This window comes from Ideonella azotifigens (assembly GCF_021043325.1).
GTDB lineage: Bacteria > Pseudomonadota > Gammaproteobacteria > Burkholderiales > Burkholderiaceae_C > Ideonella > Ideonella azotifigens.
Genome location: NZ_JAJNKD010000009.1, coordinates 169,649 through 227,319, shown reverse-complemented (window position 1 = coordinate 227,319; position 57,671 = coordinate 169,649). Strand labels below are relative to the sequence as shown.

General features: G+C 66.2%; 45 protein-coding genes and 1 pseudogene (2 of these 46 running past the window's edge). 21 read left to right on the top strand and 25 right to left on the bottom strand.

Features of this window, described 5'->3' with window-relative positions:
• Together LRH25_RS19610 and LRH25_RS19605 are read left to right on the top strand one after the other, a co-directional pair.
• Positions 1–2,095, top strand: partial view of a TonB-dependent receptor gene (locus LRH25_RS19610; RefSeq protein WP_141287465.1) — the 3' portion only. It extends 545 nt beyond the left edge of the window; 2,095 of the gene's 2,640 nt are visible here — the last part of the coding sequence; its start codon lies beyond the left edge, outside the window; the stop codon is at positions 2,093–2,095.
• Positions 2,096–2,270: 175 nt separating this feature from the next.
• Entirely contained in the window at positions 2,271–6,122 is a 3,852-nt protein-coding gene (locus tag LRH25_RS19605; RefSeq protein ID WP_170200841.1) for a response regulator, read from the top strand.
• A gap of 112 nt (positions 6,123–6,234) precedes the next feature.
• Here LRH25_RS19605 and malE read toward each other — a convergent pair whose 3' ends face one another.
• On the bottom strand, positions 6,235–7,440 hold the full coding sequence (gene malE, locus LRH25_RS19600) for a maltose/maltodextrin ABC transporter substrate-binding protein MalE (RefSeq protein WP_141287463.1): 1,206 nt from the start codon (positions 7,438–7,440) through the stop codon (positions 6,235–6,237).
• Positions 7,441–7,793: 353 nt separating this feature from the next.
• On the opposite strand from malE, the gene LRH25_RS19595 reads away from it, so the two are divergent.
• Positions 7,794–8,558: a peptidoglycan-binding domain-containing protein gene (locus tag LRH25_RS19595; RefSeq protein ID WP_141287462.1), complete on the top strand. Its 765-nt coding sequence runs from the start codon at positions 7,794–7,796 to the stop codon at positions 8,556–8,558.
• On the opposite strand, the gene LRH25_RS19590 is transcribed toward LRH25_RS19595, so the two are convergent.
• A complete protein-coding gene (locus tag LRH25_RS19590; RefSeq protein WP_231011985.1) occupies positions 8,548–9,477 on the bottom strand; it encodes a LysR family transcriptional regulator in 930 nt (309 codons plus the stop codon). The genes LRH25_RS19595 and LRH25_RS19590 overlap by 11 nt on opposite strands.
• A 96-nt stretch (positions 9,478–9,573) precedes the next feature.
• Here LRH25_RS19590 and LRH25_RS19585 point away from each other — a divergent pair, with 96 nt between their 5' ends.
• From LRH25_RS19585 to LRH25_RS19575, 3 genes are all read left to right on the top strand, one after another.
• Positions 9,574–10,584 carry a zinc-binding alcohol dehydrogenase family protein gene (locus LRH25_RS19585; protein ID WP_141284256.1) on the top strand — a complete coding sequence of 337 codons (1,011 nt, stop codon included), beginning with the start codon at positions 9,574–9,576 and terminating at the stop codon, positions 10,582–10,584.
• A 184-nt stretch (positions 10,585–10,768) separates the two neighbouring features.
• Positions 10,769–11,227, top strand: coding sequence for a hypothetical protein (locus tag LRH25_RS19580; protein ID WP_141284254.1), 459 nt, complete (start codon positions 10,769–10,771; stop codon positions 11,225–11,227).
• Positions 11,228–11,484: 257 nt separating this feature from the next.
• A complete protein-coding gene (locus LRH25_RS19575) occupies positions 11,485–11,949 on the top strand; it encodes a hypothetical protein (protein ID WP_141284252.1) in 465 nt (154 codons plus the stop codon).
• 25 nt (positions 11,950–11,974) lie between these two features.
• Here the strand turns inward: LRH25_RS19575 and LRH25_RS19570 are convergent, their stop codons facing one another.
• The 8 genes from LRH25_RS19570 to LRH25_RS19535 form a co-directional block, all read right to left on the bottom strand.
• A complete protein-coding gene (locus tag LRH25_RS19570) occupies positions 11,975–15,202 on the bottom strand; it encodes a type I restriction endonuclease subunit R (RefSeq protein WP_141284250.1) in 3,228 nt (1,075 codons plus the stop codon).
• Between the two features lie 18 nt (positions 15,203–15,220).
• Positions 15,221–16,366, bottom strand: a complete 1,146-nt coding sequence (locus LRH25_RS19565) for a Fic family protein (RefSeq protein ID WP_141284248.1) — start codon at positions 16,364–16,366, stop codon at positions 15,221–15,223.
• A gap of 63 nt (positions 16,367–16,429) precedes the next feature.
• The gene (locus LRH25_RS19560; protein ID WP_141284246.1) at positions 16,430–17,764 is read right to left on the bottom strand and encodes an McrC family protein; all 1,335 of its coding nucleotides are present in this window, start codon (positions 17,762–17,764) and stop codon (positions 16,430–16,432) included.
• On the bottom strand, positions 17,761–20,652 hold the full coding sequence (locus tag LRH25_RS19555; RefSeq protein WP_231011984.1) for a DUF8426 domain-containing protein: 2,892 nt from the start codon (positions 20,650–20,652) through the stop codon (positions 17,761–17,763). Before LRH25_RS19555 ends, LRH25_RS19560 begins: the two co-directional genes overlap by 4 nt.
• Positions 20,649–21,968, bottom strand: a complete 1,320-nt coding sequence (locus tag LRH25_RS19550; protein ID WP_141284244.1) for a restriction endonuclease subunit S — start codon at positions 21,966–21,968, stop codon at positions 20,649–20,651. Before LRH25_RS19550 ends, LRH25_RS19555 begins: the two co-directional genes overlap by 4 nt.
• On the bottom strand, positions 21,958–23,529 hold the full coding sequence (locus tag LRH25_RS19545; RefSeq protein ID WP_141284242.1) for a class I SAM-dependent DNA methyltransferase: 1,572 nt from the start codon (positions 23,527–23,529) through the stop codon (positions 21,958–21,960). Before LRH25_RS19545 ends, LRH25_RS19550 begins: the two co-directional genes overlap by 11 nt.
• Before the next feature lie 147 nt (positions 23,530–23,676).
• Complete coding sequence (locus tag LRH25_RS19540) at positions 23,677–24,474, bottom strand: tRNA-uridine aminocarboxypropyltransferase (RefSeq protein WP_141284240.1); 798 nt, start codon at positions 24,472–24,474, stop codon at positions 23,677–23,679.
• Positions 24,475–24,640: 166 nt separating this feature from the next.
• Positions 24,641–25,306 carry a haloacid dehalogenase type II gene (locus tag LRH25_RS19535; protein WP_141284238.1) on the bottom strand — a complete coding sequence of 222 codons (666 nt, stop codon included), beginning with the start codon at positions 25,304–25,306 and terminating at the stop codon, positions 24,641–24,643.
• Positions 25,307–25,732: 426 nt separating this feature from the next.
• On the opposite strand from LRH25_RS19535, the gene LRH25_RS19530 reads away from it, so the two are divergent.
• The 5 genes from LRH25_RS19530 (at position 25,733) to LRH25_RS19510 (ending at position 29,879) form a co-directional block, all read left to right on the top strand.
• On the top strand, positions 25,733–26,473 hold the full coding sequence (locus LRH25_RS19530) for a DUF4198 domain-containing protein (RefSeq protein ID WP_141284236.1): 741 nt from the start codon (positions 25,733–25,735) through the stop codon (positions 26,471–26,473).
• A 44-nt stretch (positions 26,474–26,517) separates the two neighbouring features.
• On the top strand, positions 26,518–26,916 hold the full coding sequence (locus LRH25_RS19525; RefSeq protein ID WP_141284234.1) for a hypothetical protein: 399 nt from the start codon (positions 26,518–26,520) through the stop codon (positions 26,914–26,916).
• Positions 26,917–26,994: 78 nt separating this feature from the next.
• On the top strand, positions 26,995–27,684 hold the full coding sequence (locus LRH25_RS19520) for a HupE/UreJ family protein (RefSeq protein ID WP_141284232.1): 690 nt from the start codon (positions 26,995–26,997) through the stop codon (positions 27,682–27,684).
• Positions 27,681–28,319, top strand: a complete 639-nt coding sequence (locus tag LRH25_RS19515; protein ID WP_141284230.1) for a hypothetical protein — start codon at positions 27,681–27,683, stop codon at positions 28,317–28,319. The genes LRH25_RS19520 and LRH25_RS19515 overlap by 4 nt, the downstream gene beginning before the upstream one ends.
• Before the next feature lie 81 nt (positions 28,320–28,400).
• A complete protein-coding gene (locus LRH25_RS19510; protein WP_141284228.1) occupies positions 28,401–29,879 on the top strand; it encodes an aldehyde dehydrogenase family protein in 1,479 nt (492 codons plus the stop codon).
• 60 nt (positions 29,880–29,939) lie between these two features.
• Here the strand turns inward: LRH25_RS19510 and LRH25_RS19505 are convergent, their stop codons facing one another.
• The 6 genes from LRH25_RS19505 to LRH25_RS19480 form a co-directional block, all read right to left on the bottom strand.
• Positions 29,940–31,124: an acetyltransferase domain-containing protein gene (locus tag LRH25_RS19505; protein ID WP_141284226.1), complete on the bottom strand. Its 1,185-nt coding sequence runs from the start codon at positions 31,122–31,124 to the stop codon at positions 29,940–29,942.
• Positions 31,125–31,261: 137 nt separating this feature from the next.
• Entirely contained in the window at positions 31,262–32,905 is a 1,644-nt protein-coding gene (locus tag LRH25_RS19500) for an ABC transporter ATP-binding protein (protein WP_141284224.1), read from the bottom strand.
• Positions 32,906–32,913: 8 nt separating this feature from the next.
• Positions 32,914–33,801: an ABC transporter permease gene (locus LRH25_RS19495; RefSeq protein WP_141284222.1), complete on the bottom strand. Its 888-nt coding sequence runs from the start codon at positions 33,799–33,801 to the stop codon at positions 32,914–32,916.
• Positions 33,798–34,754 (bottom strand): ABC transporter permease, encoded by a 957-nt coding sequence (locus LRH25_RS19490; protein ID WP_141284221.1) that lies wholly within the window; start codon positions 34,752–34,754, stop codon positions 33,798–33,800. Before LRH25_RS19490 ends, LRH25_RS19495 begins: the two co-directional genes overlap by 4 nt.
• Positions 34,755–34,777: 23 nt before the next feature.
• On the bottom strand, positions 34,778–36,295 hold the full coding sequence (locus LRH25_RS19485; protein WP_141284260.1) for an ABC transporter substrate-binding protein: 1,518 nt from the start codon (positions 36,293–36,295) through the stop codon (positions 34,778–34,780).
• Between the two features lie 162 nt (positions 36,296–36,457).
• Positions 36,458–37,741 (bottom strand): NAD(P)/FAD-dependent oxidoreductase, encoded by a 1,284-nt coding sequence (locus LRH25_RS19480; protein WP_141284220.1) that lies wholly within the window; start codon positions 37,739–37,741, stop codon positions 36,458–36,460.
• 330 nt (positions 37,742–38,071) lie between these two features.
• Between LRH25_RS19480 and LRH25_RS19475 the strand changes: the two genes are divergently transcribed.
• From LRH25_RS19475 to LRH25_RS19455, 5 genes are all read left to right on the top strand, one after another.
• On the top strand, positions 38,072–38,944 hold the full coding sequence (locus LRH25_RS19475; RefSeq protein ID WP_231011981.1) for a GNAT family N-acetyltransferase: 873 nt from the start codon (positions 38,072–38,074) through the stop codon (positions 38,942–38,944).
• 129 nt (positions 38,945–39,073) lie between these two features.
• Entirely contained in the window at positions 39,074–40,486 is a 1,413-nt protein-coding gene (locus tag LRH25_RS19470) for an aspartate aminotransferase family protein (RefSeq protein ID WP_141284218.1), read from the top strand.
• Between the two features lie 76 nt (positions 40,487–40,562).
• On the top strand, positions 40,563–41,063 hold the full coding sequence (locus LRH25_RS19465; RefSeq protein WP_141284217.1) for an Lrp/AsnC family transcriptional regulator: 501 nt from the start codon (positions 40,563–40,565) through the stop codon (positions 41,061–41,063).
• A 125-nt stretch (positions 41,064–41,188) separates the two neighbouring features.
• On the top strand, positions 41,189–41,611 hold the full coding sequence (locus tag LRH25_RS19460) for a helix-turn-helix transcriptional regulator (RefSeq protein ID WP_141284216.1): 423 nt from the start codon (positions 41,189–41,191) through the stop codon (positions 41,609–41,611).
• Between the two features lie 19 nt (positions 41,612–41,630).
• A complete protein-coding gene (locus tag LRH25_RS19455) occupies positions 41,631–42,818 on the top strand; it encodes an amidohydrolase (RefSeq protein WP_141284215.1) in 1,188 nt (395 codons plus the stop codon).
• A 43-nt stretch (positions 42,819–42,861) separates the two neighbouring features.
• Here LRH25_RS19455 and LRH25_RS19450 read toward each other — a convergent pair whose 3' ends face one another.
• The 4 genes from LRH25_RS19450 to LRH25_RS19435 all read right to left on the bottom strand — a co-directional run bounded on the left by LRH25_RS19450 (position 42,862) and on the right by LRH25_RS19435 (position 46,341).
• A complete protein-coding gene (locus LRH25_RS19450; protein WP_141284214.1) occupies positions 42,862–43,368 on the bottom strand; it encodes an RES family NAD+ phosphorylase in 507 nt (168 codons plus the stop codon).
• Positions 43,365–43,961, bottom strand: a complete 597-nt coding sequence (locus LRH25_RS19445; protein ID WP_141284213.1) for an Xre family toxin-antitoxin system antitoxin — start codon at positions 43,959–43,961, stop codon at positions 43,365–43,367. Before LRH25_RS19445 ends, LRH25_RS19450 begins: the two co-directional genes overlap by 4 nt.
• Before the next feature lie 227 nt (positions 43,962–44,188).
• Positions 44,189–45,160 carry an ornithine cyclodeaminase family protein gene (locus LRH25_RS19440; RefSeq protein WP_141284211.1) on the bottom strand — a complete coding sequence of 324 codons (972 nt, stop codon included), beginning with the start codon at positions 45,158–45,160 and terminating at the stop codon, positions 44,189–44,191.
• A gap of 47 nt (positions 45,161–45,207) precedes the next feature.
• Positions 45,208–46,341, bottom strand: a complete 1,134-nt coding sequence (locus tag LRH25_RS19435; RefSeq protein ID WP_141284209.1) for a DSD1 family PLP-dependent enzyme — start codon at positions 46,339–46,341, stop codon at positions 45,208–45,210.
• A gap of 107 nt (positions 46,342–46,448) precedes the next feature.
• On the opposite strand from LRH25_RS19435, the gene LRH25_RS19430 reads away from it, so the two are divergent.
• Complete coding sequence (locus tag LRH25_RS19430) at positions 46,449–47,366, top strand: LysR substrate-binding domain-containing protein (RefSeq protein ID WP_141284207.1); 918 nt, start codon at positions 46,449–46,451, stop codon at positions 47,364–47,366.
• Between the two features lie 15 nt (positions 47,367–47,381).
• Here LRH25_RS19430 and LRH25_RS19425 read toward each other — a convergent pair whose 3' ends face one another.
• From LRH25_RS19425 to LRH25_RS19410, 4 genes are all read right to left on the bottom strand, one after another.
• The gene (locus tag LRH25_RS19425; protein ID WP_231011978.1) at positions 47,382–48,707 is read right to left on the bottom strand and encodes an NAD(P)/FAD-dependent oxidoreductase; all 1,326 of its coding nucleotides are present in this window, start codon (positions 48,705–48,707) and stop codon (positions 47,382–47,384) included.
• Positions 48,708–48,721: 14 nt separating this feature from the next.
• A complete protein-coding gene (locus tag LRH25_RS19420) occupies positions 48,722–49,075 on the bottom strand; it encodes a cupin domain-containing protein (RefSeq protein ID WP_141287476.1) in 354 nt (117 codons plus the stop codon).
• Positions 49,076–49,302: 227 nt separating this feature from the next.
• Positions 49,303–51,444, bottom strand: a complete 2,142-nt coding sequence (locus LRH25_RS19415) for a TonB-dependent siderophore receptor (protein WP_141287479.1) — start codon at positions 51,442–51,444, stop codon at positions 49,303–49,305.
• Positions 51,445–51,876: 432 nt separating this feature from the next.
• Entirely contained in the window at positions 51,877–53,361 is a 1,485-nt protein-coding gene (locus LRH25_RS19410; protein WP_141287477.1) for an NAD-dependent succinate-semialdehyde dehydrogenase, read from the bottom strand.
• Positions 53,362–53,503: 142 nt separating this feature from the next.
• Here LRH25_RS19410 and LRH25_RS19405 point away from each other — a divergent pair, with 142 nt between their 5' ends.
• The 4 genes from LRH25_RS19405 to LRH25_RS19390 all read left to right on the top strand — a co-directional run bounded on the left by LRH25_RS19405 (position 53,504) and on the right by LRH25_RS19390 (position 56,734).
• Positions 53,504–54,697 carry a GNAT family N-acetyltransferase gene (locus LRH25_RS19405; protein WP_310733317.1) on the top strand — a complete coding sequence of 398 codons (1,194 nt, stop codon included), beginning with the start codon at positions 53,504–53,506 and terminating at the stop codon, positions 54,695–54,697.
• Positions 54,697–55,632 (top strand): 2-hydroxyacid dehydrogenase, encoded by a 936-nt coding sequence (locus LRH25_RS19400; protein ID WP_141287481.1) that lies wholly within the window; start codon positions 54,697–54,699, stop codon positions 55,630–55,632. The genes LRH25_RS19405 and LRH25_RS19400 overlap by 1 nt, the downstream gene beginning before the upstream one ends.
• 297 nt (positions 55,633–55,929) lie before the next feature.
• Entirely contained in the window at positions 55,930–56,085 is a 156-nt protein-coding gene (locus tag LRH25_RS19395; RefSeq protein ID WP_170200842.1) for a hypothetical protein, read from the top strand.
• A gap of 127 nt (positions 56,086–56,212) precedes the next feature.
• Entirely contained in the window at positions 56,213–56,734 is a 522-nt protein-coding gene (locus LRH25_RS19390) for a hypothetical protein (RefSeq protein ID WP_141287478.1), read from the top strand.
• A 135-nt stretch (positions 56,735–56,869) separates the two neighbouring features.
• On the opposite strand, the pseudogene LRH25_RS19385 reads toward LRH25_RS19390, so the two are convergent.
• A pseudogene (locus LRH25_RS19385) lies at positions 56,870–57,671 on the bottom strand (PDDEXK nuclease domain-containing protein); it runs 232 nt beyond the window's last position.

Below are 57,671 nucleotides of genomic sequence, written 5' to 3'. Positions count from 1 at the left end.
GCCCTTCGACTTCGCCGGGCGCGAGGCGGCCATCTCGCTGCGGCGTGTGGACTCGCAGCTCGCACAGGCCGGGGCGAACCAGTTTTCGGTGCTGGCGTCCGACCGCTGGCAGACGGCCGGCGCCGGCGAGTTCGGCCTGCTCGTGAACGTTTCGCGCCAGGACCGTGCATGGCGCGAAGATCAGAAAAGCACCGGCAATCCCATCGCGCGCAGCGACATCGTGGCGGGCCAGATCGTCAACGTGGCCAGCAGCACGTCGGAAGCCACGAGTGTCGGCCTGCGTCGGCGCACCGGCATTGCGGGCGTGCTGCAGTGGCGGCCGAACGAGCAGCTCGAACTCTATGCCGAGGCCATCAGCGCTCGGCTGGCCACGCGGCAGGACTCGTACCAGATCAACGCGTCGGCCGCACCAACGTTTCAGGCAGACAGTGTGCAACTGTTCCCGGGCACCAGCGACGTGCGGCGCATCACCTGGACCAACGCACCGATCTCCATCCTCAGCTTCGCGCGCGACACCACCGACCGCACCCGCAGTGCCGCGCTTGGCGGCAGTTGGCGCGATGAAGCCACGACCCTCAAGCTCGACCTCAGTCACGCGCGGAGCTTCAACCACCTGTTCTTTTCGGGTCCGACGCTCGCGGGAACGGCCGCGAGCTTCACGCAGGACGTGTCGACGCCGGTACCGTTCACCCGGGTCGGCGGAACCGATCTGCTCGATCCGCACAACTTCCAGGTCAGCTCGATCGCCTACCGCACTCGCCCGTTCGAGGGCCACCTTGCAGCCGGGACGATCGATCTCGAACAAGTGCTGCAAGGCAGCTTTTTGCGGACGCTGGAGGCCGGGTTGCGCTTCGCGCGGCGCGGCGCAACCGACAGCCCCGGGCTGGTCTTCGCCGATGCGCCCGTGTCCGGGGTGTCGGCCGCGGACCAGGCCGGTTTTGCAGTTCCCAATCCCTATGGCGATTTTCTCGGCACGGGATCTTCGAACAGCCTGGCGCACTACATCGTCGGCAACCTCGACGCGGCCCGCGATGCGGTGACCTACCGCAGTGCCTTCGGCATCACCACGCCGATCCCCGCCGGCGGCAACCCGCTGGGCCTGTGGACGATTCGCGAGGACACCCAGGCGGCCTATGCGGCAACGGTGTTCAAGGCCTCGGCCTGGCCGCTGGACGGCAACGCAGGCCTGCGCATCGTGCGCACCAGCGAGTCTGTCGACGGCAATCAGGCGCTGCCCGCCACCGGCAGCACCGCGCCGATCACGATCGCCAGCAGCTACGTCGACCTGCTGCCCAGCGTGAATCTGCGCTACCGGCTGGCGCCCGGATGGCAGCTGCGCGCCGCCGCATCCAAGACCCTGACGCGGCCGAACTTCGACCAGCTGTCGCCGTCGGTGACCTTGGTCCGCAACTCGGTCGACCCGACCCTCAACCAGGGCGCCGCCGGCAACCCCGGGCTGGCGCCGGTGCGCTCGCGCAACCTCGACCTGGCGCTGGAGACCTACTTCAGTGCCACCACCTTGGCCCATCTGACCGGGTTCGTGAAGAAGGTCGATGGCTTCGTCACGACGGTAAGCGATCCCGAGACCCATGACGGCGTGACCTACCAGGTGAGCCGGCCGCAGAACGGGCCGATGGCCGACGTGCGCGGCCTGGAGATCGGCTACCAGCAGTTTTTCGACTGGCTGCCGGGCGCCTGGCGCGGGCTGGGACTGCAGGCCAACTACACCTACGTGGACAGCGAAATGCGGGGCACCGGGCTGCCGCTGCAGAACTTTTCGAAGAACAGCTGCAACCTGATCGGTCTGTACGAATTCGGCCAGGTGTCGGCCCGCCTCGCCTACAACTGGCGAAGCCGGTTCTTGAGCGGGATCACCAACATCGTCAACCTGGGCTCGCAGCCTGTCTACACGCGCGGCTACGGCTGGCTGGATGCGTCGCTGCGCTGGAAGGTCAGCACACAACTCACGCTTGCGCTCGAAGGCAACAACCTGCTGAACACGCGCCGGACTTCGTACTACACGGTCGCGACACGACCGCAGAGCGCCTGGATCAACGACATTCAGATCGGCCTCGGCGCGACGCTCCGCTTCTGAGACCGCCCAGCTGCAAATGCGCTTCTAAAGCAGGACAGGCAGCCGCCTGCTGGCGCGACAATGGCAACCTGGCCGCATCGGCGGCGGCCGTCGTCTCGAAGAAGTGTCAATGGATTGATCGGGAGTGGCAGTGGGCGGTATGCAGACACCTGGTCGACGACTCGCAGCATGGCGGATGTCCAGCGTGATCGTCTTGAACGCCTTGTTGATCGGCATGAACCATGCCGTCGCATCGTCAATCCCGCCCAACGCCGCCTGGAATCTCGAGGCCACCCAGGCCCGCGAGCTGGTCGAAAACGACGCGCCACGTGCCCTTCACCAGGCACAGCAATTGTTGGCGGCGCTGCCCGTGGACGCCTCGCCGGTGGACCGGGCCCGGGCGCTGAACCTGGTGGCGCGCGCCGAGGTCTATCTCGCGCAGACCGAAGCCGGGGCCGGGCATGCCAGCGCGGCGCTGGCGCTCGCCAAGGCATCGGACGATCGTGTCGGACAGGCCGAGGCCGAACTCAACATCGCGCTGAGCGCGATCAACCAGGCCCGCATCGACGCCGCCGTGGCTGCCACGACGCAAGGCCTGGCCGTGCTCGATGGGGTCGACCGGCCCGACCTGCTCGGCGAGGCGATGCTGCGCATGGCAATGTCGTACCGCCGTATCGGCCAGGTCAACGAGTCGGTCACGATGACGATGCAGGCGATGGAGATCGCCCAGCGCACGAGCCAGCCGCGTGTGCTGGCCTACGCACACCAGGGTCTGGGCATCTCGTTCAACCAAAGCGGTCGCCTTGCAGAGGCGCGCGAGCATTTCGAACAAATGCGAGTGCAGGCGCAACGGGCCGGCTCCAGGATGCTCGAGGCCGATGCGCTCTCCAACTTGGGCGGCGTGGTGGCCGGGCTCGGCGATATGGCGGCCGGCGAACGGCTCTGTCGCGAAGCGATCAAGCTGTACCGCGCGATCGGCATGCCGTTCAGCATCAGCTTTGCACAATTCGGGCTGGCAGAGTTGCTGCGCAAGCAGGGTCGTCTTGCCGAGACCGGGCAATTGCTCGACGAGGTGCTCGCGCGCTATCTCGAACACCCGAACCTCATTGGCCAGTGGTTCGTGTTGAACGCGCGGAGCAGCAACTTCGAAGCGCAAGGCCGCAGGGCCGAGGCTCGCGCCGCCGCCGATGAGGCCTATCGACTGGCACAGCAAATCGGCTTCCCGCTCTACCGCAGCGAAAGCGCGCGGCGGCTGGCCGCAGTGGTCGCGGCTGCCGGCAATGCCCGGCAAGGCTATGAGCTGCTGCTCGAAGCCTCCAACATGACCGACAAGGCCGCGCGCGAGAAGGCCAGCAGCCACATGGTTGAGCTGGCGCAGCGCTACGAATCCGAGAGCCGGCGGCGGCAGATTGCCGAACTCGAACGCCGCAACGAGCAGCAGACGGCTGAGCTGGCGCAACGGGCGCTACAGCAGCGCTGGTTGTGGACGGTGCTGGGCGGCAGCATCATCACGCTGACCGGGGCCATCGTGTTCGTCGTGTTCCTGCGGCGCTCGCAGCGCCAGCTCGAAGTGATCAACACCCGCCTCACGCAATCGCAGGACGAGATTCAGCACCAGGCCGGCATCCTGCGGCTGATCCTCAACAGCATTGGCGATGGCGTCGCCGTGTCCGACGAGCAGGGCAATCTGATCCTGATGAATCCGGCGGGCGAGCAGATCCTCGGCCCCGTCGACAAGGTTGTCGACGCGCGTGACTGGTCGCGGATGCTCGGCATCTACCTGCCCGACGAGGTAACTCCCTACCCGGTCGTGGACCTGCCGCTCGCGCGTGCGGTTCGCGGCCAGTCCTGCGACGCAGTCGAGTTGTACCTGCGCAATGCCAGTTGCCCCGAAGGGCGCTGGCTGATCGTGACGGCGCGTCCGCTGGTCGATGCCGAAGGCGCGGCGCGCGGCGGCGTCGCGGTGTTCTCCGACGTGACGGCGCGCAAACGGGTCAACGAAGAGATCCGCTTGCTCAACCAAAGTCTGGAGGAACGCGTGCGGTCCCGCACCGCCGACCTCGAACAGTCGCAACAAATGGCCAAGGCCGCCAACCGGGCCAAGAGCGAGTTCCTCGCCAACATGAGCCACGAAATCCGCACGCCGATGAACGCGATCATCGGCATGTCACACCTGGCGCTCGGCAGCGATCTCGACGCCCGGCAGCGCGGCTACATCACCAAGGTTCATCGCTCGGCCGAGGCCTTGCTCGGCATCATCAACGACATCCTCGACTTCTCCAAGATCGAGGCCGGCAAGCTCGATGTCGAACACATCCCGTTCAGCGTCGCCGAGGTGCTGGACGACACCAGCAATCTGGTGGGGCTGAAGGCCGAGGCAAAGGGTCTGGAGCTGCTGCTCGTGCTGCCGCCGGGACTGCCTCCCTTGCTGTTGGGCGACCCTTCGCGTTTGGGCCAGGTCCTGCTGAACCTGGGCAACAACGCCGTCAAGTTCACCGAACGTGGCGAAGTGTCGATCGGCGTGCAGCTGCTTGAACGCGATGCCGCGTCGGTGGTGCTCAGCTTCGAAGTGCGTGACACCGGAGTCGGCATCGATGCCGCGGACTGCGCCCGGTTGTTCCAGCCCTTCGTGCAGGGCGATGCGTCAACCAGCCGCCGCTACGGCGGCACAGGACTGGGGCTGGCGATCAGCCAGCAGCTGGTGCAGCTGATGGGCGGCCGGATCGGGGTGGTGAGCACACCGGGGCAGGGCAGCCGTTTCCATTTCAGCGCCCGCTTCGGCTTGCCAGCGGACGCCGCGTTGGACCCACCCACGCCCGTCGACTCATTGCAGGCGCGTGTGCTCGTGGTCGACGACAACGCAGCCGCACGCGAACTCTTGTGCAAGATGGCCGGCGCGCTCGGCATGCATGCCGAAGCGGCCAGCAGCGGCGAGGAGGCCCTGGCGGCAATGGCGCAGGCCGATGCGAGCATCGTGCCCTATCAGCTGCTGCTGGTCGACTGGAAGATGCCCGGCATGGATGGTGTCGAGTGCGTGCGCCGCATTCGTGATCGCGCACTGCGCCACCCTGCACCGGCCGTCATGATGCTGACGGGGTTCGGCCGCGACGAGATCGAAAGACGTCTGGACGAGGTTTCGCTGAAGGTGGGCGCTCTGCTCACCAAGCCAGTCACGCCGTCGACACTGTACGAAGCCTGCTGCGCCGCGCTCGGCCTGATGTTGGACCCGACCAGCCGAGCGCGCCTGCGTGAGCGCGTCAGTTCGGCGCACCGCGCCGGTCTGAAGGGCGCGCGCATTCTGCTGGTTGAGGACAACCTGATCAATCGCGAAGTCGCGGTCGAGTTGCTGGGCCGTGCCGGCATCGTCGTCAGCGTTGCCGGTGACGGCGCACAAGCGCTCGAGCGACTGCAGCGTGAACCGTTCGATGGCGTGCTGATGGACTGCCAGATGCCGGTGATGGACGGCTACACGGCGACGCGCGAGTTGCGCCGCGACCCGCGGCTGAAGGACCTGCCGGTGATTGCGATGACGGCCAACGCCATGGTTGGCGACCGGGAGAAGGTGCTGGCTGCGGGCATGAACGACCACATTGCCAAGCCGATCAAGGTCAACGAAATGTTCGCAACGATCGCGCGCTGGATCCAACCGGGTGGCGCCGGGCCGATCGCCGTGGCGGCAGCGTCGCGGCTCGCGACCGAGCTGCCCGATCAGGTGCCCGGCCTGGATGCGAGCGCCGGGCTTGACGCCGTGATGGGCGACGCTGTGCTGTACCGCCGCCTGCTGCGCCTGTTCCGCGATCAGCAACAGGACTTCCGCCAGAAGTTTCACGCGGCCCGGGCCGGCGGCAACGCGGATGGCGCAATGCGCCTGGCCCACGACCTGAAGAGCGGGGCCGGGCAGATCGGCGCGCACGCCCTCCAGCGTGCTGCCGAGGCACTGGAGCAGGCGTGCATAAAGGGCGGCCGTGAGCCCGAAATCGCTGATCGGGCGGCCGCCGCAGCCGATGGCCTTGAGCCGCTGGTGGCCGCCTTGCGTTCGCTCGACTGAGCGGCCGGCGCATCACGCGCAGGCCCACGGTGCACTGGCCGCCCTCGCCCACCCGGATGCCAGCCACTGTCGCCTGGGGCTCAGCGGTTGCGCCAGCACGGGGCCGCGGGGATCACTCCCCCTGGATGCGCTTGGCGGCGCGGTCCAGGCCGTCCTTCACGGTTTCGCGGCCCTGGGTGATGTTCTGCAGCGCGGCGGCCATCGCGGTCCAGAAGCGGGTCATCTCGGTGTTGTTGGGCATCGGCGTGCCGGACTGGGCGGCGGCAAAGGTGCCGGCGATCAGCGGGTCGGACTTCAGCTCGGCGTAGTAGGCCTTGTTGGCTGGCACGCCCAGCGGCACGTGGGCGTTCATCGCCTTCAGGCCGTCCATTGAGAGCAGGTAGTTCTCCAGGAACTCGTTGGCCGCTTCCTTCTGCTTGCTGTTGGTGGCGATCATCGCGCCCAGCACGCCGACAAACGGGCCACCCTGCTTGCCGTCGATCTTCGGGAACGGGGCGACACCGAAGTTGATCTTGCTTTTCTTCAGGTTGTTCCAGGCCCAGGGGCCGTTGATCGTCATGGCCACGCGACCCTCGTTGACGCCCGCTTCGGCCTCGGCATAGCTGGCGGTCTTGGGCATCACGCCGGCCTTGATCAGCGACATCAGCGTCTCGATGCCGCGCACCGCGCCGGGGTTGTTGACACCTGTGTCCTTGGCGTCATAGGTGCCGTCGGCGTTGCGCTTGAAGGCATAGCCACCGCCGGCGGACATCAGGCCGTAGGAGTAGTAGATCTCCGTCATCGGCCACATGATGGCGCGCTTGCCCTGGGCCGAGAGCTTCTTGTCCAGGCCGACCACCTCGTCCCAGGTGGTGGGCGGCGTGGGCACCAGGGCCTTGTTGTAGATCAGCGCCAGGGCCTCGATGGACAGCGGGTAGCCCCAGGTCTTGCCGCCGATGCGCCAGGCCTTCCAGGCCAGCGGGTCGATGGCGTCCACCGTCTTCTTGCTTGGCGTGACGGGCGCGATCAGGCCGGCAGAGATCCAGCTGCCAACGCGGTCATGCGGCCAGATCCAGATGTCCGGGCCCTTGCCGGCCGCGGCGGCCTGCTCGAACTTGGCGATGGCGTCTTCCGGGTGCTCGACCTTGACGGCGATGCCGGTATCGGCGCTGAACTTTTCGGCGATCTTGGCAATGCCTTCGTAGCCCTTGTCGCCGTTGATCCAGATCAGCAGGCTCCCATCGGCCGCGTGCGCGACGCTGGCGCCGAGCATGGCGGTGAGCGCGGCCGCAGCCAGCAAGGTGTGGGCCGCAGCGCGGCGGGTCAGCGATCCGGTCATCGGGAACTCCTTTGTCTCCAAGGGTGGCATTCAGACCAAGCGGGGCGGCATGCCACAGCAGCACCGCCTTTGAGGTAGAAATATTTAAGTTAAACGCTTAATCTTGTGCGCGGATTTTTGAGCCGCTGCCTGCGCAGTGCCAATAGGGCTATCCCGCATCTGATCCAGACAGGCAAATCGCCGCGCATCGGCTTTCTAAGCTTGTCCAAATTAAACGCTTAACAATCGTTCAAGAGGATGACGGGCCAGGCTTTGTTCCCCCAAGGTGGGGACGTGCGGCCCGCCCTGCCGGCCGCACACTGCGGCCGTCCCTTCCCCTGTGGTTCATGCCAACGATTGCCAAGGAGATGCACATGCCCGCTTACGGTGAACGCGTTCTGCAAAAAGACATGAAGGGCCCGGACGTGGCCGAGCTGCAGTTGCGGCTGGCGGGATTCCGCGGCACGCTGCCGGACGGCGACTTCGGCTCGGGCACCGAGCTGCAGGTGCAGCAGTTCCAGCGAGACGTGATGAAGATGGCCAGCCCGACGCGGGTGGTGGACAAGGCGACCTTCATCGCCATCGACCAGTTCGCGCAACGCTGCCCGATCGACTTCAAGCAGCTGAAGTGCCCCTGCGGCACCTGCAGCGGCTTTGGCCGCGGGCTGTTCCGTGGCCAGTACCTGCCGGGCGGCCAGGGCCAGGAGATCAACAACCTGTACGAATACCCCGGCATCCACCGCATGCTGCTGTGGGCCGTGCGGGCGGCGTATTTCTACATGCCTGAGCACCAGTTCTCGTTCAGCTCGGGCTACCGCTGCAGCGTGGACAACCAGCAGCACAAACGCACCAGCACCAACCACCACGGCAAAGCGGTGGACCTGGACATTGCGCTCAAGGCCGGCGAGAGCAAGCGCGACGACGCGGTCAAGTGCGATGCCGTGCGCGGCAAGCTGGTGGAGCTTTCGAACGCCCAGATCGGCTGGACAGCTGCCAACCGCAAGGCGCTGGAGCCTTCTTCCATCGCACCGACCTGGGTGCACTACGACGTGCGCCAGTACGACGCGGTCTACCTGGCCGACAGCTACTTCTGCAAGGACGCCGACTCGCTGGACAGGCCGATGCCGATCAAGGTGTAGCCAGCCCGGCAGCGCCAGCGGCGTCCAGCGCCTCAAAGCGCTTGGCAAGGAAGTCCACCAGCGCCCGCACCCGCCGCGGCACGAAGCGGCCGCTGGGCAGCAGCGCGTGCAGCGGATACGGCTCGGTTTCCCAGTCGATCATCAGCGGAACCAATTCGCCGGACGCCAGGTGGCGCAGCAGGTCCAGCTCGGAGCGCAGCATGATGCCGGCGCCGGCCAGCGCCCAGTCGCGCGCCAGCGAAGCGTCGTCCACGCTGCGGTCGCCATGCACCGTCACCTCCGTCCACTGGCCCTGCTGGCCGAAGCGCCAGCGCCTGTAGGGCTTGCCGCCGCGGTCGAAGATCAGGCAGTTGTGGCGCAGCAGGTCCTGCGGGTTCTGCGGCGCCGGATGGCGCGCCAGGTAGGCCGGCGAGGCACACAGCACGATGCGCCCCACGGCCAGGCGCCGAGCGACCAGGCGCGAGTCCGGCAAGGCGCCGTAGCGCAGCGCCAGGTCCACTTCGTCGCGCACCACGTCGCGCGGCCGGTCGCCCACCGAAAGTGCCAGCTGCAGCCCCGGGTGCATGGCGAGGAATTCGTCCAGCCAGGGCAACAGCACGGTGCGCGTGAGATCCGAAGGTGCGGCCACGCGCAGCGTGCCGACCAGCGCGCCAGCGTCCGTTGCCAATTGCGCTTCGCCCTCTTCCAGCAGCTCGAAGGCACGCGTAGCGTAGTCCAGCAGCGTCTGGCCGGCGGCGGTGAGGCGCATGGCCCGCGTGGAGCGCTCGAACAGCCGCGTGCCGAGTTGCTGCTCCAGGCGCTTCAGCGTGGCGCTGGCGGCGGCGGGCGTGATGCCCAGCGCGGTGGCCGCCGCCGTCAGCGAACCGCCGCGAGCCGTTTGAAGCAGCACGCGCAGGTCGCCGGGATTGTCAATCTTCATTTGAAGATGATAGTGTCGTCATCGACTTATCAACGAGGCGTTGAAATTCTACAGTGAAGCCATTCCCTTCTTCACAGGACCTCACAGGACCGCACCATGAAAGCCATTGGTTACCGCCAGAACCTGCCCGTCGACCACACAGACGCGCTGCTCGACCTTGAACTGCCAGCACCCGCGCCTGGCGCGCGCGACCTGCTGGTGCGCGTCAAAGCCATCTCGGTCAACCCTGTCGACACCAAGGTGCGCCGCAACAGCCCGCCCCCCGAAGGCCAGGCGCGTGTGCTAGGTTGGGACGCGGTGGGCACGGTCGAAGCCTTGGGTGCGGCCGTGGCGAAGTTCAAGCCGGGCGACCGGGTGTACTACGCCGGGGCGATCAACCGGCCAGGTGCCAACAGCGAGTTGCATACAGTGGACGAGCGCATCGCCGCGCTGGCGCCCAATTCGCTGGACGACACCCAGGCCGCCGCGCTGCCGCTGACCACCATCACCGCCTACGAGCTGCTGTTCGACCGGCTGCGCGTGGCCCAGGGCGGCGGCGCCGGGCAGACGCTGCTGGTGATTGGCGGCGCCGGCGGCGTGGGCTCCATCCTGATCCAGCTGGCGCGGCAGCTCACGCAACTGCGCGTGGTGGCCACCGCCTCGCGTGCCGAGACGCGCCAGTGGTGCCTGGACCTGGGCGCGCATGCGGTGATCGACCACAGCAAGCCCCTGGCCACAGAGCTGCTAGCCGCGGGCGAAGGCCAGGCCGACTTCGTCGCCGCCCTCACGCAGACGGCGCATCACTACCCGCAGATCATCGAAGCGCTGAAGCCGCAAGGCGCCATCGGCTGCATTGACGACATGGACGGCCTGGACGCGATGAAGCTCAAGACCAAGGCGCTGTCGCTGCACTGGGAGCTGATGTTCACCCGCCCGATGTTCGAGACACCGGACATGCACCGCCAGGGCGAGCTGCTGGCCGAGGTGGCGCAGCTGGTGGATGCCGGCCGCGTGCGCACCACCGCGAGCGAGAACTTCGGCAGCATCAACGCCGCCAGCCTGAAGCGCGCCCATGCGCTGATCGAAAGCGGCCGCGCGCTGGGCAAAGTGGTACTCGCCGGGTTCTGAAGGCTTCTGGGCAAGAGGCGGCCGTCCCAAAGTGTGGCCGCCTCACCCCCCGCATGGCAGATTCGCCTCGCCCGGGCGAATCCTATGGTTCAGCTGTCAGGACCGCCGCGCCAGCCCAGTCGCAGCGCCGGCCTCCTGATGCCCGCGGCGTCCGCCGCGGTCCAACCAGCATCAGGGGATCACCATGCGCACATTTCACGTACCCAAGGCGGCGGTCACGGCACTGGTCGCCATCGCCTCCTTCGTCGCGACGACCGCCTCGTACGCGCTCGGTCCGTCCGACCCGCAGGACAAGACCTATCAATGCGCGGTTGCCGGCCAGACCTGGGGCTGCGGCGACGGCAAGCCTTCGCAGGCAGTGCGCATCGAAGAGCGGCTGCAACCGGGGCCGCGCGCGGCCTATGCCATCCACACCGGCGTACCGAAGGCCGAAGCCATTGCCAAGGCCCGCGCCGGCGGTGAAGTACCAATCCGGCAGGTCGTGCGCATCACCACGCGCCAGCTCTCGCCGGCCGAGCAATGGGACCGCGTCAACGGCCGCTACGTGTCGCCCTGGGAGAAGGTGGAAGTGCTGTCCAGCGCGCCTGATACCGGTCCCGGTCCTGTCGCCCAAGGCGACAAGCCGGCGACGGTCAAACGCTGAAGCCGGCCGGGCCTTGGGGCGCACGCCCGAAAGACGTCCTGGAACCAGCTTCAGCCCCGGCCAAGCCTCCCATACTCCATAAAAGCAGTGAACGCGAGGCGCGCAAACGATTGCGCACACTTCGAATGAGGTCAAAAACGAGGTCCAGAAGCACTAGTGAAAACCCTATGCTGCAATGCACCCAGGGCAAGCAGAACCGACAACGAAGTGCCGATTCCCTGAGCGAGCCCACTGACCCATTCCTCAGAGGTTTCACCATGTTCACCCTCCACACTTCCGCTTCCAAGACCGCCAAGACCCTGGCCCTGGGCGCCCTGATCAGCTTGGCCGCCGCCTCGTCGTTCGCAGCTGGCTCGTCCGCCTCGCCGGAACAGATCTACCAACGCGCCGTGGGCGGCCAGACTGCCGGTTTCAGCGATACCGCGCAGGCCGGGTCGTCCAACGTCCGCGTTGAAGAACACCTCGTCCCAGGCCCCCGTGCGGCCTACGCCATTCACACCGGCGTGGCCAAGGACGTGGCCATCGCCCAGGCCCGCGCCGCCGGCGAATACCCGACCCGCCAGGTCCTGAAGATCACCTCGCGCCAGCTGACCCCCGCCGAAAAGTGGGAGCGCCGGAACAGCGGCGTCGCAACGTCGTTCGAAAAGGTCGAAGTGATCTCCAGCACGCAGGACCGCGGCCCCGCTGCCGTGGCCACTGGCAGCAAGGCCAGCGCGATCTGAGTTTGACGGCGGCCGAAGCGCGAGGTCAGGCCCAGGCCTCTCCCAGCGCATCGGCCTGCTGCAACACCAGCTCCACAGCCGCATCGGCTTTGTCTGGTGGGTACTTGTACTTGCGCAGCACCCGCTTGACCATCAATCGAAGGCTGGCTCGCACGCTTTCACGCTGCGACCAATCCACGGTGACGTTTTTGCGCAGGCTCTCGGTCAGTTCGTGGGCGATCTTCTTCAGCGTTTCATCGGTCAGTTCCTTGACCGCTGATTCGTTGCTGGCCAGCGCGTCGTAGAACTTCACCTCGTCTTCTGTCAGGCCCAGTTGCTCACCCCGGCTGGCTGCGGCGCGGAATTTCTTGGCCATCTCGACCAGTTCTTCCATGACCTGCGCCGTCTCGATGCTGCGGTTCTGGTAGCGCGTGATCACGCCGCTCAGCAGCTCGGAAAACTTCTTCTGCTGCACCACGTTGCTGGCGAACTTGCTCTTGATTTCGCCTTCCAGCAGGCGCTCCAGCAGTTCAACCGCCAGGTTGCGCTCCGGCAGGTTCTTCACCTGCGCCAGGAAGGCATCGTCCAGCAGGCCGATGTTGGGCTTCTCCAGGCCCACGGCATCGAAGATGTCGACCACCCGCTCGCTGACCACCGCCTGGCTGATGATCTGGCGAATGGCCGCGTCGCGTTGGGTATCGGTCTTCTTCTGCGTGCTGAGGTCGCGCTTGGTCAGGATGACCTTCACGGCTTGAAGAAACGCCACCTCGTCACGCACGGCCTTGGCCTCGTCCAGCGTGCAGCACAGGCTGAAGGCCTTGCTCAAGGCCAGCGCCGCGTCCGCAAAACGCTTCTTGCCATCCCGCTGGCTGTCCTTTGGCTCGGCTTTCAGGCCCAGCACATGGTTGGCAGCGCCCGCCAGCGTCTTGTGGCCGCCGATCTTGAAGGCCGAGTAGTCAAAGCCGTGCAGCATGGCGCGCAGCACATCGAGCTTCTCCAGCAGCACTGACAGCGCTTCGTGCGCGTCCACCGCCGGCCGGCCACGGCCCTGGCTGGCGGTGTACTCCTTCATCGCGGCCTTGAGCTCATTGCCAATGCCGATGTAGTCCACCACCAGGCCGCCCTGCTTGTCGCAGAACACGCGGTTGACGCGGGCAATCGCCTGCATCAGGTTGTGCCCCTTCATTGGCTTGTCCACGTACATGGTGTGCACGCAAGGCGCGTCGAAGCCTGTCAGCCACATGTCCCGCACGATGACCAGTTGCAGCGGGTCCTTGGGATCCTTGAAGCGCTTTTCCAGCCGCTTCTTCACCTGGCCGCTGTAGATGTGTGGCCGCAGCAAGGCCTTGTCGCTGGCGCTGCCGGTCATGACGATCTTGATGGCGCCGCGCTCGGGGTCGTCGTCATGCCAATCCGGGCGCAGCTTGATGATCTCGTTGTAGAGGTGCACGCAAATGTCGCGGCTCATGGTCACCACCATGGCCTTGCCTTCCTGGGCCTTGTTGCGCTCCTCGAAGTGCGCCACCAGGTCCGCCGCCACACTGGCCACGCGCGGCTCGGCACCCACCACCTTTTCCAGCGCCGCCCAGCGCGATTTGAGCTGCGCCTGCGTGCTTTCCTCCTCGTCCTCGGCCAGCTCGTCGACTTCGTCGTCCAGCAGCGCCAGGTCTTCCTGCTTCAGCTTGAGCTTGGCCAGCCGGCTTTCGTAGTAGATGGCCACCGTGGCGCCGTCTTCCTTGGCCTGCTGCATGTCGTAGACATGGATGTAGTCGCCGAAGACTGCACGTGTGTCGCGGTCGGCCGCACTCACCGGCGTGCCGGTGAAGGCCACGAAGGTGGCGTGCGGCAGCGCGTCCCGCAGGTGCTGGGCATAGCCCACCTGGTAGGAGGCCGCATAGCTTGGCGGGACAAAGTCCGCTGTCAGCGCCGTCACCAGCGGTGAACCATCGTTGGCCACGATGGCCCGTGCCGGGCTCTTGCCCGCATCCGCATCTGGCCGCAGCTTGCGCGTCTTCAGCTTCGCCTCGAAGCCGTATTGCGTGCGATGCGCCTCGTCGGCAATCACCACGATGTTCCGGCGGTCGGACAGCACCGGGAACATGTCCTCGTCCTCGCCAGGCATGAACTTCTGGATCGTGGCGAAGACGATGCCACCCGATGGCCGCCCGCCCAGCAACTGGCGCAGCGACTGCCGCGTGCTGGCTTGCGCCGGCTGCTCGCGCAGCAGGTCCTGCGCCAGGCTGAACACGCCGAACAACTGGCCATCCAGGTCGTTGCGGTCGGTGATGACGACGATGGTCGGGTTCTGCATCAAAGGCTCCTGCATCACCCTGGCCGCGAAGCAGGTCATGGTGATGCTCTTGCCGCTGCCCTGCGTGTGCCACACCACGCCGCCTTTGCCCTGCAGCGCTGCCGGACTGTCGGCGCGCGAAGCCGCCACCACATGCTCGATCGCCGCCCGCACCGCGTGGAACTGGTGGTAGCCGGCAATCTTCTTGACCAGCGTGCCGTCGTCCTCGAACAGCACGAAAAACCGCAGGTAGTCCAGCAGCAGGCGCGGCGCCAATGCGCCCCGCACCAGCGTCTCCAGCTCGTTGAACTCGCCCAACGGGTCCAGCGCCACGCCGTCAATCGTGCGCCACTGCATGAAGCGCTCGGCATTGGCCGAGAGCGAGCCCAGGCGCGCATCCGTGCCGTCGGTGATCACCAGCACTTCGTTGTACTGGAACACGTCCGGGATCTGGGCCTTGTAGGTCTCGATCTGGTCGTGCGCCTTCCAGATGTCGGCCGCCTGGTCGGCCGGGTTCTTCAACTCCAGCAGCACCAGCGGCAGGCCATTGACGAACAGGATGATGTCCGGACGGCGCGTGTGGCGCGGGCCTTTGATGCTGAACTGGTTGACGGCCCAGAACTCGTTGCGCGAGGCATCGGCCCAATCCACCAGCCGCACAAAATCGCCGCGGGTTTCGCCGTCCAGCTGGTACTGCACCGGCACGCCGCCCACCAGCAGCTTGTGGAACGCCCGGTTGGCCGACAGCAAGGCCGGCACCCCCAGGTTCAGCACCTGCTGCAGCGCGTCTTCCCGCGCCGCCGTGGGCACCTGAGGATTCAGCCGCTGAATGGCCTCGCGCAGCCGGAACGGCAGCACCACCTGCCGGTAGTCCGCGCGCTGAGGGTTGGCGCCGTCTGGCGCAATGTCCAGCCCATGCTGCACCGCATAGCCCAGCTCGGCCAGCCAGCCCAGGGTTTCCTGTTCGAGTTGGTCTTCGGTCATGCGCGTTCAGGTAGGGGTTCAGCGCGTGAGCAGCGCGATGTAGGCCGGATAGCTGTAGCTGCGGTTCTTCTTTTGTCCGGTCAGTTCGGCCACGATGCCCAGCGCGGCCAGCACCTGCACCGCTGCGTTGGCCGTCGGAAAACTCGTGCCCAGTTTGTGCCGCACCTGCTCCACGGTGAAGCGCGGCATCATCGGCAGCATCTCGAACAGCCGGTAGCTGGCGGGGCCGGCCTTGGGGGAATCCAACAGCAGCCGCCTGTCGGCCGCCACCAGGCTGGCAATGGCCACAATGCCCCGCTCCGCTTGCGCAGCTGCGGCCTCAACGCCCCCCAGGAAAAAGCCCACCCAGCCTTCCCAGTCGCCTTGTGAGCGAACAAGAGACAAACGCCGGTAGTACTCGGCCTGGTGTTGCTTCAGGTATCCGCTCAGGTACATCAGGGGCTCGGGCAGCAAGGCCCAATGTTCCAGCAAAGCGGCGATCAGCAGGCGGCCTATGCGGCCATTGCCATCCAGAAAGGGGTGGATGGTTTCGAACTGGGCATGCACCAGCGCAATCTTCACCAACGGCGGCAAGCCGCCGGCAGGTGCATGGATGAAGCGCTCCAGGTCGCCCAACAAGGCACCAATGCGATCTGCCGGCGGCGGCACGAACACCGCATTGCCAGGCCGCGTGCCGCCGATCCAGTTCTGCGAGCGGCGCAGCTCACCCGGTTGCTTGCCCGCACCCCGCACACCATCCAGCAACAGCCGATGCGCCTCGCACAGCAGCCGCACACTGATCGGCAAGCCGTGCGGGTCCTGCAACTGCTCGCGCACCAGCCGAAAAGCGCGCAGGTAGTTCGTCACCTCCTCCACGTCCTCGGTGTTGGCAACGGCAAAGCCCGCTTCGTCCTCGAACAAGTCGTCCAGCGTGGCCTGCGTGCCCTCGATCTGCGAGGTCAGCAAAGCCTCCTTGCGAATGGCGCTGTAGAGCAGCCAGTCCACCGAAGGCACCAAGCCCGAAACGCCGGCCAGCCTGGCCAGGGCCACCTCGGCCGCACGATGGGCAGGCTCGAAGCCGGCCAGGTCCAGTGCCGGCTCGCTCGGCGGCAACGGACATGGCACAAACGCCTGAACGGCTTCACCCAGGGTGGTGGTCGTGACCAAGCTGCCAGTGCTGCGCATCACATGCAAAGATTCTTTGAATGAGTGGGCTTGTATTAAAGCATTCTTTAATACGAAGCGGTCTTATGAAAGCTTGGTTTCAATGGCGCACAGCACTGCGCCATCGACCTTCGGCACCGCAGACCAGCGGTCGCTGAATCCTGCCAGCACCCGCTCAGCCCCGACCAATTCGTCCCGGTCCAGATCAAACGGCAGCACATGCAGCCGCATGCCGCCGTTGAAATCAAATGGTGGCAGCGGCTGGCTGAACTTGGCCGATCGCGGATAGATCAGCGCCATCTGCCCAGCGCCTGCCAGGTACTTGTGGCCGTAAGCGAACATCTGATACAGGTCGGATTGGCTCAACTGGTACTTCTGCTCGCGGTTGCCCGCATCCAGCCGCTTCCATTTCATGTCCAGCACGCGGCGCACCGCGCCCATGCGCAGCAGGACATCCGGCTCCAACCGGAACATGGGCCGATCCAAATGCAGGCAAAGCGCCTCGCTGGCGGCCGGCGTGCGAATGCCCACCTCCGGCAGCACGTGTTGGCGCAGCCAGGCCGCCACGTGACGCTCGAACAGCTTCTCCATCGGGAACAGCAGGCTCAACCCCTGATGCACGCCCAACACGGCCAGCGGCATCAAGCGATTCAAGATCAGCTCACACCAGGGCTTCACGGCGCGGTAGTGCGCCATCAACCGATCACTGCCCCAGGCTCGGAAGTCACCGGGGACATGCCGACTGGATGGCACCTCGATCAATCGCATGCTCAGCTCCTGCGCCAAGCGCCAGCTGTCCGGGTCCTGCGTGGCCACGCGCACGCGCTCCAGTGCCAACCTGAGAAGCCGATTCTCCGCGCGGTCTGGCAAGTAAACGTCGTGTCGAACGTGGAAGCGGTGCGCCTTGCCGGGTGGCTGGCGCAGCTGCGCCTTCAAATCCAGTTGACCTCGCACAAAGGGCAGTTCCTCTTCCAGTCGGTGGTAGTCGAAGCGCAGGCCTCGCTTCACCACGGTGTCCAGCTCGTCCAGAAATCGGCGCATCACCCACTCGGACAATGGCGCATCGAACCGCTCAATGGCCGCCTGCCCCACCTCGCGGGCGGACAAGTTCAAACTCGCCTGGATCAGTTTGCGCAACAGTGCCCGGCTGCCCGCCACGCTGTCTTCCAACTCGTGGAGCTTGGGCAACACTTCCAGCGTGGTGCCGCAAGGCGTGCAAATCACGCCCACGTAGTTGTCCAGCTTCAAGCGCCGCCTGCCCTCCAGCTGAGCCAAGGGCGCGCCACTGCGTGAAAACAGCTCGCTGACCTGGCAAAGATGATCGAAGGCACTCTCGCTGATCTGCGCACAGTCCAAGGACGGTGGCTGAGGCGTCGTGCTCAGCCACGCGTGCTCGCGGACGCTGATGACCGTATTCACACAGCGGCCGTTGCGTCCAGCACGCCCAGGTAGCTCTCGGCTCGCATGAAGGCATCACCATTGACGCGCCAGGCCGGACGCTGCTGCGACACATTCACGCCAGGTCCAAACAGCCGCGCCGCATCCAGTGGCACTGCTTGCACAAACTGATGCTCCAGGTTGGCTTTGCGATGGTCGTTCAGCACCCACTGAATGCGCTGCCAGTCCTCGAAGAAATACTCCTGCAGCAGCGGCAGCACTTGATTGCGGAACACTTCCGACAGCTTCGCCAACGAAGGCGCCGCCTTGAGCGGCATGAAATAGGCGTGGCCCAGGCAATGCTCGCGATCCAGCAGCGCCTCGATGCGCTGGTTCAGGGTGGCAAGTAACTCGCCCAAGTCCACTCCCGCCACTTCCACGCCGCGTAGCAAATCCGGCTGAGGTGGCATCTCCTTGAACACAAAGCGACGACGCAGCGCAATGTCCAGCCCCGCGAGTGAGCGATCCGCCGTGTTCATGGTCCCAATCAGGTAGACGTTGCCAGGCACGCTGAACGACTCTTGCGAATACGGCAGCACCGCCTCCAGCGCCTCGTCAGCACCGGCCCGCTTGGAGGGCTCGATCAGCGTGATCAGCTCACCGAAGATGCGGGAGATGTTGCCCCGGTTGATCTCGTCGATGATCAAGACTCGAGCATCCGGAGAAACGTCGCCCGCCTTGCCACCAAGCACAGCCGCTCCGCCTCCTGCGAGGCGCTCTACCAAGGGCGCCAGGATGTTGGGGTAGCCGTTCACCAGGTACGGCTCCAAGCCCTGGCCTGGCAGCTTTTCCACGGCCCGCTTCTGCCGAATGTCTTCAACACTGATCTGGCCTGCCCGCACAGCGGCTGCCAGGGTGTTCAACAAGCTCATCGCAAATGCCAAGCGGTTGCCGTTGGGCTTGTTCAGCTCAACCAGATCGGCGCTCACCCGCGTGATTTCGTAGCCCGAGGAACCCACGGTGCCAAGCTGCAACTGGCCGGAGCCAACCTCTGACCTGCCTTCGCCCAACAGCCGTTGCAGCTTGGCCACATCGATGGAGCCAGGCCGCAGCTCATACAGCGTCATTTGGCTGAACTGGTTGTTCATCAGCTCGCCATGCGGCTGCGATGGCACATAGGTGCGCAACCACCTGACGGGGCGCATCTGCGAATAGTCGTTGTCGTATTCGCTGTGCGGTTTGAGGGCGTAGTCCCCAGCGACTTCACCAATCGCCCGGAACTTGAAGTTGCCATCGCTGATGACCACCAGGTCGCCCGGTTTCATGCGGACCACAAAGGCCGTGACACTGGTCACGCCGTAGTCGGTTTGCGCGTTTTCCAGGCGCAAACCACCGGCTTGGTAGCGCTGCAGCACCTCTTCGCGAGACTTGCAGCCGGCGAAGTCAACCTTGCCGCCATAGCCCAGCAGCGCGTAGCCGCTGGCAATGCACTCGTCGTAGATCGAAGCATCGCTGCCCAAGGTATTGCCCAGCGACATCTTCCAAATGCGCCGGCCCTTCACGTCCAACGTGGGCAATGCACCCGCCCCAGCTTCGGCCGGCAGCACAACCTTGGCCGCAGCCGCCTCGCAAATCACTTTGAACACCCCATCCACGATCTCGTAGCGGATCTGGCCGGCGTCCTCCGAAGTCGTGGCTCGCAGCCCTTCCACAAAGTCTTCATAGCTGAAGCTCTGGTGAAAGGTCACGAAGCGAATGCGCTGGTCTTCGATCAACGCATCAAATCGAGCCTTCAACGCAGCCCGGTCATCACCATGCGAAGCCAAAAAGGCCGGGTCGAGGATGGCCAACGCGGCGTTCACCGTTGCATAGGTTTTGCCAGTACCCGGCGGGCCATACAGGATTTGGTTCAGTGGTGGCTGGGGCATGGGCAGCATGGGTTGCATGGCACGCGCGGGAGAGGGCGTATCCGCGGACTCTGACTCGGTGGCGCCGATATAGGCCTCACAGAGGTCCATCAAGGCTTTGAGACTGGGAACTGCCACTTGCACCATAGGTTGCCCTACGGCGAGCGACGGCGCGTTAGCAGCCAGGTTGCTATTGCGCGGCTTGTCCGCCGCATGAAACTTGATGTCTTGCAACTCGCCGCGAACCCCATCCAGCCAATCACCAGGGCTGAGGCAGAGCGTGGGCGTGTTGTTGGTTCTCACCAATGCCAGTTGTAAGCCTGATGCGGTTTTGAAGCCCGCGAGGTATTTGGTCGGCTCTTTGACGGGCTGAAGGCCATCGTGGCTTTCCAGATAGGCCAAAGCAGCCTCCAAGCCCAACTTGGCCGCTTCAATGGTCTGGATGTCGGACCACAACTCATCTCCATAGGCCAGGAGATCCAGGTCGTGGCGCTTCGCCGTCAATGCGTACTGAAGCGCCGCACAGCTTTGTTTGCCAGGTCCAACCAAGGACTGCAAGCTTTCGCGCTTGAAGATTGGCAACACACATGGATGCGCCCGGTCTTGGTACAGAAACGCGATCTTCCATTTGGTGACCGTGCCAAGGTCGACCTCGTCGATGGCGGCAAGATCTCCGCGACTCGCCGCCTCTGCCACCTGCACGATGGCGGTCCGAACCTCTCGGAAGGCAACTTCTGGCGTCTCGCCATACTTGTTCAGCCATGCGTAGTCCTGCGTGTAGCGCAGGCCCTCGCCATCTGTCTTGGCGGACTGATTTTTCCGCGAATAGACGCCAAACTTGAAGGACGAGCCACCCCACATCGAGCCCAAGTCCTCCGTCCCGGTTTCCAGCCAGTTCGTGAAACTATCTTTGTCGCCCGCCTGGGTGTACTGCTGCAAAGTCATCTCGCCCAAGCTCTTCAGCGGCCAACGCGCCAGAAACTGGTCCCACATCGCATAACGATCACTCACGCTCACCGTCATAGCGCGTACTCCTCTTGCGATTGCACTGCTTCGGGCAGGCGGACTTGACCGGAGATCAGACGGGGAAGCAAGGTATCCCGGCACTGTGCAAGCACCTGTGCCTGCGCCTGGTTTGCATGAATCCGCGACCAAATGGCCGCAGCGACCTGATCGAAGGCCATTTGCAAAGCCACTGGTGGCGTGAGTACCGAGTAAGACGGAAACTCCTTCAATGCAATGCGGTTGACCGTCGCGCCGTGGATGGTGTGCTTGTCCAGCAAACGTTGAAATGGTTCGGCCACAAACTGATGAAACCAGAAGTGCCCTGCGCCATCTCTGGTATTCGGCCGTATGAGCGCTAAACGGCGCCCCAAACAACACCGCAAGTCCGGCGGCACCAAGGCAAAGAATCCCAGAGTAGCCTCATAGCTGAACACGATGTCACCAATGCGAGGCTCGACCCGCTTGGTCCACTTGGCCCAGTCGTCTTCGCCGATGTGCCGAATCTCGGTCAAGTCCAGCGCCGTACCCGTCAGGTTCTTGATGCCCAGGAATACGCCGCCCGACTCGGCTTCCGGGGGGGTCGCGTGCGGGCCGTCGTACACGCCTTGAACGACTTCAGCGACAGGCTTGAAAGTCCACCCCTTCGGCGCCGACCCCAACGCCGTCTCCTCCAACGAATCAGGAAACAGCGCCGCCGTGGCCTCGTCCATGCCTTCGGGCGCACGGCCTTCCATCTTGGCGCGCACGGGGTCGAAATCGACGAACCACGACTTGAACAGCGCCTGGGCGATGGCTTCGAGGGTGGCGTTGGTTTCGCGCAGGAGGTTTATTCGCTCTGCCAGATCAAAATAAAAATCGCCAACACCCACCTGTGCCACGCTATCAAGCAAGGGAATCCGAAGCTTGTCGAAGTCTCCCTTCTTGAAATGCGGGATCATTGTGCCGACATGCATGTTGTCAATTTGGGACTGCACAACCTCAGAGCGCAATGTCGCAAACAGATATTTGGGGTAAACCTTTGCAGGATTTGCCCTTACTGCAACCATATCTTGGGCAATACAGAAATCAACTGGATCGGGAACCCAGTTGGTACGGCCAGGACTCCCCTTGCAGATAAAGAGAATGTCACCCGGTTTCGGATGCCCACGAAACCATGTTCTGTAGGTTTCGTCTGAAACGAAGCGCTTCGTTTCATATCGCGGATAAAGATCGTCAGCATTGATGCAGTTCGTGGCGATGAGTGGCAAGCCGCTGTCACCAACCGGGCAAGTCTTGCCTCGGTTGTCCACGATGGCAGAGAGCAGGTCTGTGAATTTCCCCCACTCAGAAGTCATACCCCAGCCCTCCCAACTTCTGCCGAATCAATGCATCCAGTTCCGCGCCCTTGGCCATCTGCTCGCCTAGTTTTTCGGTGAGCTTCTGCATCTTGTCGGCGAAGGCTTCGTCGTTGTCTTCGACTTCTTCGGCGCCCACGTAGCGGCCGGGTGTGAGCACGTGGCCGTGTTGGGCGATTTCGGGGAGGGGGACGCTGCGGCAGAAGCCTGGCACGTCTGCGTAGGCGGTCACGCTGGCACCGGCTTCGGCCTCGCCGCGCCAGGCGGCCACGGTGGCACCGATGCGCTCGATCACGGCGTCGGTGAATTCGGTCTGAACGCGGCTGATCATGCGGCCCAGCTTGCGGGCGTCGATGAACAGCACCTGGCCCTTGCGCCCGGCAGGCTTCTGCTTCACCAGGAACCACAGGCAAGCGGGGATCTGGGTGTTGAAGAAGAGTTGGCCGGGCAGCGCGATCATCACTTCCACCACGTCCGCCTCCACCATCGCGGCGCGGATCTGGCCTTCGTTGTTCTGGCTGGAACTCATCGAGCCATTGGCCAGCACGATGCCGGCGCGGCCGGTGGGCTTGAGGTGGTGCAGCATGTGCTGCAGCCAGGCGTAGTTGGCATTGCCCTGCGGCGGGTCGCCGTAGTGCCAGCGCGGGTCGCCTTCCAGGCTGCCATGCCACCAGTCGCTGATGTTGAACGGCGGGTTGGCGAGGATGAAATCGGCCCGCAGGTCCGGGTGCTGGTTGCGGGTGAAGGTGTCGCCGGGTTCGCGGCCCAGGTTGAAGTCAATGCCGCGAATGGCCAGGTTCATCGCCGCCAGGCGCCAGGTGGTGGGGTTGGCCTCCTGGCCGTAGATGGCAACGTCCCCCAGCTTGCCGCCATGGGCCTCGATGAAGCGCTCGCTCTGCACGAACATGCCGCCCGAGCCACAGCAGGGGTCGTACACCTGCCCATGGTGCGGGGCCAGCACGGCCACCAGCGTTTTGACGATGCTGGCTGGCGTGTAGAACTGCCCGCCGCGCTTGCCTTCGGCGCTGGCGAACATGCCGAGGAAGTATTCGTAAACCTGGCCCAGCACGTCCCGCGCCTCGGAAGCGCTGGCACCAAAGCCGATGGTGGAGACCAGGTCCACCAGTTCACCCAGCTTGCCGTCTGGCAGCTGCGAGCGGGCATAGCGCTTGTCCAGAATGCCCTTGAGCTTGGGGTTTTCGCCTTCGAGCACGGTCAGCGCATCGTCAATGCGCTTGCCAATGTCGGGCTGCTTAGCCGCCGCACGCAAGGCTTCCCAGCGGGCGCCTTCGGGCACCCAGAAGACGTTGGCCGCGCGGTAGTAATCGCGGTCTTCCAGCTCGGCGGCAATGTCTTCATCGCTCAGGCCTTCGCCGTAGAAGTATTCGTCTTCCGGGTCGCGCAGCCGGGCGGCCAGCTCGGCGGTGCGGGCAGTGAAAGTGTCGGAGATGTATTTGACGAAGATGAGGCCCAGCACCAGGTGCTTGTATTCGGCCGCGTCCACATTGGCGCGCAGCTTGTCGGCCGTGGCCCAGAGGGTTTTCTTGATGTCGTCGAGCATGAACAGGGCAGTGGAGGCAACCCGGCAGCAATGGCTGCACGGCTGGGAAAAACCGGAGGGCCTGAAGTCAGCGGGCTTGCGACGGAGCCATTCATGGCCAATCCGCGAATGCGCCGCCGCGGGGGCCGTCCGCAACGTCTTGTTGCGTCAGATTATGGGTGGCGGCAAGCTGCTGCGAATGTGCAGATGCCCGGCAGGCAGTGGGCTGGTTTGTCCGCGCAGCGCCCGCAAACGCTGGTGTGCCGCGTCCTCCGCGTCAGCCGGCACGCTTTGCCGCGCACTCAGGTAGCGCGCACTGAACACGTCAAGATAGGCCTCCAGCGTTTGCGCCGCGTGAAGCTCACCGGCGAGCGCGAGGCACAAGGCCGCCACCTCTGACGTGCAGAAATGGTGCTCGTGCGTGGAGCGGCGCAGGCGGTAGCGGGACAGTTGCTCGGGCCGCAGGCTCAGCACCGGCAACGCATTCAGGTATGGGCTCTTGCGGAAGATCTTGCGCGCCTCGGACCAGGTCCCGTCCAGCAGGATGAACAGCGGGCGCTTGCCCGGTTGTTCAACACCCGCCTGGTCCAATAGCTCCGTAGTGACCCGCTCAGGCGCCGCAAACTCGCCCGGGAACACGACATAAGGCTGCCACTGCGGATCGGCCAGCAAGGCCAGCAGCGCCGGGTCCACCGCCTTGCGGGACCAGCTGAATGCCATCGTTTCCGGCACCACGTCCGCAATCAACCAGCCCGTGTTGCTGGGCTTGAGCGGTTCGAACTCGGCCATGATCAGACACACCGCAGCGCGTGTCTGCACCACGGTCCTCAGGCCGCACATGCAGTGACTGGGGATCAGGCGGCAAGTGACACAGCGCAGCTTGCGCGGACCATCGCGGTCCAAGCGGGGCATGGTGCCGCTTTGCGCGATGCATGCGGCGCGCAAGCGGGCCACGGCGTGGGGCATGTCACAAAATTCACGGACCAACTGTTCTGGCGCACCGGATCAAGCAGCAGCGCCAGCAGTCGAATCTAGCATGCTCGCATGCGGCAGCGACCAGCCGCCGAGCGGCCATCAAGCCGGCCCCGCTTGCCACCATGGCTGCCCGGCCTTCACAGGCCATGGCAAGGCTTCAAAGCCCGACGACCGCAGGCAATCCGCCGATGTCCTTGATCTCGGTGTAGCGGTAAGCCGGATTGCCGGGCCCATGGCCACGGTTCACGAACACCTTGTGCTGTATGCCGAGATCGTCGGCCGACATCAGGTCATAGCGCAGGCTGGAGGAGACGTGCAGGATGTCCTGCGGGCCGCAGCCGAGCTGGTCCAGCATGTATTCAAACGCCTGCAGGCGCGGCTTGTAGGCCTGCGCCTGCTCTGCCGTGTAGATGCGATGGAATGGCGCTTCGAGCTTGTCCACGTTGCTCTGGATCTGGCTGTTCATCGCGTTCGACAGGATGACCAGAGGGATCTCTTTGGCGATGCGCGTCAGCGGCTCCGGCACGTCGGCGTGCGGGCCCCAGGTCGGCACCAGGTCGTAATACTTCTGGCCTTCCGCCTCGATGAACTTGACGCCATGGCGCTTGCAGGTCCGCTCCAGCGCGCTCTTCAGGACGTCCGCGTATGGCTTCCAGTCGCCCATCACTTCGTCAAGGCGGTAGTGGGTGAAGTCCGAGATGAACACCTCGAGCTTCTCCGGGGACAGCCGATCGGCGTACATGGCCCGCGCGGTCTCTCCCATCTGGAAGCGCGTGAGGGTGCCGTAGCAATCGAACGTGATGTATTTGGGTCGGAACGTCATGCGGGTCGCCTGTCTATGAACGATGGCGAAATTGAAGCATGAAGGCACCGCAAGGAGTCCTCAATGGGCGGCTCTGGCTGCCCCTGAAGTTTCGTTTTCCCGTCTTCGAACAGCACGCCATGCGGCGGCCGTTTCGGGTGGGGACTCGCAGATGGAACAAGCCTCCGGCAATGCGAATCGAGCGCACGGCATCGCGCCTTGCGGCAGTTTCCACCAGCTCGTTTCCAGCCCTCTCGCGCACCATGATCGCCTGCGATGTTGGTGCGCAGCGACCCCGCTTGGTGCCCCTTCCCGCGGCTGCGGTTTCCAGCGCGCGATTCGGCACGATGTGCCCGCTCGCACGCGCGATTTGGCAGCTTGCTCGCCGGCGATTCCGTATTCTTGCCGGGGTCGAATCCTTTCATATGTTCACCGTCGGAGTCCCAGATGAAGTTCCCCAAACTCGTCGCAGTCGCAGCCCTCACGGCCGGCCTGATCGCCGCCTCCGCCGCGCAGGCCCACGCCATCTGGTTCGCCCAGCGCGCCACCCAGACGGCGCTGATCTACGGTGTCGGCGCCGACGACCTCGACATGGTCAAGCGTCTCCCGCTGCTGAACCACTACGCCGCTTATGACACGGCCTACAAGGCCATTCCCGTCAAGCTCCGCCCAGCCGGCCCCATCGTTCTGGTCGACACCGACAGCCCGGCCACCATCCTGACGGCCGACATGGACTACGGCTATTGGAGCAAGACGCCGGACGGCGAGTGGCACAAGAAGGGGCGCAGCGAAGTCCCTGGCGCCGTGGTCAGCGAACACACGAAGAAGTACACGGTGCGCATCAACGGGCCGCTGTCCGGTCCGATCCCGGTGCTCGCGAACCAGACCCTGCAGATCGTGCCGCTGGCGAGCAAGCTGCCCGACATGCTGGACCAGCCATTGACCGTGCGCGTGCTGTACGAGGGCAAGCCCATCGCGGGCGCCATCGTGCAGAACGACTACATCAACGACCCCGACAACGCGGGCGTGAAGACCGGCGCCGACGGCACCGCCACGATCAAGGTCCGCAACCAGGGCTTCAACGTCCTTGCTGCCACCTACAACGGCCCGTCGGACGACCCCGCCAAGGCCGACGCGACCGTGCACCTCGCCACGCTCAGCTTCACGCTACAGCACGCGCCGGAATGAGCGCCTCGAGTGCCCATCGCAACCCAACCCACAGAGAACGCATCATGACGCTGCCACTGACCTGGAAGAAAACCGCTCTCCTGCTGGCTCTCGCCAGCGCCTCGCTCGCCTTCAGCGCCGCCACCTTCGCGCATGGCGCCACCAAGCCTTCGCACGGCGGCATCGTGCAGATGTCCGGCGAGACGCTGGTCGAACTGCTGACCGAGCCCACGGGCGTGTCGGTATTCGTGGTCGACGAGGACGAAGAAGTGCCCAGCAGCGGCATGTCGGCCAAGCTGGTGATCACCTACAAGGGCGTGAAGTCCGAGGTGGCCATGAAGGCGGCCGCCGGGAACAAGTTCGAAGCCAAGGGCAGCAAGGTCAAGCCTGGCTCGAAGGTCGAGGTCATGTTGACCAACACCGCCACGATGGCCAAGACCTCGGCTGAATTCACCGCCCCGTAAGCCGTGAGTCACGCGACGCCGACCCACACACGCCGCGCAGTTCCAGCGCTGCCGTCGGCGCCTCATCGGAGGCTGCCGATGCTGCTGGCCGCCACGGCGGCGGTTGCTGCGGCGGTCGCGACGAGCGCCGCCTGCGCGCACGGCGTGTCCGATGGCGACAAGTCGTTCATCGAGTCCAACCCCGGCATCAACATCATTCCGTACATCTACCTCGGCGCCAAGCACATGGTCACGGGGTACGACCACCTGCTGTTCCTGTTCGGCGTGATCTTCTTCCTGTACCGGTTGAAGGACGTGGGCACGTACGTGACGCTGTTCGCCATCGGCCACAGCACGACATTGCTGGCGGGCGTGCTGGGCAACGTGCACGCCAACGCATTCGTCATCGACGCCATCATCGGCCTGTCGGTCGTCTACAAGGCGCTCGACAACCTGGGCGGCCTCAAGCGCCTGCTCGGCTTCGAGCCCAACCAGAAGGCCGCGGTGCTCATCTTCGGCCTGTTCCACGGCTTCGGCCTCGCGGCCAAGCTGCAGGAGATCTCGATCTCGCAGGACGGACTGCTGCCCAACCTCGTCAGCTTCAACGTCGGCGTGGAGATGGGGCAGTTTTTGGCCCTCGGCCTCATCCTGCTGCTGATGTCCCTCTGGCGGCAGACCGCCAGTTTCCAGCGCAGCGTCGTGCTCGCCAACGCGGCCCTGATGAGCGCGGGCTTCGTGCTGATCGGCTACCAGCTTTCGGGCTACTTCACCTCCATCTCTCCGCCATGAGCATCGCCCTCGACAACACGCCTGCAGGCCCCACCTACGAGGTCTCGCCACGCACGCTCGGCCTGGCCTGCGCGAGCGCCTTCGCCGTCGCCACCGTGGTGCTGACCCTGTTCGTGCTGCCGGCCGAACGCGGCATCGACATCACCGGGCTTGGCGCCAAACTCGGGCTGACGCAGATGCGCAGCGGCGAGGCTGACGCAACACCCGACACAACACCCGTCGCGACGACAGCCCCGAGCCCGACCTCTTCCTCTTCGCAGGCCGCCATCACCGTCGAGCCGCAGAGCCAGCAGTCCATCTCCAAGGCCACCCCCATGCGGTCGGACGAGATGACCGTGGTGCTCAAGCCGCACAGCGGCCTGGAGGTGAAGGCGGAGATGAAGACGGGCGACCACCTGATCTTCCACTGGGACGCCAACGGCCCGTTGAAGATGGACATGCACGGCGAGAAGCCCAATGACGGCGAACGCTTCACGCGCTACTGGATGCAGTCCGACCTGACGACCGCGCAAGGGTCGTTCACGGCCCCGTTCGACGGGCACCACGGCTGGTTCTGGCGCAACCGCGGCGAGAGCGATGTAACCCTCAAGATCCGGACCTCGGGCTTCTACGAGAAGCTCTACATCCCGAAGTAGACCGCCCGTTCCCCGAAGCTGCCCGGCCCGCGAATCCCGTCGCCGCCGGGCTTTTTCAATCCTCTTTCAAAGACTGCAGAGATGACCGCCTCTGAATTGACCCCACCGCCGCAACAGGCCATCGTCGACTGCGTCAACCCCCAGCGCTTCTACATCGACGGCGCGTGGCAGCAGGCCGAGGCACCAGCGTCCTTCGATGTCGTGAATCCCGCGACCGAATGCGTGCTGGGACAGATCGCGATGGGCAATGCGCACGATGTCGACCGGGCCGTGGCCGCCGCGCGGCGTGCCTTTCCCGGGTTCGCTGGCACCAGCGTCGAGGCGCGCGCCGCGCTGCTGGAGCGCATCCACGCGCTGATGCTGCAGCGGGCCGACGAACTCGCGCTCGCGCTCAGCCTGGAGATGGGGGTGGCCTGCACCTATGCGCGGGCGGCACAGGTTCCGCTCGCCGCGGAACATGTGCGTGTGGCGCGCGAAGCACTGCTCGCCTATCCCTTCCTGCAGCGCCACGGCACGACGGCTGTGGCGCGCGAAGCCATCGGCGTCTGCGGGCTCATCACGCCTTGGAACTGGCCTCTCTACCAGATCACCGCCAAGATGGCGCCAGCCATCGCCGCGGGCTGCTGCGTGGTGCTCAAACCCAGCGAGCTGTCGCCCTACAGCGCCTTGATGTTCGCCCAGCTGATGCACGACGCCGGCGTGCCGCCCGGTGTGTTCAACCTGGTCAACGGCTCGGGTCCGGAAGTTGGCGCCGCCATGGCCGAGCATCCCGGCATCGACATGATCTCGATCACCGGCTCGACGCGCGCTGGCGTCCTCGTGGCCCAGGCTGCTGCACCGACGGTCAAGCGCGTCACGCAGGAACTCGGCGGCAAGTCCCCGAACCTGATGCTGCCCGACACCGATTTCGCCCGTGCGGTGCCGCTGGGCGTGGCGGCCGCGTTCCGCAACGTCGGCCAGTCCTGCAGCGCGCCCACGCGCATGATCGTCCCGCGCAATGCGCTGCGCCAGGTGGAGGAGCTGGCTTGCCAGGCGGCAGCCGCGTTGATCGTCGGCGACCCGATGTCGCCGGACACGACCCTGGGACCGATCGCCAACCGCGCACAGTTCGAGCGCGTCCAGCAGATGATCGCCGTCGGTCTCGAGGATGGTGCTCGCCTGCTCTGCGGCGGCCTCGGCCGACCTGACGGCCTCGCTACAGGCTTCTACGCACGGCCGACCATCTTCTCGTCCGTCCGGACGCAGATGCGGATTGCGCAGGAGGAGATCTTCGGTCCAGTGCTTTGCATCCTGCCCTACGACACGGTTGAAGAGGCGATCGCCATCGCCAACGACACGGTCTATGGATTGGGCGCGCACGTCCAGGGGACCGATGTCGCCCAGGCTCGCGCCGTCGCCGGCCGGATCCGTGCCGGCCAGGTGCTGATCAATCACCCCGCCTGGGATCCGTTCGCGCCCTTCGGCGGCTACAAGCTCTCGGGCAATGGCCGCGAATACGGGCGGCACGGCCTGGAGGAATACCTGGAGACCAAGGCCATCCTCGGCTTCGGCGAGGCCTGAGCAAAAAAAGCGGCCGGTGTCCCGCAGGGCACCGGCCGCTTTCCTGCGCGATGAAGCTGCTCAGAGGTACTTCAACCACCAGATGTCCTTGCGGCGCTTCTTGAAGCCGGAGAACCAGGCGGTGGGGAAGTAGAAGGCGACGATCAAGGCGATGTACCAGAGCCACACATAGACGATGGACGAGACGCCGAACACGTCGCCATGATTGGTCCCGTAGATGGCCCTGGCGCACAGGTACAGCACGCGCAGCGTGTACAGGTGCAGCAGGTAGAAGAACATCGGCGCGCCACCGAACACCGCGAGGCGCTCGGAGACGGGGCCGCCCTGCCAGCGCTCGAAATACGCGAGCAGCACCAGGCCGATGCCCAGCGTGGGCAGCAGGAACAGCAGCGAGGGCGGGTACTTGGTCATGGCCAGGAAGCTCATCACGGTGCGCAGCTCGTCCCCGGGGACGACGAACCACGGCGTGTCACCGTAGACATTCAGCGCACGCAGCACGACGAAGCCAATGATCATGCCCAGGCCCAGGCGGATGAGCCGTCGCTGGCGCAGCTCGGCGGCCAGCTCACTGAACCACGGGCCGATGGCCCAGCCCAGGCTGATCACGCCCAGCCAGGGCAGCACCGGATAGTTGAACTTCACCGGCACGCCGGCGACGTCCATCACCACGCGGTGGTGCAGGAAACCCCAGGGCATGTAGAGCGCGCTGTCCTTGTCGACGACGACACCGTCGAGCAGGTTGTGGCCGCAGACGATCACCAGGCCGATCGCCAGGATCGCCCGGTGCGGCAGGTGGATCAGCGCGGCCAGCGCGATCATGCAAAGGCCGATGGCCCAGATCACCTGCAGGTAGACGACCGTGAACGGCAGCTCGGCCCGCCAGGAGAAGTTGACCAGCGTGAGTTCCAGAAGCACCAGGAACAAGCCCCGCTTGAGCAGGAATTCGCTGGTCTCACGCTTGGTGTGCTTCTGGCTGAACAGGTACGCCCCAAGGCCGGTGAGCGCCACGAAGATCGGCGCGCACAGCGTGCTCGTGATGCGGGTGAAGAACAGCGTGGGCGCGACGGTCGCCGCATTGACCGGATCAGTCACCGGCATGTACAGGAACCAGGTCTCGCGAATGTGATCCAGCAGCATGAAGATCATCACGAGACCGCGCAGGGCGTCGATGCTCGACAGGCGCGAGCTCATCGTCCCAACCGACCGCACCGCGGCCCTCACGCCGTTCATTGCCACTGTGGACATGCTCGAACTCCGTACCAGATTGAGCAGAAATTAGACCAGCGCAACGCTTCTCAAAATGCCGTGTTGGCGCGCCGCAGCGCAAGGTTCGTGGCGAATCGCCGGCGGTCGCCGCAACTTGCTGCGGCCGCCGCCGCCCCTCAAACAGCCAGCTCGGGCGCGTCCGTTGCCGGCAGCTCGTCCAGCCAGCCGGTACGCAATTCCGGAACCGAGCGCGACAGCAATTCGTAGTACGGGTGATGCGGCCCGCGCGCATAGTCCGCGCGCGCGATCTGCGTGAGCTTGCGGCCGCCTTGCATCACCACGATCTCATCGCACACGGCACGCACCGTGTGCATGTCGTGGCTGATGAACAGGAAGGACACGCCCAGCGTGCGGCGCAGGTCGGCGATCAGTTCCAGGATGGCGGCACCCACCACGGTGTCGAGCGCAGAGGTGACCTCGTCGCAAAGAATCAGGTCCGGCTTGGCGGCCAGTGCGCGGGCCAGGCTGACGCGTTGCTTCTGGCCGCCAGACAGGCCGCTGGGCCGGCGCTGACGCAGGGACTGCGGGAGCTTCACGAGATCGAGCAATTCGCCAATGCGCGCCTGCAGCGGCGCGCCACGCAGGCCATGGAAGAACTGCAGCGGCCGCGCCAGGATCGCCTCTATCGTGTGCGCGGGATTGAGCGCGGTGTCGGCCATCTGGAACACGATCTGGATGCGCCGCAGCTCGTCCTTCCGCCGATTGGCCAGCGTGGGCGCCAGGTAGCTGCCGTTGAACAGGATGCTGCCGCCGGAGGGCTTCACCAGCCCCGCGATGGCGCGCGCCAGCGTGGTCTTGCCGGAGCCCGATTCGCCGATCACGCCGATGGCCTGCCCACGATGCAGGCGCAGCTGGATGTCCTGCAGGATAGGCACCTGGTGCCTGCCGGCAGCGTCGAGCGGCCCGTAGCCTGCGGCCAGGTCACGCACCTCGAGCAGCAGCTCGGTTTCGCCGCGCGCAGGCGCGACTTCCTGCACTTCGGGCCGGGCTGCCGCCAGCAGGCGACGGGTGTAGTCGTCCTGCGGAGCAGTGATGACGCGGTTCGTGCCGCCCCACTCCCGCATGCGGCCCTCGCGCAGCACGAGGATGTGGTCGGCCATCTGCGCCACCACCGCGAGGTCGTGGCTCACGTAGACGGCCGTGGCTCGCCGCTCACGGACCACGCGCCGGAAGGCCCGCAGCACTTCGATCTGCGTGGTGACGTCGAGCGCCGTGGTGGGCTCGTCCAGGATGATCAGGTCAGGGTCCGTGATCAGCGCCATCGCCGCCATGATGCGCTGCAGCTGGCCGCCGGAGACCTGATGCGGGTAGCGCTCGCCAATGTGATCCGGGTCGGGCAAGGCCAGCTCATGGAACAGCGCGAGCGCCTTGGCCTTTGCCGCCGCAGGCGACATGAGGCCGTGGATGCGCGCCGGCTCTGTCACCTGGTCGATCAGCGTGCGCGATGGGTCGAAGGACTGGGCCGCGCTCTGCGCCACATAGGCCACCGTGCGGCCGCGCAGGCGGCGCTGTCCCTCGCCATCGAGCGACAGGACGTCCACGCCACCGATGTCGACCGTCCCTGCGGCAATGCGGCATCCCTCGCGGGCATAGCCCATCAGCGCCAGCGCGGTGGTGGTCTTGCCGGAGCCGGACTCGCCGATCAGGGCCAGCACCTCGCCCGGCTTCACCGCGAAGCTGAGGTCGTGGACGATCACCTGCCCGGCATCGCCCTCGCCCGCGACGATGCGCAGGCCCTGCACTGAAACGGAAGCTCCCATGTTTTCGCTCACTCCGACCGGCGGTGCGAGCCGCCCAAGGCGTCGATCGCGAGGTTGACGGCAATGGTCAGGCTGGCAATGGCCAGGGCCGGGGCGATGATGGCCGGCGCCGCCTCGGACAGGCCACCGATGTTCTCGCGCACCAGCGAGCCCCAGTCCGCGTCAGGCGGCTGAATGCCCACGCCCAGGAAACTCATGCCGGCCAGCAGCAGCACCACGTAGACAAAACGCAGCCCCAGGTCGGACAGCATGGGCCCGGCGATGTTGGGCAGGATCTCGCGGCGCATCACGTACCAGGTTCCCTCGCCCCGCGTGCGGGCCACGGTGACGTAGTCCATCGCGCCGATGTTGACCGCCAGCGCCCGCGCGATGCGGTAGGCGCCCGGCGCGTAGACGATGGCGGCGATCAGCACCAGCATGGACACGGACGCTCCGAACGCCGCGACCATCAGCAGCGCGAACATCTTGCTCGGGACCGAGACCAGGGTGTCGAGCGAGCGGCTGATCAGGGCGTCGATCATGCCGCCCCGGGCAGCCGCCAGCAGCGCCAGCGTGGTACCGGCAACGCTGGCGCACAGCGTGGCAGCCAGCGCCACGCCCACCGTGTAGCGCGCGCCCTCGACGATGCGGCTGAGCACGTCGCGCCCCAGGTAGTCGGTGCCCAGCCAATGGGCGCCCCCCATCGGCGCGAAGACCGCGGCGTCGCTCATGTCGCCCGAGTCCGCCGCCAGCATCCATGGGCCGAACACGGCCGCCGCCATCCACAGAAAGATGACGGCCAGGCCGATCACGCCGGCAGCAGGAATGCGCCAATGCCGCTCGGGCGGCGTGCCGGCGGCGGCGGCCGCGGCGGACTGCAAGCAGGCGGCTGGAGCGGGACTCGAGGGCTTGTTCATGGGTGGCGCAGGCGGGGATTGGAGAGGATGCCGAAGATGTCGGCCGCGGTCACCAGCATCAGGTAGGCGGCGCAGAACAGCATGGCGCATGCCTGCACCAGCGGCATGTCGCGCTGGGTCACGCCTTCGATCATCAGCTTGGCCACGCCGGGATAGTTGAAGATGGTCTCGACGATGATCACTCCGCCCAGCAGGTACGACAGGCTCAGCGCGACCGCGTTGGCGATCGGGCCGACGGCGTTGGGCAGCGCGTGCGCCAGCACCATGCGGCTGCGCCTGGCGCCCTTGAGCAGCACCATTTCGATGTAGGGCGCACGCAGCTGGTCGATGACGGCAGCGCGCGTCATCCGCATCATCTGCGCCACGATCACGCAGCACAGGCAGAGAACGGGGAGTGCATACGCCTTGAGCAGTTGCCCCACCGACGCGATGTCGTTCACATACGAGAGGGCCGGGAGCCATTTCAGCTCCACGGCGAAGACCAGCACGGCCAGGGTCGCGACCAGGAACTCCGGCACCGACACCACCGCGACGGCGCCGACGGTCACGACGCGATCAAACCACGTTCCCCGCCAGACCGCGGAAGCGATGCCCAGGCCGAGCGCCAGCGGCACCGAGATGGCCGCGGTGATGAGCGCCAGCAGCAGCGAATTGGGCAGGCGCTCGCCGATCATCTCGGCCACACCTTGCCCGCTGACCAGCGACTGGCCCGGTGCGCCCTTGAGCATGCCCAGCAACCAGTGCCCATACCGCTCGGGCCCGGACTGCGTCAGCCCCATCTCCAGGCGCAGGGCGGCCAGCGTCTCGGGCGTGGCCTCCTGCCCTAGCTGCTGCTGCGCGGCGTCGCCAGGCAGCAGCACGGTGATCGCGAAGACGATGACCGAGACCGCGAGCAAGGACAGCAGCGCCGTGCCGACTCGCTGGGCAATGAGGCGGGCGAGGAGGAGATTCATGATGCGCACGAGGCCTGAAGCCCTCAGGCCGCGAGCCAGAGGTGCTCGGCGAACGCGGTGCCCATCATCCCGCCAAGCGGCATGGGCACGAAGCCGCGCACCTTGGACGAGTGAGCGTCCAGGCTGGAGATGAACAGCGGAATGCCCACGCCACCCTGCTCGTGCACCAGCACCTGCATGTCGCCGTACAGGCTCTTGCGCCTGGCCTCGTCTGCCTCGCCGCGCGCCGCCAGCAGAAGCTGGTCGAACTGCTCGCTCTTCCAGCCGGACTCGTTCCAGGTCGCGTCGGACTTGAAGAACTGCGTGAAGAGGATGTCCGCCGTTGCACGCGGGTTGGTGTTGCCAAAGCCGATGGGGCTCTTCATCCAATGGTTCGACCAGTAGCCGTCGGCCGGCATGCGCTTGACCTCGAGATTCAGGCCGATCTGGCGCGCCGTCTGCTGCAGCACCAGCGCCATCTCGACCGAATAGGTGGCCGCAGGAGACGCGACGATGGGAATGGCGCCGCTGCCCAGGCCGGACTTGCGCAAGTGGAACTTCGCCTTGTCGAGGTCGAACGCGCGCTGCGGCAGCGCGGCGTTGAAATAGCGGTTGGTCGGGTCGATGGGCTGGTCGTTGCCGATGGCCGCGTTGCCCAAGGCGATCGACTTGCGCATCTGCTCCCGATTGAACAGGTGCTTCATCGCCAGCACGAAATCCGGATTGCTGCCCGGTCCATTGTCCCGGCGCATGACCAGGTCGCTGTACTGCCCCGACGGCGCGACGAACACGCCGTAGCCAGGCGTCTGGCCGATGCGCTGGCTGGAACGCGGATCGACGGCAGCCACGAGGTCCAGGCCGCCCGACAGCAAGGCGTTGACGCGAGCCGATTCGTCGCCGATGCCGACATATTCGATCTCGTCGAGGTACGGGCGATCAGGCCGCCAGTACGACTCGTTGCGCACCGCCAGCGAGCGACCGCCCGGCTTGAATTCCTTGCACTTGAACGGTCCTGTGCCGATGCCCTTGCTGAAGTCGGTCGTGCCATCGGGCACGACCTTGAAATGGTAGGTGCCAAGAATGGCCGGGAAGTCGGCGTTCGCGGTCTTCAGCCGGACCTGCACTTCGTTCGGCCCGCTCTGGCGCACTTCTTCGATCTCGTCGGCAAGCGTCTTCGCGCGCGACGCGACCGCGGGATCCTTGTGGCGGTTCAGCGAGAACACGACGTCGGCCGGCGTCAGTGCCCTGCCGTCGTGGAACTGCACACCCTTGCGCAGCTTGAAGGTCCACAGCGTGGCCTTCTGGTGCGAGAACGATTCCGCCAGGGCGGGCTGCGCGACGAGCGCGTTGTCCAGCACCGTCAGGCCGTTGTAGAACATGTTGCACCGGATGTAGTCCGACTGGCTTGCCTGTCGTGCTGGATCCAGCGTGTCGTTGATCGACGAAGACGCTCCTGCGACGCGCAGTCGTCCGCCGCGCCGCGGCGTCTCGGCCTGAGCCGTGGTGGCCCACCCAGCAGCCGTGGTCGCCAGCGCCACCTGCATGCCGCCGCCCATCAGCATCGCCAGCAGGTCCCGGCGCGTCGCGCCACGCCGGAGGGCGTCGAGCAGGCGCGAACTGTCTTCGGAACCGATCAGGTCCTGCGGCGGAGCAATGGGCTTGTTCACGATGCGATTTCCTTCGACTGATTTCAGGTCAACGATTCGTCAGGTCGGCCGCGCGCGTCAGCGCAGCGCGTCCTTCAGCTTGAAATAGGCACCCACCAACGGCAGGAACCACGGCGGCCCGAAGTGCCCCGGGATGGCCGGCCACGCCAGGTCGCGCCACGGGTTGGCAGCGGAATCGCCCGCCATCACGTCGGCCATGCACTGCCCCATGTGCACGGACATCTGCGTGCCGTGCCCGCTGTAGCCCATCGCGTAGTACAGACCCCGATGCTCGCCGGCGTGCGGCAGCCGGTCGCGGCTCATGTCGACCATGCCGCCCCAGCAGTAGTCGATGCGCGTCTTCGACAGTTGCGGGAACACCCAGGTCATGGCCTCGCGCAGGATGTGGCCACTCTTCGCGTCCGAGTTGGGGCTGGACATCGCAAAGCGCGCACGGCCGCCGAAGACGAGCCGATCATCGGGCGTGAGGCGGAAATAGTTGTGGATGTGCGCTGCCGTTGTGTAAGTGCGGATGCCCGGCAGAATGCGACGCGCGAGTTCATGCCCCAGCGGCTCGGTCACGATGATGAAGCTGCCGATCGGCACGATCCGACGGCGCCAGAAGCCGAACGACGGATAGCTGCCATGCATCGTGGCACCGGTGGCGACCAGCACCTGATCGGCCTCGACCACGCCACGGTCCGTGTGCAGCCTGTGCACCTGCCCGCGCACCCGCTCCAGGCGGCGCACTTCGGTCTGCGCATGCAACTCGGCACCATGACGCTCTGCCGCTTGCGCGAGGCCAGCGCCGAAGCGACCCATGTGCATCTGCGCGCTGCGCTTTTGCAGCAGCCCGCCCACGAAGCGCTCGCTCTGGATCTCGTCGCGGATCGCTGCGGCATCCAGCAACTCGACGTCGCAATCCACTTCGCGGTGCAGGCGGTCGAAGCCTCTGGCCAGGGTGTCGTAATCGGAAGCGCGTGCGGCCAATTTGAGCTTGCCGTTCCGCAGGAAATTGCAATCGATGCGCTCTTCCCGCACGATGCGTGCCACCGAGTCGACCGCTGCGTCGTAGGCGCGATACCAGGCGCTCGCGCGCTCGGTGCCGACGCTTGCCGCCAGCGTGGCGTAGTCGACAGCGAGCCCGTTGTTGACATGGCCACCGTTGCGCCCCGAAGCCTCGCCCGCCATCGCGCCGGCCTCCAGCACCACCACGCGCGCGCCGCGCCTGCCAAGGGCCACCGCTGCGGACAGGCCCGTGAAGCCGCCACCCACGATCGCCACGTCGGCGCGCGCGGGCAAGGGCTTTTCCAGCACGGAATGCGCGGTTGCGGTGGCCGTCCAGTAGGAGTCCAGCTTCATGCGTTGGGAAGATGTGGTTGAGGGTCTGGCAACGAAGAAATTGGAGCACGCAGCCCGTAGGAGGTTGTGGCGATTGCCGCAGCGAGCCAGGTGAAAACTGCTGAATGTGACGGCCCGCTCGGCATGCTGTGCATGCGCGTCCCCCGAACGGCGCACCGCGCACCAAGATGCCCCGCAGAACATGCTGAGGCACCTTTTTGATGCTCTCCGCGAGTCCGGGCAGCATTTCGTGCCGTGGTCCTTCTGCCAGCGTGGGCGCCAAGAATCTCCTAGATTCCTGTCACCCGTTGTGCGAGAAACCATGCTCAATGAAAAATGCGGGAGTTCTTCTTGTCGCTGCGCACATTCCCATCGCCCGCGGTCGCTGACGGCGTCCTGATGCGGCCGCTTCACGTCGACGACCTGGATGCGGCGCACGCCCTGTCCGTCGAAGTGCAGTGGCCACATCGCTCCATGGACTGGCACATCGCGTCCACGCTCGGGCAGGGATTCGTCGCCGAGCGCGACGGCCAGGTCATCGGCACCGGCATGCGCTGGAAGTGGGGCGAGCGCCACGCGACGCTTGGCATGATCATCGTCACGCAGCGGTACCAGGGTCAGCGCATCGGAACGCGCATCATGCAGACCCTGCTCGAGGGCCTCGAGGACCGTGATGTCTCGCTGCACGCGACCACAGAGGGGCTGGGCCTCTACGAGCGCTCGGGCTTCGTCAGCACTGGAGACGTGCGCCAGCACCAGGGGATCGCCTCCCCGGCGCCGCTGATGAGCTTCCTGCCCGGCGAGCGGCTGCGCCCTGCGGGCCGCAACGACCCTCCGAGGCTGGCAGCACTTGACCTGCAAGCGATGGGCATGCCGCGCGAGCGCGCCTTGCGGATGCTGCTGGATCAAGGTGAGATCGTCGTGCTGGATCGGGACATGGAGGCGGTCGGCTTTGCCGTCATGCGTCGTTTCGGCCGGGGCTTGGTGATCGGGCCGGTCATCGCGCCCGATCTGCACGGCGCCAAGGCGCTGATCGCCCACTTCACGCGGCTCGCTGCAGGCAAGTTCCTGCGCGTGGACGTGCGGGCGAACGGGGAACTGATCGAGTGGGTCGAAGGCTTGGGCCTGCGGCGGGTGGCCATGGCCATCCCCATGACCAAAGGCGCAGTGGCGGCCTCCGGTGCCATCCGGTCATTTGCCCTGCTGAGCCAGTCGCTCGGCTGAGGCCGCAAGGCACGATCTGCCGCCGCTGTCGCCATAACGATTTCCTCCAGCGGTTTTCCCGCGCATTGCCGCAGCACAAGCTGCGGTGGTCGACCTACGATCCTTGCATCCCTTCAAAAGGCGTGCAGCATGTCGGCCCTCGCTTCCAGTTCCCACCTGTCCCTTCCCCAAACCAGCGCCCTTGAGCTCGATCGCGAGCACCTGATCCACCCTGTTTCGTCCTGGCGTGCACACGAGAAGCGAGGTGCCACGCTGCTGCAATCCGGCAAGGGCGCCTGGTTGCGAGACACCGAAGGACACGAACTGCTGGACGCGTTCGCGGGCCTGTGGTGCGTGAACGCCGGCTACGGACAGGAATCGGTCGTGCAGGCCGCGACCGAGCAGATGCGCAAGCTGCCGTATGCCACCGGGTACTTTCATTTCGGCAGCGAACCCGCTGCGCGCCTGGCGGCCAAGCTGGTCGACCTCGCGCCACCGTCGCTCCAGCACGTGTACTTCACGCTGAGCGGCTCCGACGCGGTCGAGGCCGCCGTGAGGCTCATCGCGCAGTACAACCATGCCCGCGGCCAGACGCAGCGCCGGCACTTCATTTCGCTGGAGCGCGGCTACCACGGCTCGTCGTTCTTCGGCGCGGGCCTCACGGCGCTGCCGGCCTTCCATCGCGGCTTCGGCCTGCCACTGCCGGAACAGCACTACATCGCCTCGCCATACGCCTACCGCAGTGCGGTGGGCAGCGATCCGCTGGCCATCATCAGCGCATCCGTGGCGGAACTGCGCGCCACGGTGCAGCAGATCGGCCAGGACAAGGTGGCCGCCTTCTTCTGCGAGCCGGTGCAGGGCTCGGGCGGCGTGATCGTGCCGCCCGAGGGCTGGCTCAAGGCCATGCGCCAGGCATGCCGCGAACTGGGCATCCTCTTCGTGGCCGACGAGGTCATCACGGGCTTCGGCAGGACGGGGCCGATGTTCGCCTGCGAGGCCGAGGGGGTGGACCCGGACATGATGACGATGGCCAAGGGGCTGACCTCGGGCTACGTGCCCATGGGCGCGATGCTGATGTCCGACGAGATCTACCAGACCATCGCCGACGGCGCGCCCGCGGGCGTGCCGATCGGCCACGGCACGACCTACTCGGCACACCCGGTCAGCGCGGCGGTGGGCCTCGAAGTCATCCGGCTCTATGAAGAAGGCGGCCTGCTGGCCAACGGGCAAGCCATGGCGCCGCATTTCGCGCGCGTCCTGGCCAACCTGGCCGACCACCCGCTGGTGGGCGAGGCCCGCCAGCGAGGCCTGCTCGGCGCACTGGAACTGGTCAGCAACAAGCAGACGAAGGCGCGATTCGATCCTGCGCTGGGCCTTGCCGACCGGGTCTTCGCAACCGGCTATCGCAACGGGCTGGTGTTCCGGTCCTTCGGCGACAACATCCTCGGTTTCGCACCGGCGCTGTGCTTCACGGCCGAAGAGTTCGAACTGATGGCGGCACGGCTGCGCAAGACGCTGGACGATGTGCTGGATTTCGCGGACGTGCGGCGCGCGACAGCATGAAATGCTGCGAGAGGCAGGCAGGCTTATTGCTTAGTGACCTTGGACGCGCTCCTCTCCCCGCATAACCGGTGCCCCCATGACGACTGCAGCGAATCCCAAGCTTGATCGCCTTGATCTCCGGATCCTCTGCCAGCTCCAGCAGAACGGCCGCATCACGAACGTGGACCTGGCGGACGCCGTGGGCCTCTCGCCGAGCCCCTGCCTGATCCGCGTCAAGCGCCTGGAGCAGGCTGGCTACATCGCCGGCTACGGTGCCAACGTCCGCCTGGAGAAGCTGAGCGACACCCTCACCGTGTTCACCGAAGTCACGCTGGCCGATCACCGGCGCGAAGACTTCGTGCGCTTCGAGTCCAGCATCCGCAGCGTGCCCGAGATCCTCGAGTGCCACCTGGTCAGCGGCGGCTACGACTACATGCTCAAGTTCACGACGCGCGGCGTCAACCACTACCAGACGCTGATCGAGGGCCTGCTCGAGCGCAACATCGGGATCGAGAAGTATTTCAGCTTCATCGTCATCAAGTCGCCGTTCGTCAAGAACCACTACCCGATACAGCAGCTGCTCACCATGGACGAATGAGGCATGAGGCCGCCGGCACGGGCTCGGCATTGACTGCTGCGGCCGCCTGAGAAACAGCAGATTCGCCGCATCGCGCCCCCCGACGTTCAGCACATGTCGCCGTCCGAAAAAATTAAGCTTTGCGGATGTCCGACCTGCCGCTCTTCTCGCCCTCACCTCCGCCCGCCGAACCTCTGCCGGCGACCATTGCGCGGACATTGACCTACATCGCAGGCCATCTCGGTCAGCCGCTGTTGCTGGCGGAACTTGCCGCTGTCGCCGGCCTCAGCGTCTGGCGCTTCGCCACTGTGTTCCGCCAGACCATGGGCATCTCGCCGCACCAGTATGTCTGCGCACGCCGTGTCGACCAGGCCGAGTTGCTACTGCGCCAAGGCATGGCTGCAGCCAAGGTGGCCAGCGAGACCGGCTTCTACGACCAGAGCCACCTTGCCCGCCATTTCAAGAGTGCGCGCGGCCTCACGCCCGGCCAGTTCCAGGGGCTCAGCGCCCGCCGCCTGCCCGCCATGGCTGGCGGCGCTGCGGATGGCGATGCCCGCCACGCCTGCTGATCGCAGCGAGAGACCCACCATGCCACTGCAAGCAAATGACTTCCCCGCGATCGCGGACCTGATGCCGGAACTGGTGGCGATGCGCCGTGACCTGCACGCCCACCCGGAGCTGGCCTACGAAGAACGCCGCACGGCCGGCATCGTCGCCCAGGCACTGCGCCTCTTGGGCATAGAGGTCGCCGAAGGCATCGGGGGAACCGGTGTCGTGGGGACGCTGCGATGCGGAGACGGCCCCCGGACGGTCGGGCTGCGGGCGGACATGGACGCCCTGCCGATGACGGAACTCGGGCGCGCGCCCCACGCCAGCCGGCATGCCGGCGCGCACCATGGCTGCGGCCACGATGGCCATACCAGCATGCTCATCGGTGCCGCCCGCCAGCTGGCGCGCACCCGGCGCTTCGACGGCACGGTGCACTTCATCTTCCAGCCGGCGGAAGAGGGCAAAGGGGGCGCACGCCGCATGATCGAGGACGGCCTGTTCGACCGATTTCCTTGCGACAGCGTCTATGCGCTGCACAACTGGCCCGACCTGCCGCTCGGCACCGCACAGACCCGTGCCGGCCCCATCATGGCCGCTGCCGACCGCTTCGACATCACTGTTCGCGGCAAGGGCGGCCACGCAGCGCTGCCGCACCACACGCCGGATGCGATCCTGGCCGCAAGCCAGTTGGTCGGCCAGCTCAACACCATCGTCGCGCGCCGCATCGACCCGAACGAGTCCGCGGTCCTGTCCGTCACGCGCATCGCCGGCGGCCAGAGCCACAACGTGCTGCCCGCGGAGGTCGGCATCACCGGCACGGTGCGGAGTTTCGACCCGGCGACACAGGATCGCATCGAAGCCGCATTGCGCGCCGCGGCGGCCGGCCTGGCCGTGGCGCACGGCATCGAAGTCGACGTGAACTACGACCGCTACTACCCCGCCACCGTCAACTCACCCGCGCAGGCGGAGATCGCCCTGGCGGCTGCGCGCGCCGTTGGCCTGCAGGCAGACATGGCACCGCGCGGCGCCTTCACGTCCGAGGACTTCGCCTTCATGCTGCAAAACAAGCCCGGCGCCTACCTCTGGCTGGGCCAGGGACGCCCCGACCCGGGAGCCGAAGGCGAGCGCCCGCTGCACCACCCCTGCTACGACTTCAACGACGCAGCCTTGCCGCTGGGCGTTGCGTGGCTGTGCGAGGTGGCAGCGCGCGCGCTAGCGACAGCCTGACTGTCGGTTTTCGTTCGGGTCTGAAACCAGAGCCGTTGATGCGTCAGGGCTTGGCACGCAGGCGCGGGTCAAGGGCGAAGCGCTCGAACTGGATGTCGGTCACCAGGGGCAGCGCCGTCGCGACGTTGACAAGCAGATTCCACGAGTGCCCGCTCACGGCACTGGGCAGCAGCACGAACGGGTGGGCGTCGATCAACTGGTCGCCAAACTCCTGCTGGTCCTTGTTCGGGGGAATCGGGTGGAGCCAGTGCGGATTGGGCACGTGGCCCGGCTGCACGACACGGACCAGAGCCGGATCGGTGACAGTGAACGAGATGAGGTTGTGGGCGACGGTGTTCAGCACTTTGAAACCCTTGTGCACGGCCACCTCCAGGATGGCGGTGGCCGGGTCCAGGGCCGCATAGATCACGTGCTTGCCGATCGAATTCCAGCGGCCGCCGTGCGTAGCCGAGCCGATGCCGGAGTTCCAGGTGGCGGCATAGCGCGCATCCTGGAGCGTCCACCCTGCGAGGGTGCCGGTGCCGCCCAGGGACGCCGGCAGCGGGATCAAGCGTAGACCCCGTACTTCATTCGCTGCAGCAAGGTCTTGACGGCTTCGGCACCCGGCGAAGTGCTCAGCAGATCGATCGGCTTCCTGAACTCCAGACCCATCGCCTCGGTGTTCAGCCACTCGTTGGCGGCCTCCGCGCTGCCAAGCACCTCTTCTGCCATCGCGCGCACAGACTCGAGCCGGTAGATCCCGTCCGTCGTGCGCGCATCCAACAGCTTGTCTGGATCGGACTTGATGCGGTGGGCGGTTCGCGCGCTCACGCCAATGGCCTTCAGGATGGCATCGGTGGGCAGGGTATCCAACTTGGTTTCCCATATGCTGGTCAGCGCCCGGCCTGACACGCCCTTCATCACCATATCGTGGGCCATGACTCTGGAGCCCTCGAAAGCGTCGATGAACCCATCGAACACCTGGACGTTTCGCGCAGGCTTTCGGCCCGTGAGGATCTTCACGTTCGCGGCCTTCTTGCCTCGGACCCCATGGACCTTCATATCCGCAGTGGTGAGCGCATCTTCCGCGAGGGTTGCTGCTGCGGCAGTCTGGGAGGCGCCCTTCTTGGGCTTGGCGGTCGAATGTTCGCTGGACGACTTCATGCTGCTGCTCCTGCCATTTGGCAAACATCATACGCCACATGGCAAACCGCATGCCGCAGGCGAGGTTCAGTCTTCACCGAAACGAACTGCCAAAGTTCAGTATTGAGTGAAACACAGGCTCAAATTGCTGCGAGCCGCTTCAGCCCAAGGTGCTGTCGGCCTGCCTCAGGCCCCGACACCTCGTGAGAGAAGCGACGCTGACCCGCAAGCGCGCGCGATGCATCCGCTCACCAAGCCCAGGGCAGCCGCGTCCCTTGCCCGGTGGCCAATGCGGCCCGTTGAAGTTGCCGAGCCACGGTCAGGTCCTGCAAGGCCAGGCCGGTCATGTCGAAGACCGTGATGTCGGCGGGTTCGCGTTGCAGCGCCGCCTTGCCGCAGAGGAGGTCGCCCAGTTCGATGCAAGCGGCTTCGGGTAGCCACTGGCACTCACCAATCTGCCTCGCCTGGGCCAGGTCGTCCACGACGATGCGGGCGCGCGCCAGCAAGCCATCAGGCAGTTCCCGTTTGCCGCGGGTGTCCGCACCGACGCAGTTCAGGTGGGTGCCTGGCTGCACCGCGCTGACGTCAAACAAGACCTCGCGGCCAGGGGTGGCGGTGATGATCAGGTGGCTGCTGGCGACCGCCGCATTGCTGTCCGCCGCCAGCGAGATCGCACAGCGACCGGCGAACACCGCCTCGAACGCCGGGTCGCGCCTGCCGTCGCGCGTCACGTAGCGCACCTGCGTGATGCCGGGCAGCGTGTCCAGTGCGAAGTCCAGTTGGACACGCGCCTGCACCCCCGTGCCGAAGACGCAGGCCGAGGCCGTGTCGGGGCGCGCCAGCAGGCGCAGTCCCAGCGCGCCAGCGGCACCGGTTCGCGCGGTGGTGATGGCGTTGCCGTCGATGATGCAGGTGGGCCGGCCTGTGCCAGGGTCGATGAGGACCACCGTGGCCTGGTGCGGCTCGCCACCCACGGCGCGGTTGGCAGGCCAGAAGCCCGCTGCCTTGAAGCCGAGCAGGCCTTGGGACGGCACGTCGCCCGACTTGATGCCGAAGACACCGCCGGTGGGCAGCGCTTCGCGCACCACTGGGAAGACGCGGCCGAGCCGGTCGCTATGAAGCTCGAACGACTCCTGCACGGCCGCCAGCACGGCGTCCTTGGACAACAAGGCCTCCACGTGGTGCTTGTCGAGCAGGAGCAAGGTGGCGTCGCAGGGCATGGCGGTGGGCTTTCCGGAATCGAGTGGGACCTTGCGCAGGAACCGCGTCACCAGCCGTGCAGCCGGCTCCAGGGCTCGACCTGCGCGTTCTCGGAGAGCGCCTGATAGGCGGGGTACTGCGCCCCGGTCGCGCAAGCATGGTTGGGCAGGATGCGCAGCAGCGTACCGATGGGTAAGCGTTCGGCGATGTTCGGGTCGCGCTCGCCTTCGCGCGAAAGAATGCCGTGCTCCTGGTTGGCACCCGTGAGCAGATAGCCGGGCAGCACGGTCCCATCCAGGGTGCATGCCTGGCCGTAGCCGTAGTCCTTCTTCTGCTTCTGCGTGCCGCGGTCGCGGCTCATGGCCATCCAGCCTGCATCCACGATGGCCCAGCCCTTCTCCACCTGGTGGCCGATCACGGTGGCGAGCACGCTCAACGCGAGCTCGTCGGTGCTGCAAGCCCCCGCGTTTGCCATCACCAGGTCGAAGAACACATAGACGCCCGCGCGCACCTCGGTCACGCCTTCCAGATGGCGGGCGGCCAGCGCGGTCGGCGTGGAGCCGACGCTCACGATGGGGCAGCTGAAGCCGGCCGCGCGCAGCCTCTCGGCGGCATGCACACACCCCGCCCGCTCCTGTTCGGCCATGGCCTGCTGGGCGGCCGGCGTGTCGAGGTCATAACTGGAGCCGGCGTGGGTCAGCACGCCTGCGATCCGCATCCCGCCGTCCGCCAGGGCCGTCGCAACCTCCAGCAGGGCCGGCTCGTCGGGCTTGATGCCTGACCGATGTCCGTCGGTGTCGATCTCGATCAGCACGTCGAAGACTTCGCCGCGTTCGCGCCCGAAGTCCGCGATGGCGCGCGCGGAGTCGGCGTTGTCGGTGAGGATCCTGAGGTCACAGCCGCGGCGGCGCAGCGCGAGGGCCTGCGGCAGCTTGCGGGCGGTCATGCCGACGGCATAGAGGATGTCCGAGACGCCTTCGGAGAAGAAAAACTCCGCTTCCTTGAGTGTGGAGACGGTGATGCCCTTGGCGCCTGCGGCGAGCTGGGCCCGGACGACGGGCATGGACTTGCTGGTCTTCACGTGCGGACGGAAGGCCACGCCGAGTTCGTCCATGCGGCGCTGCATGCGCTCGATGTTGCGCTGCATGCGGCGGATGTCGATGACGGCGGCGGGCGTGTCGAGGTCGCTGAGATGGGCCATGCGAGTGGGCGCGTGCAACGCGGCTGATGTCGGGGACAACTTGACTCTATTGAGTTTTTGATAAGCCACGCTTAATCTTCAAATCATCAATCTTTCACTTCAATTGAATGATCCAGATCGATGACCTGCGCCTTGCCGCGACGCTGGCTGCCTCGCCTTCCCTCAGCGCGGCGGCACGCGCCCTGAACGTCACGCCGCCGGCCTTGTCGATGCGCCTGCGCAAGCTGGAGGCGGGACTGGGCATGGTGCTGGCCCTGCGCGACGCGCGCCAACTGCGCCTCACGCCCGAAGGCGAGAACTTCGCCCGCGAGGCCGCCGCCCTGCTCAAGCAGATCGAGGACCTGCCGGCACGCTTCCGCATCGACGATGGCCGGCTCACCGGCGTGCTTCGGCTGGCAGCACCCTTCGGCTATGGCCGGTGCCGCATCGCGCCCTTGATCGGCCAGTTCTCGCAGGCGCATCCCGAGCTGCAAGTCCATCTCACGCTGGGCGAGGCGCCATGGCCGGAGCGCAACGACGTGGACGCCATCGTCCACATCGGCCGGCTGCGAGACTCCTCCTGGGTCGCGCACAAGCTGGCGTCGAACGAGCGCTGGCTGTGCGCCAGTCCGGCCTACCTGGATCGCCACGGCGTCCCGTCGACGCCGCAGGACCTGCTGCGCCATCGATGCATCTGCATCCGCGAGAACGACGAGGATGCGACGCTGTGGCACTTCCACCGCCCCGCCGGCGATCCCTCCGGACGGCCTGCGGCGCGGGAGACGCTTCGCGTGCCGCAAGCCTTGCTCACCAACGACGGCACGGTGGCGCGTGGCTGGGCCGAGCAGGGACTGGGGCTGGTGTTGCGCTCGGAATGGGACGTGGCAGAGGCGATGGCCCGTGGCACGCTGGTGCGCCTGCTGCCCGACTGGCGGCTGGACAGCGCGGACGTCGTGCTGCTGCTGCCTTCGCGCAAGGGACGCCCGGCCCGACTGCAGGCGCTGCTGGCCTTCCTGACGCAGGCGCTGCGTCCCGAGGGCAACTGAGCGGTGATGTGGCCGCTAGAAATCTGCCACCTTGCCCCAGGCCGATGACCGGAAGCGGTCGGGGTGATACGGCGTCGGGTCGACCAGCGGCACACTGCCGCTGACGACATCGGCGATGAGGTGGCCCGCGCCGGGGCCAATGCCGAAGCCATGGCCACTGAAGCCGGCGGCCAGCACCAGGCCGGGCAAGGTCGCCGTCTCGCCAATGCCGGGCACGCCATCGGGCGTGCTGTCCACATAGCCGGCCCAGGCCGCGGTCATCGCACGCTCCTTGAGTGCCGGCACCAACTCGACGGCGCGCTGCAGCGTGAGGCGAACCAGGGCCTGGTCCGGCGCGGGATCGAGGATGCGCAGGCGCTCCATCGGCGTGGGCTTGTCGAGCTGCCAGCGCCCCAGCCCTTCCCGGCCGGAGCTCATGCCGTCCAGCCGGCCGGGCGCCAGGTTGCGCCAGCGCCGCAGGAACATCGGCAGGAACTGCGGCGCAAAGCGGAAGAATTGCGGGGTGAGGTCGACGCGGCCGCGGCCGCTCACCGCCAGCGTGTAGCCGCCGTCGCTGCGGCGCGTCATGCTCACGCCGGCGGTGTGCAGCGTGTCGGGCAGCTCGCTGGCACCCGGCGCCACGGACAGCACCGTCTGGCGGATGGTGGCCTGGGGAAAGCGGATGCCGACCTGGCGGCAGAACGACGAGGCCCAGGCGCCGCCCGCGAGCACGGCGATGCGGGTTCGAATCGTGCCCTTCTCCGTGACGACGGCCGACAGCCTGCCGCCTTCGGTCTCGACCCCACGCGCGGCACACGCCTGGTGGACCGTTCCGCCATGGCGCATGACGGCTCGCGCCACCGCCGGGGCGGCGCGCGACGGGTCGGCGATGCCATCGGTGGGCGAGAACACCCCACCGCGCCAGGCCTTGCCGGTGACGCGCCCGTGCTGCGCGGCCTGGTCGGCACTGAGCATCTGGGTCTTCACGCCGACGGTGCGCGCGAACTCACCCCAGCGCGCCCAGCCGGCCAGCTCGGACTCGTCGTTGCTCAGATAAAGCAGGCCGCAGCGGCGGAAACCGGTGTCTTCGCCCTCGTCCACTGCGAAGCGCTCCCAGAGATCGAGGCTCTTCGTCGCCATCGGCAGCTCGCGCTCGTCGCGGTTCTGCTGGCGGCACCAGCCCCAGTTGCGGCTGGACTGCTCGCCTGCGATGCGACCCTTTTCGAGCAGCGCCACCTTCAATCCGCGGCGGGCCAGGTAGTAGGCCGTGAACGAGCCGATGATGCCGCCGCCGATGACGACCACGTCGGCGGCAGCGGGCAGGTCGGGCGTGGTCTCGACCAGGGTGAGCGGAGCAGGCATCGTCTGTTTCCCGCTCAGGCCGCGACCCACACCTTGCGCACCGTCTCGAGAGTGCGCCAGGTGCCCACGTAGCCCGGCTTCATGATGAAGCAGTCGCCTGCACGGTAGGTGACCGGCGCATGGCCGTCCTCGGTGATCTCCGCCACGCCGGAGAGGATCAGGCAGAACTCCCAGGTCTCGCCCTTGATCGAGCGGTTCATGCCGACCGTGGACTCGAAAACGCCCGCGCGGACCTGGCCGTCCTTGGCGCTGTCGATGTCCCAGTTGCGGCACACGATGTCGCCCTCCAACACCCGATCTGCGGGCGGACGGTATTCGCGTGGCTCGCCGAGCTTGGCGAAGTCGAAGTTGACGAGCAGTCTGGACATGGAGAGATGTGGCGGCTGAGTGGAACAGGTACGCAAAGATGCTAGGGCCAGGGCCTCTTCTTTGGTGCCGAAGGCGCCCCTCGCAAAGGACACAAACGTGCGATTCACGCCCGGGCCGCAGCGCAATCTGCCGGTGGATTTCGTGGGCCGCAGGGGAGCGATGAGACGGGTGTGCGGGAGGGCTCTCGCGGGGAAGGCGCCCCGTCCAGACGGGGCGCCGGTACGCGTCAGAACTTGTATTGCACGGTGGCCGTGACGGTGCGCGTGCTGCCAGGGTAGACCCAGGCCTGGCTATACGAGCTCGCGTAGTACACCTTGTCGAACAGGTTGTCGACGTTGATCGACAGCTTGAGGTGCCGGTTGAAATCGTACGAGGACATCAGCTTGAAGGTGGTGTAGGCAGGCAGCTTGAAGTCATCGCTCGCCACCGTCGGCGCCACCGCGCCTTCGCGCTCGCCCACGTAGTTGATGCCGCCGCCCAGCGACGCGGCGTGTCCGTCCGCGAGGAAGGTACTCACCAGCAACAGGTTGGCGCTGTTGCGCGGCACGTTGGCCGACTGGCGTCCGACGAGGAAGCTGTTGTTGTCGCGGGTCACCTTCGCGTCAGTGAAGGCGTAGGCCGCGGACAGGCGCAAGCCGGAGACGATCTGGCCCGACACGTCGAACTCGACACCCTTGCTCTCGACTTCACCCGCGGCGACGGAGAAGTTGTTCGGATCGGCCGGGTCTGGCGTGAGCACGTTGTTCTTCGTGATCTTGTAGAGCGCCAGCGTGCTGGTGATGCCGGTTTCCGCCGAGTCGTACTTGGCACCGACTTCGTACGACTTGCCCTTCTCCGCCGGGAAGGACGTGAAGTCGCTCTTGACGCCGCTGTTCGGGCGGAAGCTCTTGGAGGCCGTGGCGTACAGGGAAATGGTCTTGGTCGGCTGGAAGACGAGGCCGGCGCGCGGGGTGGTCGCGGTCAGCGTCTGGCTGACCCTGGTGCCGGCGATGTGGTTGTCCAGCGACTGGTCGTAGGAATCGCGGCGCGCGCCCAGCATCAGCTTCCACTGCGCGCTCAGGTCGATCTGATCCTGCAGGTAGAAGGCCTTCGAACGCTGGTGTTCCTTCGTGTCGGTATTCTTGGTCATGGCGCTGGACACGTTGCCATAGACCGGCTCGTAGATGTCGATGTTGCCGGCGTTGGCCAGTCGGTACTGGAGCCGGTTGTCGGTGAAGGAGTAGGCGTCGATGCCGACCAGGAAATTGTTGACGACCGGGCCCGTCGGGACCTTGCCCAGCAGTTCCAGGCGGCCGGAAAGATCCGTGGCCGAGTTGTCACGTGTGCGGTGTTGGCGAACCAGCGTGCGCCCGTCGGCCTGCAGGAAACGCGCTTCGGTCGAGGCGCCGTTGATCGAGCTCTCCCGGTAGCTCACGCCCGACTGAACGGACCAGTCGTCGTTGAAGTAGTGCTGCACGAAGAGCTGCTGGCCAGTCGTCTTGATGGTCGTCTTGCCGTCGCCGGGCTCGCCGTAGAAGCTCGAAGGCGACACCAGGCCCAGCTTGCCGTTGACTGCGACCACGCCGCGGTCGAACGTTGCGCGCTGCTTGGAGAGCTCCAGCTCATAGGAGATCGTCGTGTCCGACGACGGCACCCAGATGAACGACGGCGAGATCATGTAGCGGTCGAAGCCGACATCGTTGCGGTAGCTGTCGCCGCGCTCGCCAGCCGCATTGAGTCGATAGGCGACTTCCTCGCCGATCGGGCCGGTCACGTCCGCGGTCAGGCGACGCGTGTTGTGGCTGCCGGCGGAGAGGCTGACGGTCTGCGACGGCTGGAACAGCGGCTTCTTGGTCGTGATGTTGACCGTTCCACCCGGCTCGCCGCGTCCGTAGAGCGCGGAGGCCGGGCCCTTGAGGATCTCGACCGTGGCCGTGTTGGCCGAGTCGCGCACGCCGTTGTAGCCGCGGCTGTAGTTGAAGCCGTTGACCATGTAGTCCGAGCCGAAGTTCGGGTCACCCGTGAAGCCGCGCATCGAGTAGCTGTCCCACAGACCACCGAGGTTGCTCTGCTTGGAGATGCCGCTGGTGAGTTCGAGCGCGTCGGCCATCTTGGTCGCGCCCACGTCCTGCAGCAGGTCGGAGGTCAGGACGCGCACGCTCTGCGGCAGGTCCTTGAGCAGCGTGTCGGTCTTGGTGGCCCCGGTCGCCGACAGGTTGCGGTACGGCTGCTTGACGGCCGAGATCGTCACGGACGTGACCGGGACATCGGCGGGCTGGCTGGCAGCGGCTGCCGGCGCGGCAGCAGCATCCTGCGCACTGGCAGATCCGCAACAGGCCAGGAGCGCGGCAGCAGGCACTGCAGCGAGAGCGAAGCGTCGATTGTTCATCACGTGGGTACTCCTCAGGGTCGTTGATCTGAAAACCGAACGGCACGGCAGCATCACCTGGCTCGCACAGGCGTGACCGCTCCCGGCCTGCGTCCGGGTGGACACAGGCCTTGAAACAGGAAAGGGGCTGGAATCGACCGCGACTCAGCGTCGGGCAAGGTACGTGAAGCGCCGCCTTCGGCCACTGCCGGCCGGGTGGGGGACGCTGGCCGCATCGAGACGCAGGGAGCGAGCGGGGACAGGGGGATGGGCCATGTCGAAATTATGAAATCACGCTGCGCGCAGAGTCTGCTGTTGAGGCTCGGGCAGCCACAATCTCGTGTCTTTCGGTGGCTTGCGGCGAGCTGTCGCTGCCGAAAAACGCGCCGTGGTGCGGGTCGGCCGAGCATGGTGCAATGAACGCACCGGCACGGTGAGCACCGCGCGCGCCTCCTACCCCAGTCCGCCTTGGCAGACGTACTTGGTCTGCATGTAGTCATCGAGGCCGTAGCGCGAGCCCTCCCGGCCGTAGCCGGACTCCTTGACGCCCCCGAAAGGGGCAGCCTCCGCGGCCAGCGCACCTTCGTTGATGCCGACGATGCCGCTCTGCAAGGCCTCGGCGACGCGCCAGGCTCGCGCGATGTCTCGCGTGTAGAAATACGCCGCCAGGCCGAACGGCGTGCCGTTGGCCAGCGTGAGCACCTGCGCTTCATCGGTGAAGCTGGAGATGGGCACGACCGGCCCGAAGGTCTCCTCGCGCGCGCACGCCATGTCTGCGGTCACGCCGGTGAGCACGGTCGGCGCGAAGTAATTCGGGCTCGCCCAGGCGCCGCCCGTCAGGCGCTCGCCGCCCAGCACCACTCGCGCGCCCTTCTCGACGGCATCGTCAACATGCCGTGCGATCTTGTCCACGGCCCGCCCGTTGATCATGGGCCCGACCTGGGATTCGGATGCCGACGCGGGTCCGACGCACAGGGCAGCCACCCGGCGGGTCAACAGCTCGACGAAGCGGTCATGGACACCGGCTTGAACGTAGACGCGGTTCGGGCACACGCAGGTCTGGCCGCCATTGCGGAACTTGGCGGCCATGAGCCCGGCCACGGCTGCGTCCAGGTCGGCGTCGTCGAACACGATGAAGGGCGCGTTGCCGCCCAGTTCCAGCGAGAGCTTCTTCAGCGTCGCGGCGGATTCGCGCGCCAGGTGCTTGCCGATCGGCGTCGACCCGGTGAACGTGATCTTGCGCACACGGTCATCGGCGAGCCACACATCGACGACTTCCGGCGTTCTCTCGCGCGACGCCGTGACCACGTTGACCACACCGGCCGGAATGCCCGCCTGCTCTGCCAGCGCAGCCAGGGCCAGCGAGGTCAGCGGCGTATCCTCCGCGGGCTTGGCCACCACGGTGCATCCGGCCGCGAGCGCGGGCGCGATCTTGCGCGCGATCATGGCCGCAGGAAAGTTCCAGGGCGTGATCGCGGCAACAACACCTACCGGCTCCTTCAACACCAGCATCTTGCGGCCGCGCACCGGCTCGGGAATGAGGTCGCCGTAGGTGCGGGTCGCCTCCTCGGCGAACCATTCCACGTAGCTGGCCGCATAGGCGATCTCGCCGCGCCCTTCCGCCAGCGGCTTGCCTTGCTCGCGCGACACCAGCCGACCCAGGTCGTCCTGGTGCGCCAGGATCAGGGCATGCCAGCGCTTGAGGAGTTGCGCCCGGTCACGTGCGCTTCGCGCGCGCCAGGCCGCAAACGCCTGGTGCGCAGCGTCCACCGCGGCAGCGGCGTCGATGGCATTGCTGTCAGGCACCCGGGCGAATGCGAGCCCGGTGGCCGGATCGCTGACATCGAAGGCGGCGCCGCTCGCCGACTCGGACCAACGTCCGTCGATCAGGTTGGCGGAGCGCAGCAGCGAGGGGTCTTGAAGCGTGAGCAGGGACATCTTGGTTTGGAATCAGGGTTGCGGGACGAGGTCGGCGATGGCAGGTCCCCTCTCGGTGGTGGACGGCGCGCCCCCAGGTCGCGCGTGCGCGGCCCGGAATGAGGGCGATCTTGTGGGAGGCTCATTCGACGATCCTGTTCGATTGAAGCAGGATCGTGCAGCAGCGTCGTCGGCCCTCGGTCTGCGCAAGACACGCGATCTGCCGTTCTGGCGCACCGCGACAGCACGGCCTGCCAAGCCCGCGCCCAGCGGTCTTCGGAGCCGGCCGACGGAAGCCCGTGCGCGGCGCCACGGCTCGGCAGATGGTTTCGAGCGCACCGCATTCGGCAGCAGCGCCCCGTCGTTGAGCCGCCGCCCACAGAACATGCTGTCGAATTTCGTCCGCGGTCTGTTTCGATGCCAATTGCCAGCGCGCGCGCTCCACAATTCGGCCGTCATGAACAGCAATTCGGAGCGCGCGGTGGCGCAGACAACTGGCGCGGCCGACCCCGAGGTCGACACCGTTCACCTGCGGCCCTTCACTCCGGCCGATCTCGAAGCGGCGCATGCGCTCTCGATGGAAGTGCAGTGGCCGCATCGTCCTGAAGACTGGCGTTTCGTCGCCGCGCTGGGCGCGGGCGTGGTTGCGGAATGCAGGGGCCAACTGGTCGGCACGGCCCACTGCTGGAAGTGGCCGGATCGCCGTGCCACGCTCGGCATGGTGATCGTGGCACCGCCCATGCAGGGGCGCCGCATCGGCGCGCAGATGATGCGCGCGCTGCTGGATGACCTGGCGCAGTTCGACGTCTCGCTGCATGCCACGGCCGAGGGCCGGGCACTCTATGAACGGCTCGGATTCGTCGCCCTCGGGGAAGTGCGACAGCACCAGGGAACGGCACGTCCGGCCCCTCTTGCCGCCATGACACCGGGACTGCGGTTACGACCGCTGGGCCGGGCCGACGTGGACAGGCTCGTGGCGCTAGACGCCGCCGCCAGCGGGATGGCACGCGGCGAAGCGGTTCGCGCGCTGATCGCGGATGCCCAAGGCATCGTGCTCGACCGGGATGGCGAGCCCGTCGGCTTCTCTTTGTTGCGGCGGTTCGGACGCGGATACGCGATCGGCCCCGTGGTCGCGCCGGATGCCTCCGGGGCGCGGGCCTTGATCGCGCACTGGACGAGCCAATGCGCCGGCAGGTTCCTGCGCATCGACGTCGAGGCCGGCAGCGGTCTCGGCGATTGGCTGGAGGACCAGGGCCTGAATCGCGCGGGCAGCGTCGAGATGATGACGCGCGGCACGCCGCCCAGGCGCGGCCCCGCCTCTGGCCTGTACGCCCTGATCAACCAGGCGCTGGGATGATGGCCAGGCCGGCGTTCCTGTACAAGTCCGATCCGGCTCGCGGCGCGATCTGGAAACAATGCTTCGAGGAGAACCTCCCGGGCATCGAGTTTCGCCAGTGGCCCGAGGTCGGCAACCCCGCCGAGGTCAGGTTCCTGGCCGCCTGGGAGCCACCGCCGGACCTGGCCAGCCGCTTCCCCGCGCTGGAAGTGCTGTTCTCGGTTGGCGCCGGTATCGACCAGTTCGATCTGGCGGAGCTGCCGCCCACGCTGCACGTCGTTCGCATGATCGAGCCGGGCATCGTGGCCGGGATGGTGGAGTACGTCACGCTGGCCGTGCTGGCTTTGCATCGCGACCTGCCGGCCTACCTCGAGCAGCAGCGCGCCGCGCTTTGGCAAGCCCGGCCCCGCCTGCCCGCAAGCCGTCGCCGCGTCCGCGTGCTCGGCCTCGGATCTCTCGGGCGCGCAGTCCTTTCAGCGCTGGGCAACTTCGGCTTCGACTGCGCCGGCTGGAGCCGCTCACAGCGTGCCATCGAGGGCGTGAAATGCCTCTCTGGCACCGAAGGGCTGACGGCGCTTGTCGCGCAGACCGACATCCTGATCTGCCTGCTGCCGCTGACTGCACAGACCCGGGGAATGATCAACGCCTCCCTGCTGGCGAAGCTGCCTCGCGGTGCAGCCTTCGTGAATGCCGGCAGAGGCGGTCATGTGGTCGACAACGACTTGATCCATGCACTGGACAGCGGCCATCTGCGCGCGGCCGTCCTGGACGTCTGCGAACCCGAGCCGCCCGCGCCGGACCACCCTTTTTGGCATCACCCGAAGATCTGGATGACGCCGCATGTGGCCAGCGAAACGCAGGCGCTGACCTCAGCGGAAGCGGTCATGAAAAACCTGAGGCGCCATGAGAATGGGCAGCCCATGGACGGGCTGGTGGATCGCATTCGGGGCTATTGATTCCGCATTGCGCGCGCTCTTGATAGCCTGAGAACGAGCCGGCTGCGGAGACATCCGTGATTTGCGCGCTGCGGTCCAGTCGGGGCAACATGCCGCTTTGCACCATGCAAGCGGCGCGCAATCGGACGACAGCGTGGGGAGAGTCGTCGCGTGTCTCTTGCATTGGCGCAATGTCCAGGCGGCGGCCAGCGCAGCCCGCACTGCGCCTTTCCATGTCGCATTCGAGCGCTCGACCACGTTCAGCAATGGAGGCCGTCTCGCGCCTCGTCCATTGTCAACGCCATCGAAAGGACACCCATGCTCGCAATGATTTCCATGGTCACCGGCCTCTGTGGAGGCGGGCTTGCGCTGTACCAGGCGAGCAAGCAGCCGGACAAGGCACGGCAGTTGCGCCTGCTCAGCTTGGCGCCCTTTGGCATGGCCGCGCTGATGGCGGTGCTGTTCGTCTTCTGAGCCTACGGCGCGCGCCCAAGTCTCCTACCTGCAAGCGCTTCGCAGTCCCACGTGGGCGACGAAGCGCGTCGCGGAACATCAGCTCCGTGGTGCCCATCACGGGCACTTGATCAACAAGGAGACTGACATGACGACTTCGAATCCGCTTGCCGACGCGAATCGCGACCCGATCACCGGCGCACCTGGCGCCCACCCCATCGGAACCGGCGTAGGCGCTGCGGTCGGCGGCATGGCCGCGGGCGCTGCGATGGGCACGGTGGCCGGTCCCGTCGGCACCGCCATCGGTGCAGCAGCCGGCGCCATCATCGGCGGCCTGGCAGGCAAAGGCGTGGCCGAACAGGTGGACCCCACCCGCGAAGACGCCTACTGGCGCGAGAACTACCGCGACCGGCCCTATGTGGACTCGGCTCTCGCCTATGACGAGTACGCCCCCGCCTACAGCCTGGGCCACCAGTACTACAGCCAATACCCGGACGCCAGCTTCGACGACATCGAGCCACAACTCGGCCGCGACTGGGACGAACGCTACCGCGGCAATTCCTCGCTGAGCTGGGACAAGGCCAAGCACGCCACCCGCGACGCGTGGGAACGCGTCAGCAACGGCGTGGAACGCGCCATCCCGGGCGATTCGGACCACGACGGTCGCTGACCAGACTCCAAGCGCGTTTCGCCAGCGCCACACACCCGCAGCGCTGGCGCGCCATTGCCCGCAGCATCGATTTCCGGAAGATGGGATCTCGTATGAATGTTCAGCGGCTCAGGACCTTCAGATCAGGGAGGATGTTCATTCGTCGGCCTTGGCTTGCAGCCGCGCCTGGGCGGCCTGCAGCGCACTTTGAATCTTCTGCTCCAACACTTCGCGCGGTGGCAGCACCGTCAGGTACTCGGCCACGTGGATGCCGCCTTGTCCATCTCCAGCAGCTCGATCTGCTCGCGCTTCTTGCCTGTGCACAAGATGATGCCCAGCGGCGGCCCGTCGCCCGGCTCTTGGTCGTACCGGGCCAGCCAGCGCAGGTACAGCTCCATCTGCCCCTTGTACTCGGCCTTGAAGTCACCCAGCTTCAACTCCACCGCCACCAGCCGGCGCAACTTGCGGTTGTAGAACAGCAGGTCGAGGTAGAAGTCGTCGTGGTCGAGCTGAATGCGCCGCTGCCGCGCCACGAAGCTGAAGCCTGCGCCCAGCTCCAGCAAAAAGGTTTCCAGCTCGCGCAAGATGGCGTCTTCGAGGTCCTTCTCCAGGTAACGGTCCTGCAGGCCCAGGAAGTCCAGCACGTACGGGTCTTTCAGCACCAGCGTCGGCGTGAGGTCGCCCCCGTCACGCAGCACATCGAGTTCGTGGCGGATCAGTTCTTTCGGTTTGCCAGACAGCGCCGTGCGTTCGAACAGCATCGCGTCGACCCGCTCGCGCAGCGTGCGCACGCTTCAGCCCTTGATGCGGCACATCTCGGCATAGAAATCCCGCGCCAGCGGGTCTTTCAGGTAGATCAGCTCCAGAAAGTGGCTCCATGCCAATTGTCTCGACAGCGTCGAGACAATCTCCAAGCTCGGAAACACTTCGGCAAACCGCATCATGTGCCGCAGAGTCT

Excerpts from the sequence above, each read along its gene's own strand:
- LRH25_RS19590 (WP_231011985.1), bottom strand. The coding sequence starts at position 9,477 with ATGAAGATTGACAATCCCGGCGACCTGCGCGTGCTGCTTCAAACGGCT.
- LRH25_RS19565 (WP_141284248.1), bottom strand. The coding sequence starts at position 16,366 with ATGCGCAGCACTGGCAGCTTGGTCACGACCACCACCCTGGGTGAAGCC.
- LRH25_RS19530 (WP_141284236.1), top strand. The coding sequence starts at position 25,733 with ATGAAGTTCCCCAAACTCGTCGCAGTCGCAGCCCTCACGGCCGGCCTG.
- LRH25_RS19460 (WP_141284216.1), top strand. The coding sequence starts at position 41,189 with ATGTCCGACCTGCCGCTCTTCTCGCCCTCACCTCCGCCCGCCGAACCT.
- LRH25_RS19540 (WP_141284240.1), bottom strand. The coding sequence starts at position 24,474 with ATGCCCCACGCCGTGGCCCGCTTGCGCGCCGCATGCATCGCGCAAAGC.
- LRH25_RS19425 (WP_231011978.1), bottom strand. The coding sequence starts at position 48,707 with ATGCCTGCTCCGCTCACCCTGGTCGAGACCACGCCCGACCTGCCCGCT.
- LRH25_RS19525 (WP_141284234.1), top strand. The coding sequence starts at position 26,518 with ATGACGCTGCCACTGACCTGGAAGAAAACCGCTCTCCTGCTGGCTCTC.
- LRH25_RS19445 (WP_141284213.1), bottom strand. The coding sequence starts at position 43,961 with ATGAAGTCGTCCAGCGAACATTCGACCGCCAAGCCCAAGAAGGGCGCC.
- LRH25_RS19570 (WP_141284250.1), bottom strand. The coding sequence starts at position 15,202 with ATGACCGAAGACCAACTCGAACAGGAAACCCTGGGCTGGCTGGCCGAG.
- LRH25_RS19545 (WP_141284242.1), bottom strand. The coding sequence starts at position 23,529 with ATGCTCGACGACATCAAGAAAACCCTCTGGGCCACGGCCGACAAGCTG.
- LRH25_RS19430 (WP_141284207.1), top strand. The coding sequence starts at position 46,449 with ATGATCCAGATCGATGACCTGCGCCTTGCCGCGACGCTGGCTGCCTCG.
- malE (WP_141287463.1), bottom strand. The coding sequence starts at position 7,440 with ATGACCGGATCGCTGACCCGCCGCGCTGCGGCCCACACCTTGCTGGCT.
- LRH25_RS19400 (WP_141287481.1), top strand. The coding sequence starts at position 54,697 with ATGGCCAGGCCGGCGTTCCTGTACAAGTCCGATCCGGCTCGCGGCGCG.
- LRH25_RS19500 (WP_141284224.1), bottom strand. The coding sequence starts at position 32,905 with ATGGGAGCTTCCGTTTCAGTGCAGGGCCTGCGCATCGTCGCGGGCGAG.
- LRH25_RS19485 (WP_141284260.1), bottom strand. The coding sequence starts at position 36,295 with ATGCTGATGGGCGGCGGCATGCAGGTGGCGCTGGCGACCACGGCTGCT.
- LRH25_RS19465 (WP_141284217.1), top strand. The coding sequence starts at position 40,563 with ATGACGACTGCAGCGAATCCCAAGCTTGATCGCCTTGATCTCCGGATC.
- LRH25_RS19420 (WP_141287476.1), bottom strand. The coding sequence starts at position 49,075 with ATGTCCAGACTGCTCGTCAACTTCGACTTCGCCAAGCTCGGCGAGCCA.
- LRH25_RS19490 (WP_141284221.1), bottom strand. The coding sequence starts at position 34,754 with ATGAATCTCCTCCTCGCCCGCCTCATTGCCCAGCGAGTCGGCACGGCG.
- LRH25_RS19390 (WP_141287478.1), top strand. The coding sequence starts at position 56,213 with ATGACGACTTCGAATCCGCTTGCCGACGCGAATCGCGACCCGATCACC.
- LRH25_RS19510 (WP_141284228.1), top strand. The coding sequence starts at position 28,401 with ATGACCGCCTCTGAATTGACCCCACCGCCGCAACAGGCCATCGTCGAC.
- LRH25_RS19515 (WP_141284230.1), top strand. The coding sequence starts at position 27,681 with ATGAGCATCGCCCTCGACAACACGCCTGCAGGCCCCACCTACGAGGTC.
- LRH25_RS19480 (WP_141284220.1), bottom strand. The coding sequence starts at position 37,741 with ATGAAGCTGGACTCCTACTGGACGGCCACCGCAACCGCGCATTCCGTG.
- LRH25_RS19605 (WP_170200841.1), top strand. The coding sequence starts at position 2,271 with ATGTCCAGCGTGATCGTCTTGAACGCCTTGTTGATCGGCATGAACCAT.
- LRH25_RS19575 (WP_141284252.1), top strand. The coding sequence starts at position 11,485 with ATGTTCACCCTCCACACTTCCGCTTCCAAGACCGCCAAGACCCTGGCC.
- LRH25_RS19520 (WP_141284232.1), top strand. The coding sequence starts at position 26,995 with ATGCTGCTGGCCGCCACGGCGGCGGTTGCTGCGGCGGTCGCGACGAGC.
- LRH25_RS19415 (WP_141287479.1), bottom strand. The coding sequence starts at position 51,444 with ATGAACAATCGACGCTTCGCTCTCGCTGCAGTGCCTGCTGCCGCGCTC.
- LRH25_RS19505 (WP_141284226.1), bottom strand. The coding sequence starts at position 31,124 with ATGTCCACAGTGGCAATGAACGGCGTGAGGGCCGCGGTGCGGTCGGTT.
- LRH25_RS19440 (WP_141284211.1), bottom strand. The coding sequence starts at position 45,160 with ATGCCCTGCGACGCCACCTTGCTCCTGCTCGACAAGCACCACGTGGAG.
- LRH25_RS19555 (WP_231011984.1), bottom strand. The coding sequence starts at position 20,652 with ATGACGGTGAGCGTGAGTGATCGTTATGCGATGTGGGACCAGTTTCTG.
- LRH25_RS19395 (WP_170200842.1), top strand. The coding sequence starts at position 55,930 with ATGCTCGCAATGATTTCCATGGTCACCGGCCTCTGTGGAGGCGGGCTT.
- LRH25_RS19595 (WP_141287462.1), top strand. The coding sequence starts at position 7,794 with ATGCCCGCTTACGGTGAACGCGTTCTGCAAAAAGACATGAAGGGCCCG.
- LRH25_RS19535 (WP_141284238.1), bottom strand. The coding sequence starts at position 25,306 with ATGACGTTCCGACCCAAATACATCACGTTCGATTGCTACGGCACCCTC.
- LRH25_RS19580 (WP_141284254.1), top strand. The coding sequence starts at position 10,769 with ATGCGCACATTTCACGTACCCAAGGCGGCGGTCACGGCACTGGTCGCC.
- LRH25_RS19435 (WP_141284209.1), bottom strand. The coding sequence starts at position 46,341 with ATGGCCCATCTCAGCGACCTCGACACGCCCGCCGCCGTCATCGACATC.
- LRH25_RS19550 (WP_141284244.1), bottom strand. The coding sequence starts at position 21,968 with ATGACTTCTGAGTGGGGGAAATTCACAGACCTGCTCTCTGCCATCGTG.
- LRH25_RS19470 (WP_141284218.1), top strand. The coding sequence starts at position 39,074 with ATGTCGGCCCTCGCTTCCAGTTCCCACCTGTCCCTTCCCCAAACCAGC.
- LRH25_RS19495 (WP_141284222.1), bottom strand. The coding sequence starts at position 33,801 with ATGAACAAGCCCTCGAGTCCCGCTCCAGCCGCCTGCTTGCAGTCCGCC.
- LRH25_RS19410 (WP_141287477.1), bottom strand. The coding sequence starts at position 53,361 with ATGTCCCTGCTCACGCTTCAAGACCCCTCGCTGCTGCGCTCCGCCAAC.
- LRH25_RS19455 (WP_141284215.1), top strand. The coding sequence starts at position 41,631 with ATGCCACTGCAAGCAAATGACTTCCCCGCGATCGCGGACCTGATGCCG.
- LRH25_RS19585 (WP_141284256.1), top strand. The coding sequence starts at position 9,574 with ATGAAAGCCATTGGTTACCGCCAGAACCTGCCCGTCGACCACACAGAC.